This is a genomic window from Aeromonas finlandensis, assembly GCF_000764645.1.
Lineage (GTDB): Bacteria > Pseudomonadota > Gammaproteobacteria > Enterobacterales > Aeromonadaceae > Aeromonas > Aeromonas finlandensis.
Genome location: NZ_JRGK01000024.1, coordinates 1 through 57,491 on the forward strand (window position 1 = coordinate 1; position 57,491 = coordinate 57,491).

The 57,491-nt window shown below is 61.1% G+C and carries 51 protein-coding genes (1 of these 51 running past the window's edge); 22 read left to right on the plus strand and 29 right to left on the minus strand.

Going from position 1 to position 57,491, the window contains the following annotated elements:
• Nucleotides 1-217 precede the first annotated feature (217 nt).
• Nucleotides 218-1,660, plus strand: a complete 1,443-nt coding sequence (locus LD28_RS0102055; RefSeq protein WP_033135366.1) for a TrkH family potassium uptake protein — start codon at nt 218-220, stop codon at nt 1,658-1,660.
• A gap of 506 nt (nt 1,661-2,166) precedes the next feature.
• On the opposite strand, the gene typA is transcribed toward LD28_RS0102055, so the two are convergent.
• Nucleotides 2,167-3,978: a translational GTPase TypA gene (gene typA / locus LD28_RS0102060; RefSeq protein WP_033135367.1), complete on the minus strand. Its 1,812-nt coding sequence runs from the start codon at nt 3,976-3,978 to the stop codon at nt 2,167-2,169.
• A gap of 352 nt (nt 3,979-4,330) precedes the next feature.
• Here typA and glnA point away from each other — a divergent pair, with 352 nt between their 5' ends.
• The 6 genes from glnA to LD28_RS0102090 all read left to right on the plus strand — a co-directional run bounded on the left by glnA (nt 4,331) and on the right by LD28_RS0102090 (nt 10,645).
• Entirely contained in the window at nt 4,331-5,740 is a 1,410-nt protein-coding gene (gene glnA / locus LD28_RS0102065) for a glutamate--ammonia ligase (protein WP_033135368.1), read from the plus strand.
• A 115-nt stretch (nt 5,741-5,855) separates the two neighbouring features.
• Nucleotides 5,856-6,431 (plus strand): DUF4124 domain-containing protein, encoded by a 576-nt coding sequence (locus LD28_RS0102070; RefSeq protein ID WP_033135369.1) that lies wholly within the window; start codon nt 5,856-5,858, stop codon nt 6,429-6,431.
• An 86-nt stretch (nt 6,432-6,517) separates the two neighbouring features.
• Complete coding sequence (gene glnL / locus LD28_RS0102075; RefSeq protein WP_033135370.1) at nt 6,518-7,573, plus strand: nitrogen regulation protein NR(II); 1,056 nt, start codon at nt 6,518-6,520, stop codon at nt 7,571-7,573.
• Between the two features lie 9 nt (nt 7,574-7,582).
• Nucleotides 7,583-9,001: a nitrogen regulation protein NR(I) gene (glnG, locus tag LD28_RS0102080; protein ID WP_033135371.1), complete on the plus strand. Its 1,419-nt coding sequence runs from the start codon at nt 7,583-7,585 to the stop codon at nt 8,999-9,001.
• Between the two features lie 141 nt (nt 9,002-9,142).
• The gene (gene add / locus LD28_RS0102085) at nt 9,143-10,144 is read left to right on the plus strand and encodes an adenosine deaminase (RefSeq protein ID WP_033135416.1); all 1,002 of its coding nucleotides are present in this window, start codon (nt 9,143-9,145) and stop codon (nt 10,142-10,144) included.
• A gap of 204 nt (nt 10,145-10,348) precedes the next feature.
• Nucleotides 10,349-10,645, plus strand: coding sequence for a DUF4054 domain-containing protein (locus LD28_RS0102090; RefSeq protein WP_050514239.1), 297 nt, complete (start codon nt 10,349-10,351; stop codon nt 10,643-10,645).
• Between the two features lie 66 nt (nt 10,646-10,711).
• Here LD28_RS0102090 and rmuC read toward each other — a convergent pair whose 3' ends face one another.
• Both rmuC and LD28_RS0102100 read right to left on the minus strand, forming a co-directional pair.
• Nucleotides 10,712-12,052, minus strand: a complete 1,341-nt coding sequence (rmuC, locus tag LD28_RS0102095; protein ID WP_050514240.1) for a DNA recombination protein RmuC — start codon at nt 12,050-12,052, stop codon at nt 10,712-10,714.
• A complete protein-coding gene (locus tag LD28_RS0102100; protein ID WP_033135372.1) occupies nt 12,049-12,264 on the minus strand; it encodes a hypothetical protein in 216 nt (71 codons plus the stop codon). Before LD28_RS0102100 ends, rmuC begins: the two co-directional genes overlap by 4 nt.
• 140 nt (nt 12,265-12,404) lie before the next feature.
• Between LD28_RS0102100 and LD28_RS0102105 the strand changes: the two genes are divergently transcribed.
• The gene (locus LD28_RS0102105) at nt 12,405-12,926 is read left to right on the plus strand and encodes a ferredoxin-type protein NapF (protein ID WP_033135373.1); all 522 of its coding nucleotides are present in this window, start codon (nt 12,405-12,407) and stop codon (nt 12,924-12,926) included.
• 56 nt (nt 12,927-12,982) lie between these two features.
• Here the strand turns inward: LD28_RS0102105 and LD28_RS0102110 are convergent, their stop codons facing one another.
• The 6 genes from LD28_RS0102110 to aptA all read right to left on the minus strand — a co-directional run bounded on the left by LD28_RS0102110 (nt 12,983) and on the right by aptA (nt 19,605).
• Complete coding sequence (locus LD28_RS0102110; protein ID WP_033135374.1) at nt 12,983-13,435, minus strand: Rrf2 family transcriptional regulator; 453 nt, start codon at nt 13,433-13,435, stop codon at nt 12,983-12,985.
• Nucleotides 13,436-13,771: 336 nt separating this feature from the next.
• Complete coding sequence (locus LD28_RS0102115; RefSeq protein WP_033135375.1) at nt 13,772-14,611, minus strand: PfkB family carbohydrate kinase; 840 nt, start codon at nt 14,609-14,611, stop codon at nt 13,772-13,774.
• Nucleotides 14,612-14,717: 106 nt separating this feature from the next.
• Entirely contained in the window at nt 14,718-15,689 is a 972-nt protein-coding gene (locus LD28_RS0102120; protein ID WP_033135376.1) for a LysR substrate-binding domain-containing protein, read from the minus strand.
• A gap of 183 nt (nt 15,690-15,872) precedes the next feature.
• Nucleotides 15,873-16,601, minus strand: coding sequence for a glutamine amidotransferase-related protein (locus LD28_RS0102125; protein WP_033135377.1), 729 nt, complete (start codon nt 16,599-16,601; stop codon nt 15,873-15,875).
• Between the two features lie 83 nt (nt 16,602-16,684).
• A complete protein-coding gene (locus tag LD28_RS0102130) occupies nt 16,685-18,181 on the minus strand; it encodes a CoA-acylating methylmalonate-semialdehyde dehydrogenase (protein WP_033135378.1) in 1,497 nt (498 codons plus the stop codon).
• Between the two features lie 92 nt (nt 18,182-18,273).
• Nucleotides 18,274-19,605, minus strand: coding sequence for an omega-aminotransferase AptA (aptA, locus tag LD28_RS0102135; RefSeq protein WP_033135379.1), 1,332 nt, complete (start codon nt 19,603-19,605; stop codon nt 18,274-18,276).
• Nucleotides 19,606-19,791: 186 nt separating this feature from the next.
• Here aptA and LD28_RS0102140 point away from each other — a divergent pair, with 186 nt between their 5' ends.
• The 6 genes from LD28_RS0102140 (at nt 19,792) to LD28_RS0102160 (ending at nt 26,313) form a co-directional block, all read left to right on the plus strand.
• On the plus strand, nt 19,792-20,334 hold the full coding sequence (locus LD28_RS0102140) for a cupin domain-containing protein (RefSeq protein ID WP_033135380.1): 543 nt from the start codon (nt 19,792-19,794) through the stop codon (nt 20,332-20,334).
• 124 nt (nt 20,335-20,458) lie between these two features.
• Nucleotides 20,459-21,955, plus strand: a complete 1,497-nt coding sequence (locus LD28_RS0102145) for an aldehyde dehydrogenase (protein ID WP_033135381.1) — start codon at nt 20,459-20,461, stop codon at nt 21,953-21,955.
• Nucleotides 21,956-22,080: 125 nt separating this feature from the next.
• Complete coding sequence (locus LD28_RS23525; protein WP_005341999.1) at nt 22,081-22,251, plus strand: hypothetical protein; 171 nt, start codon at nt 22,081-22,083, stop codon at nt 22,249-22,251.
• 125 nt (nt 22,252-22,376) lie between these two features.
• Complete coding sequence (gene rarD, locus LD28_RS0102150) at nt 22,377-23,273, plus strand: EamA family transporter RarD (protein ID WP_033135382.1); 897 nt, start codon at nt 22,377-22,379, stop codon at nt 23,271-23,273.
• Between the two features lie 181 nt (nt 23,274-23,454).
• Nucleotides 23,455-25,074, plus strand: a complete 1,620-nt coding sequence (locus LD28_RS0102155) for a methyl-accepting chemotaxis protein (RefSeq protein ID WP_033135383.1) — start codon at nt 23,455-23,457, stop codon at nt 25,072-25,074.
• Nucleotides 25,075-25,203: 129 nt separating this feature from the next.
• On the plus strand, nt 25,204-26,313 hold the full coding sequence (locus LD28_RS0102160) for a YeeE/YedE thiosulfate transporter family protein (protein ID WP_193354294.1): 1,110 nt from the start codon (nt 25,204-25,206) through the stop codon (nt 26,311-26,313).
• 80 nt (nt 26,314-26,393) lie between these two features.
• Here the strand turns inward: LD28_RS0102160 and ompA are convergent, their stop codons facing one another.
• From ompA to ilvG, 6 genes are all read right to left on the minus strand, one after another.
• Nucleotides 26,394-27,497, minus strand: a complete 1,104-nt coding sequence (gene ompA / locus LD28_RS0102165; RefSeq protein ID WP_033135385.1) for a porin OmpA — start codon at nt 27,495-27,497, stop codon at nt 26,394-26,396.
• Between the two features lie 302 nt (nt 27,498-27,799).
• Nucleotides 27,800-29,320, minus strand: coding sequence for a threonine ammonia-lyase, biosynthetic (ilvA, locus tag LD28_RS0102170; protein ID WP_033135386.1), 1,521 nt, complete (start codon nt 29,318-29,320; stop codon nt 27,800-27,802).
• A 3-nt stretch (nt 29,321-29,323) separates the two neighbouring features.
• Entirely contained in the window at nt 29,324-31,165 is a 1,842-nt protein-coding gene (gene ilvD, locus LD28_RS0102175; RefSeq protein ID WP_033135387.1) for a dihydroxy-acid dehydratase, read from the minus strand.
• Nucleotides 31,166-31,308: 143 nt separating this feature from the next.
• Nucleotides 31,309-32,253, minus strand: a complete 945-nt coding sequence (locus tag LD28_RS0102180; protein WP_005342010.1) for a branched-chain amino acid transaminase — start codon at nt 32,251-32,253, stop codon at nt 31,309-31,311.
• A 12-nt stretch (nt 32,254-32,265) separates the two neighbouring features.
• Nucleotides 32,266-32,544, minus strand: a complete 279-nt coding sequence (gene ilvM, locus LD28_RS0102185; RefSeq protein WP_033135388.1) for an acetolactate synthase 2 small subunit — start codon at nt 32,542-32,544, stop codon at nt 32,266-32,268.
• Nucleotides 32,541-34,187, minus strand: a complete 1,647-nt coding sequence (gene ilvG, locus LD28_RS0102190; RefSeq protein WP_033135389.1) for an acetolactate synthase 2 catalytic subunit — start codon at nt 34,185-34,187, stop codon at nt 32,541-32,543. Before ilvG ends, ilvM begins: the two co-directional genes overlap by 4 nt.
• 384 nt (nt 34,188-34,571) lie before the next feature.
• Here ilvG and LD28_RS0102195 point away from each other — a divergent pair, with 384 nt between their 5' ends.
• From LD28_RS0102195 to LD28_RS0102205, 3 genes are all read left to right on the plus strand, one after another.
• Nucleotides 34,572-36,086, plus strand: a complete 1,515-nt coding sequence (locus LD28_RS0102195; protein ID WP_033135390.1) for a YifB family Mg chelatase-like AAA ATPase — start codon at nt 34,572-34,574, stop codon at nt 36,084-36,086.
• 136 nt (nt 36,087-36,222) lie between these two features.
• Nucleotides 36,223-37,122: an acyltransferase gene (locus LD28_RS0102200; RefSeq protein WP_033135391.1), complete on the plus strand. Its 900-nt coding sequence runs from the start codon at nt 36,223-36,225 to the stop codon at nt 37,120-37,122.
• Nucleotides 37,123-37,128: 6 nt separating this feature from the next.
• On the plus strand, nt 37,129-38,094 hold the full coding sequence (locus tag LD28_RS0102205; protein ID WP_033135392.1) for an acyltransferase: 966 nt from the start codon (nt 37,129-37,131) through the stop codon (nt 38,092-38,094).
• On the opposite strand, the gene LD28_RS0102210 is transcribed toward LD28_RS0102205, so the two are convergent.
• Together LD28_RS0102210 and LD28_RS0102215 are read right to left on the minus strand one after the other, a co-directional pair.
• Entirely contained in the window at nt 38,019-38,525 is a 507-nt protein-coding gene (locus LD28_RS0102210) for a 2-thiouracil desulfurase family protein (protein WP_033135393.1), read from the minus strand. The genes LD28_RS0102205 and LD28_RS0102210 overlap by 76 nt on opposite strands.
• Nucleotides 38,526-38,622: 97 nt before the next feature.
• On the minus strand, nt 38,623-39,273 hold the full coding sequence (locus LD28_RS0102215; protein WP_033135394.1) for an NUDIX hydrolase: 651 nt from the start codon (nt 39,271-39,273) through the stop codon (nt 38,623-38,625).
• 74 nt (nt 39,274-39,347) lie between these two features.
• On the opposite strand from LD28_RS0102215, the gene LD28_RS0102220 reads away from it, so the two are divergent.
• The gene (locus tag LD28_RS0102220) at nt 39,348-39,983 is read left to right on the plus strand and encodes a nicotinamidase (protein WP_033135395.1); all 636 of its coding nucleotides are present in this window, start codon (nt 39,348-39,350) and stop codon (nt 39,981-39,983) included.
• Nucleotides 39,984-40,084: 101 nt separating this feature from the next.
• Entirely contained in the window at nt 40,085-41,263 is a 1,179-nt protein-coding gene (gene pncB / locus LD28_RS0102225) for a nicotinate phosphoribosyltransferase (RefSeq protein WP_033135396.1), read from the plus strand.
• Between the two features lie 72 nt (nt 41,264-41,335).
• On the opposite strand, the gene LD28_RS0102230 is transcribed toward pncB, so the two are convergent.
• From LD28_RS0102230 to rph, 9 genes are all read right to left on the minus strand, one after another.
• Nucleotides 41,336-41,944, minus strand: a complete 609-nt coding sequence (locus tag LD28_RS0102230; RefSeq protein ID WP_033135397.1) for a thiol:disulfide interchange protein DsbA/DsbL — start codon at nt 41,942-41,944, stop codon at nt 41,336-41,338.
• 136 nt (nt 41,945-42,080) lie between these two features.
• Nucleotides 42,081-43,070, minus strand: coding sequence for a serine/threonine protein kinase (locus LD28_RS0102235; RefSeq protein ID WP_033135398.1), 990 nt, complete (start codon nt 43,068-43,070; stop codon nt 42,081-42,083).
• Nucleotides 43,071-43,173: 103 nt separating this feature from the next.
• Complete coding sequence (gene ccoG / locus LD28_RS0102240; protein WP_033135399.1) at nt 43,174-44,625, minus strand: cytochrome c oxidase accessory protein CcoG; 1,452 nt, start codon at nt 44,623-44,625, stop codon at nt 43,174-43,176.
• Between the two features lie 155 nt (nt 44,626-44,780).
• Entirely contained in the window at nt 44,781-45,044 is a 264-nt protein-coding gene (locus LD28_RS0102245) for a YihD family protein (protein WP_033135400.1), read from the minus strand.
• A 30-nt stretch (nt 45,045-45,074) separates the two neighbouring features.
• Nucleotides 45,075-46,229 (minus strand): GGDEF domain-containing protein, encoded by a 1,155-nt coding sequence (locus tag LD28_RS0102250; RefSeq protein WP_033135401.1) that lies wholly within the window; start codon nt 46,227-46,229, stop codon nt 45,075-45,077.
• Between the two features lie 83 nt (nt 46,230-46,312).
• Nucleotides 46,313-46,702 carry a Cu(I)-responsive transcriptional regulator gene (gene cueR / locus LD28_RS0102255; RefSeq protein WP_033135402.1) on the minus strand — a complete coding sequence of 130 codons (390 nt, stop codon included), beginning with the start codon at nt 46,700-46,702 and terminating at the stop codon, nt 46,313-46,315.
• A complete protein-coding gene (locus LD28_RS0102260) occupies nt 46,703-49,132 on the minus strand; it encodes a heavy metal translocating P-type ATPase (protein ID WP_033135403.1) in 2,430 nt (809 codons plus the stop codon).
• A 180-nt stretch (nt 49,133-49,312) separates the two neighbouring features.
• Complete coding sequence (gene pyrE / locus LD28_RS0102265; RefSeq protein ID WP_033135404.1) at nt 49,313-49,966, minus strand: orotate phosphoribosyltransferase; 654 nt, start codon at nt 49,964-49,966, stop codon at nt 49,313-49,315.
• Nucleotides 49,967-50,048: 82 nt separating this feature from the next.
• On the minus strand, nt 50,049-50,765 hold the full coding sequence (gene rph, locus LD28_RS0102270) for a ribonuclease PH (RefSeq protein WP_033135405.1): 717 nt from the start codon (nt 50,763-50,765) through the stop codon (nt 50,049-50,051).
• A 147-nt stretch (nt 50,766-50,912) separates the two neighbouring features.
• Between rph and LD28_RS0102275 the strand changes: the two genes are divergently transcribed.
• Complete coding sequence (locus LD28_RS0102275; protein WP_033135406.1) at nt 50,913-51,776, plus strand: YicC/YloC family endoribonuclease; 864 nt, start codon at nt 50,913-50,915, stop codon at nt 51,774-51,776.
• A gap of 113 nt (nt 51,777-51,889) precedes the next feature.
• Here the strand turns inward: LD28_RS0102275 and LD28_RS0102280 are convergent, their stop codons facing one another.
• Nucleotides 51,890-52,795, minus strand: coding sequence for a LysR substrate-binding domain-containing protein (locus LD28_RS0102280; RefSeq protein ID WP_033135407.1), 906 nt, complete (start codon nt 52,793-52,795; stop codon nt 51,890-51,892).
• Between the two features lie 120 nt (nt 52,796-52,915).
• Here LD28_RS0102280 and LD28_RS0102285 point away from each other — a divergent pair, with 120 nt between their 5' ends.
• Together LD28_RS0102285 and fghA are read left to right on the plus strand one after the other, a co-directional pair.
• Complete coding sequence (locus tag LD28_RS0102285) at nt 52,916-54,043, plus strand: S-(hydroxymethyl)glutathione dehydrogenase/class III alcohol dehydrogenase (RefSeq protein WP_033135408.1); 1,128 nt, start codon at nt 52,916-52,918, stop codon at nt 54,041-54,043.
• Between the two features lie 48 nt (nt 54,044-54,091).
• Nucleotides 54,092-54,928, plus strand: coding sequence for an S-formylglutathione hydrolase (gene fghA, locus LD28_RS0102290; protein WP_033135409.1), 837 nt, complete (start codon nt 54,092-54,094; stop codon nt 54,926-54,928).
• A gap of 56 nt (nt 54,929-54,984) precedes the next feature.
• Here the strand turns inward: fghA and LD28_RS0102295 are convergent, their stop codons facing one another.
• A complete protein-coding gene (locus tag LD28_RS0102295; RefSeq protein ID WP_033135410.1) occupies nt 54,985-55,938 on the minus strand; it encodes a bile acid:sodium symporter family protein in 954 nt (317 codons plus the stop codon).
• 295 nt (nt 55,939-56,233) lie between these two features.
• Nucleotides 56,234-57,491, minus strand: the 3' portion of a protein-coding gene (locus tag LD28_RS0102300) for an amino acid permease (RefSeq protein ID WP_033135411.1). It continues 188 nt past the right edge of the window; the window shows 1,258 of its 1,446 coding nt (coding positions 189-1,446); its start codon lies off the right edge, out of view; its stop codon occupies nt 56,234-56,236.

Genomic DNA, 57,491 nt, shown 5'->3' on the forward strand with positions numbered 1-57,491 from the left:
GCTGATCGCCCATAATCGCACCAAGATCCAGCAAGATGACCACGTGGTAATGTTCCTGGTGGACAAGAAGTACATCCCGGAAGTGGAGCGGCTGTTCCAGCCAAGCCCCTTCTTCCTGTAACGTCTCCATGTGCACAGGCTGTCAAACCAGACCCGGCTCAGCTCCCCCAAGGGGATGGTCCGGGTCTTTTGTTAATCAACGACCAGGTTATCGAACATGATCAAGCTGCGTCCCATCATCTTTACGCTCGGGCTGGTGCTCTCCAAACTGGCGCTCTTCATGTGGCTGCCGACCCTGCTGGCGCTACTGACCGGCTCCGAGGGGTTCGTCGAGTTTCTTAAATCGGTGCTCATTACCCACGGTGCCGCCCTGCTCTGCCTCCATTACGGACGCAAGGCGGAGTTTCATCTGGGGGTGCGGGAGATGTTCCTGCTCACCACCTCGGTCTGGGTGGTGGCCTGCATTTTCGGCGCCCTGCCCTTTGTCTTCATCACTCACATCAACTTCACTGACGCCTACTTCGAGACCATGTCGGGGGTGACCACCACCGGCTCCACCGTGCTCTCCGGCCTCGACAACATGGCCCACAGCATCCTGCTGTGGCGATCCATCCTGCAGTGGCTGGGCGGGGTTGGCTTTATCGTGATGGCAGTCGCCATACTGCCCTACCTCAACGTCGGCGGCATGAAGCTGTTCCAGACCGAGAGCTCAGACTGGTCAGACAAAAGCGCGCCACGGGCCAAGACGGTGGCCAACAACATAGTAGTGGTCTATCTGGTGCTCTCCATGCTCTGCTTCATGGCCTACTGGGCCAGCGGCATGAACATGTTCGAGGCGATCAACCACTCGATGACCACCCTCAGCACCGGCGGCTACTCCACCTCCGATCAATCCATGTCCCACTTCTCCAACTCGGCGCACTGGATTGGCACCCTGTTTATGTTCCTCGGTGGCCTGCCCTTCCTGCTCTATGTGCAGAGCCTCAACCACAGGGACAACAGCCTGTTCAAGGATGCCCAGGTACGCGGCTTCTTCTGGCTGGTGGTGTGGGTCACCGTCATCATGACCTTCTATCTGTGGGAGAGAGACCTGTTCGGCTTCTGGGATGCCCTGCGCATCAGCTGCTTCAACATCGTCTCGGTGCTCACCACCACCGGTTTCGGTCTCGGTGACTTCGGTACCTGGGGGCCGCTCGCCAGCATCACCTTCATCGTGCTGCTGGCGCTGGGGGCCTGCTCCGGCTCCACCGCTGGCGGTCTGAAGATCTTCCGGGTACAGGTGGCCTTCGCCCTGTTCAGAAAGCAGATGCGCCAGCTGATGCACCCCTCCGCCGTCTTCCCCCAGAAGTACAATGGCCGGACGGTCAATGACGCCATCATCCGCTCGATGATCTCCTTCGTGCTGGCCTACTTCGCCATCATTCTGGTGATCGCGGCGCTACTGGCTGCCATCGGGCTCGACCCCCTCACCTCCATCTCCAGCTCCATCACCGCCGTCGCCAACGTCGGTCCGGGCATGGGCCCGGTGGTGGGCCCCAGCACCAACTTTGCCAGCCTGCCGGAATCAGCCAAATGGCTGCTGTCGTTCGGCATGCTGCTGGGTCGGCTGGAGATCCTGACGGTCGCCGTACTTTTCTTCCCCTCCTTCTGGCGCCAGTAACGCACAAGTAGCGACGCTCTCCGCCGGTTGATAACAACCGGTGGAGGGCGTTGTTTTTATGCTTCCGGATCGGGCACTCCCGGTAATGACGCCGGATGAAGCACAAATGGCTTCATAGAGCCCGCTTGCGATGACATAAGATAAAATTGGGCCATTAACCAAAAACCCATAAATTAAATTTATACCGATCGATTTAGCTCATCCATGAGCCTCCGCCCCTGCCAGCACGCCCTGCACGACCATCTTCCGATCCACAGGGCAACCTTCAGATAACACACCGACGTGACGAGCCAGCGACAGAACCATGGCTGATGCCCATTCATAGCCTGCCACGCTCGGCCAGCCCGCTCATTCGCCAGCAAGGCGTAACCGCTCAGCCCTGTAGGTACCGCTCCCCGAGGCCATTTGCCGAAGATAAAAAAACGGGCCCAAACCAGAGGTTTGGGCCCGTTTATCCGTGAACCGTCAGTTGCCACGAGGGCATCTGAGCGACTCAGCGCATGGAATTAACCACGGCCAGAGCGCTTGCGGTCCATCTCGGTCAGCAATTTCTTGCGGATACGGATGTTCTTCGGAGTCACTTCTACCAGTTCGTCGTTGTCGATGAACTCGAGAGCCTGTTCCAGAGTCATGCGGATCGGCGGAGTCAGCACTTGAGCTTCGTCGGTACCGGAGGCACGCATGTTGGTCAGCTGTTTGCCCTTCAGGCAGTTAACAGTCAGGTCGTTGGAACGGGAGTGAATACCGATCACCTGGCCTTCGTACACTTCGGTCGCGTGACCGATGAACAGACGACCGCGGTCTTGCAGACCGAACAGGGCGTAGGTCAGGGCCTTACCGGTTGCATTGGAGATCAGCACGCCGTTCTGGCGCTCACCGATGCTGCCACCCTTGTGCGGACCGTAATGGTCGAAGGTGTGGTAGAGCAGACCTGTACCGGAGGTCATAGTCATGAACTCGGTCTGGAAGCCGATCAGGCCACGGCTCGGGATCATGAAGTCAAGACGGACACGACCCTTGCCATCCGGCGTCATGTTGGTCATTTCGCCTTTACGCAGACCCAGCTGCTCCATCACGGAACCCTGGTGCGCTTCTTCAACGTCCACGGTTACGGTTTCGAACGGTTCTTGCAGAACGCCGTCAACGGTACGCAGGATTACTTCCGGACGAGACACAGCCAGTTCGTAACCTTCGCGACGCATGTTTTCGATCAGGATGGAGAGGTGCAGCTCACCACGACCGGATACACGGAACTTGTCCGGATCATCAGTCTCTTCCACGCGCAGGGCCACGTTGTGGACCAGCTCCTGGTTCAGACGCTCCAGAATGTTACGGGAGGTCACGAACTTGCCCTCTTTACCGGCGAACGGTGAGGTGTTGACCTGGAAGGTCATGTTCACGGTCGGCTCGTCAACGGAGAGCGGCGGCAGGGCTTCAACAGCACCGTTGTCACAGATGGTGTCGGAGATTTTCAGCTCGCCCAGACCGGTGATGGCGATGATGTCACCCGCTTGCGCGTCGGTAACTTCGGTACGGGACAGACCCAGGTAACCCAGCACCTGGCCGACTTTACCGTTACGGGTCTTGCCGTCAGCACCAACTACAGTGACTTGCTGGTTGGTCTTGACGCGACCACGGGTGATACGGCCGATACCGATAACGCCGACGTAGGAGTTGTAGTCCAGCTGGGAGATCTGCATCTGGAAACCACCGTCGGCATCCGCCGCCGGGGCTTCTACGTTGTCAACGATAGCCTGGAACAGCGGCTCCATGTTCTCGGACTCAACGTCCTGATCCATGGTGGCCCAACCGTTCAGTGCAGAGGCGTAAACAACTTTGAAATCCAGCTGTTCGTCAGTCGCGCCCAGGTTGTCGAACAGGTCGAATACCTGATCCATTACCCAGTCAGGACGAGCACCCGGACGGTCGATCTTGTTGATGACCACGATCGGCTTCAGACCCTGAGCGAACGCTTTCTGGGTCACGAAACGGGTTTGCGGCATCGGGCCATCTACGGCGTCAACCAGCAGCAGCACGGAGTCAACCATGGAGAGTACGCGCTCAACTTCACCACCGAAGTCGGCGTGACCCGGGGTATCAACGATGTTGATGCGGTAGTCGTTCCAGCGGATCGCAGTGTTCTTGGCGAGAATGGTGATGCCACGTTCCCGTTCCAGATCATTGGAGTCCATGATCCGTTCCTGACCTTCGCTGGTGCGATCCAGAGTACCGGATTGCTGCAGCAGCTTATCAACCAGAGTCGTTTTGCCGTGGTCAACGTGCGCAATAATCGCAATATTGCGTAAATTCTCTAACATTCTCGCCTCAAATCACCGGGTAAAATTGGGCGCTAATTGTACTCTCGCCTTTGTGATCTGCCTAGCAGAATTGCAGTACATTCGCGCACAACAACAGATCTGGATCATAGACCTCTCCGACAAACCCTGCTTAGATGGGCGGTGACCGTATTTCGCGCACCATTACAGTGCACCAAAACGATCCACAGTCGCACTAAATTGATGCAACACGAGTCGAGATCGCCTGATTTTGGGGAGCCTCTTCACCGGGATTGCCCTGAAATCAAGCTGTCACAAACTTGGCATGATACTGGCTTATGTGAATACGACGACGCATTCACCCAGAGAGTTTTAACACCGGAGGTTACTTAGCATGTCTGCCCAGAACGTTTTGGCCCTGATCCAGGAACACGAAGTCAAGTTTGTTGATCTGCGCTTTACCGACACCAAGGGTAAAGAGCAGCATGTATCCATCCCTGCTCACCAGGTTGATGAAGATTTCTTCGAAGACGGCAAGATGTTCGATGGTTCCTCCATCGGCGGCTGGAAAGGCATCAACGAATCCGACATGGTACTGATGCCGGACGCAGCCTCCGCCAAACTGGACCCGTTCACCGAAGAGACCACTCTGAACATCGTTTGTGACGTGCTGGAGCCTGCCACCATGCAGGGCTACGACCGCGATCCGCGCTCCATCGCCAAGCGTGCAGAAGATTTCCTGAAGTCCAGCGGCATCGCTGACACCGTGCTGTTCGGGCCGGAGCCGGAATTCTTCATGTTTGACAACATCACTTTCTCCAACACCATGGGCCACAGCTTCGTGAAAATCGAATCTGAAGAAGCCGCATGGAACTCTGGCACTGCCTATGAGCATGGCAACAAGGGTCACCGTCCGTTCGTGAAAGGCGGTTACTTCCCGGTTGCGCCGGTCGACTCCTCCCAGGATATCCGCGCCGCCATGTGTCTGGTGCTGGAAGAGATGGGCCAGGTCGTTGAAGCTCACCACCACGAAGTGGCCACTGCCGGTCAGAACGAGATCGCCACCCGCTTCAACACTCTTACGCTGAAGGCGGACGAAGTGCAGGTGCTGAAGTACGTGATCCACAACGTGGCCCACGCCTACAACAAGACCGTCACCTTCATGCCGAAACCCATGTTCGGTGACAACGGCTCCGGCATGCACTGCCACCAGTCTCTGGCCAAGAACGGCGTCAACCTGTTCGCTGGCGACCTGTACGGCGGCCTGTCCGAGATGGCTCTGCACTACATCGGCGGTATCATCAAGCACGCCAAGGCCATCAACGCCTTCGCCAACCCGACCACCAACTCCTACAAGCGTCTGGTCCCGGGTTATGAAGCACCGGTCATGCTGGCTTACTCTGCCCGCAACCGCTCTGCCTCCATCCGTATTCCGGTGGTACCGAGCCCGAAAGCCCGTCGTATCGAAGTACGCTTCCCGGATCCGGCAGCCAACCCGTACCTGGCCTTCGCAGCCCAGCTGATGGCCGGTCTGGACGGTATCATCAACAAGATCCATCCGGGCGACGCCATGGACAAGAACTTGTATGACCTGCCGCCGGAAGAAGCCGCAGAAGTGCCGACCGTTGCCGGTTCTCTGGACGAAGCGCTGTCCGCACTGGATGCAGACCGCGAGTTCCTGACTCGTGGTGGCGTGTTCAGCGATGACTTCATCAACTCCTATCTGGAACTGAAACAGCAGGATGTTGACCGTGTGCGCATGACCCCGCACCCGCTGGAGTTCGAACTGTACTACTCCGTCTAAGTCGGAACAGACTGCCCGTTTCAATCCGGTCAGCTTGCTTAATCGTGACAAAACCCGCCATCTGGCGGGTTTTTTCTCTGATAGGATTAAGCAAGATACCGTCAAGGAGAGATGGATGAACAACAAGCATGGCATAGGGGTGCTCACCCTCCTGTTGCTGACCTCATTCAGTGCCGATGCGGCCAAGGTTTACTCCTGGGTCGATGGCAATGGCGTCACCCACTACACGGATGCACCACCTCCGGGCAAGAAGGCCAGGGAGGTCGATCTGCGGGTCGCACCGCTCATCAGCGGCTCACCCAACTCGGTACAGGTCGATAACTTCAACAGCCTGACCGGTGTCGACGCCAACAAGAAGAAAGAAGCCGCCAAACTGGTGATCGAACTACTCTCCCCGGAACAGGGCAGCACCTTGCGCGATAACACCGGCAACATCGTCTTTCAGGGCCAGATCAGCCCCAAACCGCCAAGCCAGTATGATGTGCGCCTGACTCTGGATGGCAAAGCCGCCCCCATCGTCAGCAACAGTCTGTCGATCCGCGTCGAAAACGTCGATCGCGGTGCCCATGAGGCCCAGCTCGAGCTGCTCGCCAAAGACGGTACGATCCTTGCTAAATCTAGTGCAGTCACCTTTTACCTGCATAGAGCGAGCGTGACGCCGCCTCCCAAACCCACCCCCAAAGCGGACTAGGGGTGATATAGCGCACCGATGCGGGTAAACTCCATGCACCATATCGGTGCATAACAGGTGTGTAGCACCGTTTTAGGGAGAAACCTGTGCCAACCCGCTCGGACAACGCCAAAACACTCTTGGATAATTTGCTGACCGCCGTGATCCTGATGGATGAGCGGCTCTGCATCCAATTCGTCAACCCGGCGGCTGAACAGCTGCTCTCCCTCAGTGAGCGGCGGCTGATCGGTATCGAACTGCCCCATTTGCTGGAGCATATCTCCCTCGACCTGCAACGACTGAAACAGTGCCTCATTTCAGGGCAGGGCTTTACCGACAGCGAAGTGACCCTGGTGGTGGAAGGAGAACCGCGACTGGTGGAACTGAGCGCCACCCCCATGGCCGACCACGAACAGCGTCTGCTGGTCGTGGAGCTGCGCAAGATCGACCAGCAGAAGAAGATCAGCCAGGAGCAGCAACAACATGCCCAGCAGCTGGCCGCCAAGGAGCTGGTGCGCGGGCTGGCCCACGAGATCAAGAACCCCCTCGGTGGCCTGCGCGGCGCGGCCCAACTGCTGCAAAAAGAGCTGCCAGACCCGGCCCTGCGCGAATATACCGGCATCATCATCGAACAGGCCGACCGGCTGCGGGTACTGGTCGATCGGCTGCTCGGCCCCCAGCGCCCAGGCCGCCACCAGATGCACAATGTCCATTCGGTGCTGGAGCAGGTACGCCGCTTGGTGGAGCTGGAGCTGCCGCCCTCTGTTCGCATCGAGCGAGATTACGACCCCAGCATCCCCGAATTCGAGATGGAGCCGGATCAGCTGCAGCAGGCGTTTCTCAACATAGTGCGCAACGCGGCCGAAGCGCTAGGCGATCAGACCGGGCTTATCCGCATCAAGACCCGCACCGCCTTCCAGATCACCATCCACGGCCAGCGCTATCGGCTGGCGGCGGAGATCAAGATCATCGACAACGGCCCCGGTATTCCGGACGCCATCCGCGACACCCTGTTCTATCCCATGATCACTGGCAAAGAGGGCGGCACCGGGCTTGGCCTCTCCATCGCCCAGAACCTGATCGACCAGCACAAGGGGAAAATCGACTGCATCAGCTGGCCGGGCCACACCGAATTCACCATTTTTCTACCGCTTCGCAAGTAAGGGAACACCATGACAGCCAAAGTGTGGATCGTCGACGATGACAGCTCTATCCGCTGGGTGCTGGAGCGCACCCTCGGCAGCGAAGGCTTCAACTGCGAAAGCTTTGCCGATGGCGAAGCGCTGCTGCACGCCCTTGAGCTGCGCTCGCCCGATGTCATCCTCTCCGATATCCGGATGCCGGGCATCGACGGCCTGAGCCTGCTGGAGCAGATCCACCGCCGTCAGGCCGATCTGCCCATCATCATCATGACCGCCCACTCGGATCTCGACAGCGCGGTCAACGCCTACCAGCGCGGCGCCTTCGAGTACCTGCCCAAACCGTTCGACATCGACGAAGCAGTGACCCTGGTGCGCCGCGCCGAGAATCACCTCAAGGAGCAGCGCACCAAGCGGAAGTCTCGCCAGCAAGAAGCCACCGCTACGCCGGAGATCATCGGTGAGGCGCCGGCGATGCAGGAGGTGTTTCGCGCCATCGGTCGCCTGTCGCGCTCCAGCATCTCGGTGCTGATCAATGGTCAAAGCGGCACCGGCAAGGAGCTGGTCGCCCATGCCCTGCACAAGCACAGCCCGCGTGCCCACAAAAACTTCATCGCCCTCAACATGGCGGCTATCCCGAAAGATCTCATCGAATCGGAGCTGTTCGGGCACGAAAAGGGGGCCTTCACCGGCGCCAACAACATCCGTCACGGCCGCTTCGAGCAAGCCGATGGCGGCACTCTGTTTCTCGACGAGATCGGCGACATGCCGCTGGATGTACAAACCCGGCTGCTGCGGGTCTTGGCCGATGGCCAGTTCTACCGAGTCGGCGGCCACCAGCCGGTACAGGTAGATGTGCGGATCATCGCCGCCACCCACCAGAATCTGGAGAAACGAGTGGCCGATGGCGAGTTTCGCGAGGATCTGTTTCACCGCCTCAACGTCATTCGCATCCACATCCCCGCTCTCAAGGAGCGCCGTGAGGATATTCCCCAGCTGGCCCGTCACTTCCTGTTGCGCGCCGCCAAAGAGCTGAATGTGGAGGCCAAGAGCCTGCACCCGGATACCCAGACCTATATCAGCCGCCTGCCCTGGCCGGGTAACGTGCGCCAGCTGGAGAACGTCTGCCGCTGGCTCACCGTGATGGCCTCCGGGCAGGAGGTGCTGGTGAGCGATCTTCCCCCCGAGTTGCTTACCCCCATCACCCACAACGCCGAGCCCGGTCAACCGGCGTTGCCCGGTTGCTGGCAGCAACAGTTGCAGGAGTGGGTGGCCAGCAAGCTGGCGCTGGGAGAGACAGACATCCTGGCCGATGCCATGCCCCAGTTCGAACGGATCATGCTGGAGACGGCGCTGGAGCACACCCACGGCCACAAGCAGGAGGCGGCGCGCCTGCTTGGCTGGGGTCGCAACACCCTGACCCGCAAGCTGAAGGAACTCGATCTCTCCTGAGTCCCGGGGAAAAACGATTCCCATCACGCCTTGATAAATCACCGACCAATAAGACCCCGTTTGCCAGCAAACGGGGTATCTTTTTTGAAAGCCCCGCCTAGAATGGCAGGCTTTCAAACCCGACTCGAAGAAGGCGCCATCATGATTGACAGATCTCTCCCCCTGACCGACCTGCACCGCCATCTGGACGGCAACATCCGTCCGCAGACCATCCTCGAGCTGGGTCGCCAACACAATATTCAGCTGCCCGCCTTCGAGCTGGAGGCGCTGCGCCCCCACGTACAGATCGTCGAGAACGAGCCAAGTCTGGTCGCCTTCCTGAAGAAGCTGGACTGGGGTGTTGCCGTGCTGGCCGACTACGACGCCTGCCGCCGGGTTGCCTACGAGAACGTAGAAGACCTGCTGCGCGCCGGTATCGACTATGCAGAGCTGCGCTTCAGCCCGGCCTATATGGCGATGGCCCATAAGCTGCACCCGCAGGGTGTGGTGGAAGCCATCATCGACGGCGTGGCCGCGGGCAGCCGTGACTTCGGCATCAAGGCCAACCTGATCGGCATCATGAGTCGCACCTTCGGCACCGAGCAGTGCAATCAGGAGCTGGCCGCCTGTCTGGCCCATCGCGACAAGCTGGTCGCCATCGATCTGGCCGGTGACGAGCTGGGCTTCCCGGGGGAACTCTTTGTCGACCACTTCCGCAAGGTGCGCGATGCAGGCATGCGCGTCACCGTGCACGCCGGTGAGGCGGCTGGCCCCGAGAGCATGTGGCAGGCCATTCGCGAGCTGGGTGCCGAGCGTATCGGCCACGGTGTCAAAGCGATTCAGGATCCGGCCCTGATGGCCTATCTGGCCGAGCACCGCATCGGCATCGAATCCTGCCTCACCTCCAACGTCCAGACCACTACGGTGGCGAGTCTGACCGAGCACCCGATCCGCCAGTTCCTGGCTGCCGGTGTATTAGCCTGCCTCAACACCGACGATCCGGCGGTGGAAGGCATCGACCTGCCCCACGAATATGAGGTGGCTGCCCCGGCCGCTGGCATGACGACGAGCGAGATCCGCACTGCCCAGCAAAACGGCCTGACCCTGGCCTTCCTGAGCGATAGCGAGAAAGCCGAACTGAGCGCCCGCGCCGCCAGCCGCTGATTAACACCGGCAGTGCAAATAACAACGGCCCACTTCGGTGGGCCGTTTTTATTTGCCTGTTACATGGTCAGACATAAAACCAAAAGCCTCACATGACGAATTCGTCAATGAAAAACCATTATAAACAATGAGTTGAGCAACACTCCAAACACCCTCATTCTAATTACGTAACCGTGAGGTTACTTCTTACAAAGAGGGTTTTTGATGGATATTACACCAGATATTGTTGGGCACTTCCGCGCTTCGTTTTTCGGTCAATTCGGTAAGGAAGACGCATACCCTACCGAGAAAGTTATCTTCGCCTTGCAAGAAGCGAGCTATGAGACAGGGGGTAGCCGTTGGGGGGAATATGGATCGCAGACATTAAAACAACGAGGGATGTTTTATCTCGCAGCTCATATATTGGCTCAACCAACCAGTGCAGACCTAAAAACAACCAGCTTTGGCCAGCAATACCAAAAACTCAGAAGACGAGTGGGAATGGGAGCCATCGCCTGTTAACAAAGTTAAATGGCAAAAGGCCCAAACTGGGTTTGGGCCTTTTGCTGATGGCGATACAGGGGAAAACTACTCCCGCTCCTTGTCACGCTCCAGCGCCCGCTCAACCAGCGGCTCGGGCAGGCTCTTGGTCACCTCCACCCCCAGCTCGCGGAAACGCTCGACCTGCGCAATCAGGTTGCCACGGCCGTTGACCAGCCGTCCCATCGCCTTGTCGTAGCTCTCCTGCGCCTTGTGCAGGCTGCCGCCCATCTGCTGCATCTCCTCGACAAACAGCCGCAGCTTTTCGTAGAGACGACCGGCCCGTTCGGCAATCTGGCGGGCATTCTGGTTCTGCCGCTCGTAGCGCCACAGGTTTTCGATGGTGCGCAGCGCCACCATCAGATTGGTGGGGCTCACCAGCAGGATGTTGTTGTCGAGACCGTAACGCACCAGCGAGGGATCAGCCTCCATCGCGGTAAGGAAGGCGGGCTCCACCGCCACGAACATCAGCACATAGTCGAGGGTACGCACCCCGGGCAACTGCTGGTAATCCTTGCGACCCAGCTCGCGGATATGGTTGCGCACCGAGGCGACGTGCTCCTTGAGTGCAACAGACTTCTCCAGCTCGTCATCGGCGTTGTACCAGCGCTCGTAGGCAGTCAGCGACACCTTGGCGTCGATGATGATGTCTTTCTCTTGCGGCAGGCGGACGATGACGTCAGGTTGGTAACGCTTGCCCTTCTCCACCTCGATATTGACCTGGGTGTGGTACTCGTGACCCTCGCGCAGACCGCACTCGCTGAGGATCCGCGCCAGCACCACTTCCCCCCAGTTGCCCTGCTGCTTGCTGTCGCCCTTGAGGGCTCTGGTCAGTGCCGCAGCCTCTTCGGTCATGCGGGCATTGAGCTCGGCGAGGCGCTCCAGCTCAAACTTGAGACTGTGGCGCTGGGCCGTCTCCTGCGCATAAGTCTCCCCTACCTGACGGCGGAAGCCCTCCAGCTGCTCCTTGAGCGGAGTGAGCAGCAGATCGAGGCTGTTCTGGTTCAATTCGCGGAAGTTGCCGGAGTTTTGCTCGAAGATTCGGTTGGCAAGGTTCTCGAACTGCTGACTGAGGCGCTGCTCCGCCTCCTGTTGCAGTTGCAGCTTCTCGGCGGCGGCCAACCGTTCGCTGCGCAGGGTTGCTTCCGCATCCTTGAGACGGGCGGTGAGCTTGATGAGCAGGGTCTGCTGCTGATCCAGCTTCTGCTGCCCCTGTTGCCGCTCATCCTGCAACTCGTCAAAACGCTCCTGCAGAGCCTGATAACGCTCCTGTGCCAGCAGCAGCTCCTGAGTCTGCGCCGTGCTGCTGCGCCGGCCAATAAGCCAGCCTGTTCCGAGTGCCAGCAGGGCGACTGGCAGCAGGATGACCCAGAGCCCGGGCTCGATCATTTACGGCTCCGCTGACGCAAGAAGAGCTCGAGATAGCGGTTAACCAGCAGCCAGAGCAGCACGTAGATAAGGTAGGCGGCCAGCACCACCCACTTGTGGGTGTTGACGCCGGTATCGAGCTCGGCGAACTCGATACCCTTGATGCGGCAGTAGCCCCACATCAGCAGGGGGAAGATATAGAGCAGGGAAGCACGCCAGAGAAATAGCCACATATGTTTTCATTCAACCACGTAAAAAGACTCGCCTAGCTTACACAAGGGCAACTGCGCTTGCGATCCTGACGGCCGCTATTCTCTGGCCTGCTTCCCGAAACTTCGATAAAATTAACCCCTAATAGGTATCAGGGGCGAGCATGACTCACTATTTCCTCCGTTGGCTGACACAAGGTTGGCAAGCTTCCCGCAAGCCCGCCGTGGTTTGCCATGAAGCGCGCCCGCCGTGGGCCATCGAGGAGTCCCAGTACCTCTCCCTCTGCACCCGCTGTGGCGAGTGCTTCAAAGCCTGCCCGCGCGGTCTGCTCAAACCAGCCACCCAGGAAGAGTACGAGGGGAGCCCCATCGCCGGTACGCCGGTGCTCGATCTCGCCTGCGGCCAGTGCAGCTACTGCGGCAGCTGCGCCAGAGCCTGTCCCACCGGCGCCCTCGACCTGCAACTGGGGCGTCAGGTGCAGACCCGGGTCCAGATCGAGGAGAGCTGTCAGGCACGGCAGGGCTTCTACTGCCTGCTCTGTGAAGATGCCTGCCCCCAGCAGGCGATCAAGGCCAGCGCTGACAGCATCAACGTCAATATGGATGCCTGCAATGGCTGCGGCGCCTGCGGCCTCGCCTGCCTGCACGGCGCCATCACCCTGATCCGCCAGCCGGGCAGTCGCTGACAAGCAAAAGGGGCCAGCAGGCCCCTTTCATATCTGGTTCGTTATTGTGCGCCCCGTCAGGCCATGGTCACGATGGACTCTTGCTCGATACCCAGCAGGTGGCAGAGACGGTTCGGATCACGCACCGCATCGGCCAGGGTGTACTCGCCCAGCACTTCAAGGAAGGCGTTCATGGCACGGCGCAGAATGCCCTGAATGCGGCAGCCACCGGAGAGACGGCAGTTCTCCCGCTTACAGTCGACCGGACAGAGCACATGCTCCATGTCCATCACCACATCGCGCAGATTGATGGAGACCGCTGAGCGACCGAGTCGGATGCCACCGTGCTTGCCACGCACCGTCTCGATGTACCCCTTGATGCCAAGCTGGTGCACTATCTTGACCACATGGTTGCGAGAGATGCCGAAGGTATCGGCCACTTCGGTAATGGTCGACAGGCGATCCCCCGGCTGAACCGCCAGGAAGGTCAGGGTACGCAGGGCGTAGTCGGTAAATCGTGTCAGTTGCATGGTCGCACTTGCCTCTTACTACAAGCCAGAAATCAGGGGGACAACATTGAGCTAAGAGGCAGGAGACAACCGGTTCACCTCTGCTTGCCTGCCAGAGGGGGCCTGTCTCTTAATCTGAGTTGCGGAGTGACAGGTTAAGAGCAGCACAACCGGGTGTCGATGAAGATGCACATAAATCGACACTTTCTTTGATTGATCGCAAACTTGCCGGGTTACCCCGGCGTTTACCCGCATTATTGCGGGTAAATCTCCCGAACCGTCCCCCTCGCCAAGCCCCCTCTACGAGTTGCTGCATGGTCCGCGATCCGACCCTCAATCGCCCATCAGAGAGGTGGCTCAGTGGGGCTGTTTCAGCCAGTTTTTCAGGGCAACCGAGGGGATGGAGCTCTCGGAGGCGACGGCAAACGCGCCCCAGTCCACCGCGCACTGCAGCGCATCCTTGATTGCCATGCCTCGCGCCAGACCATGGATCAATCCGCCAGCGAAAGCATCTCCCGCCCCCGTGGTATCGACCACCGAGACGGGCCGGGCGGCGACCCGGATCTGCTCCTCACCGTGGATGGCCACCGCCCCCGCCTTGCCCTCGGTCAGCACCAGCCATTCGAGCTGATCCCCCGCCAGCTGACGGGCATGTTGCCAGGGGTCGCTCACTTCTCCGAGATCGGAGCGGGAGGCCACCAGCACATGGCAGGGACGGCGGGCCTGCCCCCCTTTGGGATACTGGGCCACCACGAAGCTCTTGCCGAGCATCTGGCGCATGTAGCTGATGATGGCGGTGCCGGGATAGTTAACATAGAGGCAATCCACCCCCTCCAGCGGCAAATCGCCCGGCACATCCGGGCGCCGCGGCCGACGCAGTATGGTGCGCTCCCCAGTGGAGTCCACCAAAATGAGCAGTTCACCGGTCTCGCCACCAAAGCGTTCCACATGGCTGCAATCCAGCCCGTAACCAGCCGCCTGCTCCAGCAACCAGTCGCCGGTCTCGTCCAGCCCGATACGGGAGGCGATGGTCACCTCGTGACCCGCCCACACCAGCCCGATGCCGGTATTGGCCGCGCCACCTCCCAACCTGCGCCCCTGATCCACATATTGCAGCCGGGCCCCCGCCACCAGCGGTTCGGAGAGGGAGAGCACGTGATCACAGTTGAGATTGGCAAGCAGCAAAATGCGGGACATAGAGACCTCGGACGATGGAGATAGCCCAAAAGAGACAGGCTGAACCCCGAGTAGAGCCCAGCCTGACAGAAGAGACAACCGGCAGCGATCGGGAATCCGATCGGGATCAATAGATGGGCAGCTCTACCCCGGCCAGCAGCTCGTCGATGCGAGCCTGAGTCGGCTGCTGCATCACGCTCTGGATCACCTCCTTGGTGAGGTGAGGTGAGAATGAGCTGATGAAGTCATACATGTAGTTCTGCAGCAGGATGCTCTTGCTGAAGCAGATCTGCGCCGGGCAGGGCTTGAACAGGTGCTCCAGATTGATGGAGACCAGCCCAGGGGCATCTGTGTCATTGGCGACCAGCGAGGAGATGATGCCGATGCCAAAGCCCAGCTCCACGTAGCGCTTGATCACCCCGGCATCCATCACCGTCATGTAGTAGCTCGGGGTGAGACCGGCGGCATGGAATACCTCGTCCTGTACCTGACGGCCGGTAGCCCCGCTCTCGTAGCTGAGGATCGGGTAGTGGCAGAGCTGCTCCAGGGTCGGCTTCTTCACCTTGGCCAGCGGGTGATCCTGCGGCACCACCAGCGAGAGGGTCCAGAGGTAGGCGGGCAGCGCGATCAGCTCCTTGTCGAAGCCAATCTCGTGGGCAACGATGGAGAAATCGGAGTAACCCTTGCTGATCTGCTCCTTGCTCGCCGACATCACCGGATGGAGGTGGAACGAGATCTTGGGGTACTTCTTGGTGAAGTAGGTGACCGACTTGGGCAGCAGATAGCGGGCGATGGTGTGGGTGGTGTGAATATTGAGGGTGCCCACGGTCGGGTCCAGATACTCGCGGGAGATCGCCTTGATCTTGCTCTCGATGTTGAGCATCGCCTCGGCACACTTGATGATCTCCTCCCCCACCGGCGTGATGCGGTGCAGGTGCTTGCCACGGCGCTCGAAGATCCGCACCCCCAGCTCGCTCTCCAGCAGGCCAATCTGTTTGCTGACCCCCGGCTGACTGGTGAAGAGCGCATCGGAAGCCACGGACACATTGAGGTTGTGGTCCCGGATCGCGATCAAATACTTCAATTGCTGTAGTTTCAAGGCGTCACACTCTCACACTGGTTTGGCTCAGACAGGTTTGGCTCAGGCCGGGACGGCAATCAAGCCAGACAAACAGGCCGCCACATGGGCGGCCAGTGTACCATCCGATCCCGACATCTCAGCGCTTGATCCTTCATTTTGCTACAAAATCTAGCATCCGAAGGGGTAGCTGACAAACCGGGCTCAGGCCGCGCCAGCCCGCAGCGGCAGGATCCCCAGAAACTGCAGCAGCCACTGCATCATGGTCGCCGAATCCACCTCCCCCTCCAGCGAGGAGAGGCTGCTCTGGTAGCGCTCGTCGGGCAACAGGCCACGGCGCCGCTCGATCAGCGCCCGGTTGTACTCCACCGAGAACTCCGGATGCCCCTGAATGGCGACTATGTGATCCCCCTGCAAAAACATGAAGTTGGGACAAAAATCATTGCCCGCCAGCCGGGTCGCCCCCGGCGGCAGCAGGGCAACCTGATCCTGATGGCTGGCCAGAATGCGGATATGATCCCGCGCCGGCGCCATCCAGGGGGCATCTTCCAGCATAGGATGCACCGACACCCCGAGACCCCACCCCTTGGTGGACTTCACCACCTCGCCACCCAGCGCCTGGGCGATCACCTGATGACCGAAGCAAACACCGGCCAGCTTGACGTCGGCATCGTGCGCCTGACGGATCCACGCCCGCAGCGCCTGAATCCAGGGGATGTCGCTATAGGCATCATGGCGCGAACCGGTGATGAGCCAGGCATCACACTCATGCAGATCCTCCGGCAGCTCACCATCGAGAGCCGACCAGACCCGAAATTCCAGTTCGGGGGCCAGGGCCGCGAAGCCCCTGATAAACATCTCGGAGTAGACGGGGCCAAAACGATCCGCCAGATCGGGATCCAGCCGGTCACAATCGAGAATTCCCAATCGCATCTGTTGTTCCTTTACAGAGTTCGCCCCCGCCAATCAACGACCGGCGGGGGCAAGAGGTTAGACCATGAACACGCGCCAGCGCGTCACTTCATGGTCGGCATGGAGAACTCGGCACCACTGCGCAGGCTCTGGGGCCAGCGCGCCGTCACCGTCTTCATCCGGGTATAAAAGCGAACCCCGTCCGGCCCGTGCATGTTGAGCGGCCCGAAGATGGAGCGCTTCCAGCCGCCAAAGCTATGAAACGCCATCGGCACCGGAATGGGAACGTTCACCCCTACCATACCGACCTGCACCCGCGCCGTGAAGTCCCGCGCGGTGTCGCCGTCACAGGTAAAGATGGCGGTGCCGTTACCGTACTCGTGTTCGTTGATGAGGCGCAGCGCCGTCTCGTAGTCCGGCACCCGTACGATGGAGAGCACAGGGCCGAAGATCTCCTCGCGGTAGATGCGCATCTCGGGGGTCACCTCGTCAAACAGGCAGCCACCGATAAAGTAACCCTCGTCGTGGCTCAGCGAGCGACCATCAACCCGCAGCGCAGCCCCCTCGGCCACCCCCTGATCCACATAACCGCGCACCTTGGCCAGATGTTCCTTGCTGATGAGCGGCCCCATCTCGTTCTCCGGGCTCTGGCCCAGCCCCGGGCCAACCCGCAGTTTTTCCACCAGCGGCGTCAGCTTGGCCACCAGCGCATCGGCGGTCTCGTCACCCACCACCACGGCCACCGAAATGGCCATGCAGCGCTCGCCCGCAGCACCATAAGCGGCCCCCATCAGGGCAGAGACCGCCTGATCGAGATCCGCATCCGGCATCACCACCATATGGTTCTTGGCGCCGCCCAACGCCTGCACCCGCTTGCCGTGGGCAGAGGCGGTGGCATAGATGTACTGGGCGATAGGGGTGGAGCCGACAAACGACACGGCCCCCACTCGCGGATCGGTCAGCAGCACATCCACCACCTCCTTGTCACCGTTCACCACGTTGAGCACGCCGTCCGGCAGACCGGCCTCCTTGAGCAGCTCGGCCATCCGCAACGAGAGGGAGGGATCCTTCTCGGAGGGCTTGAGAATGAAGGTGTTGCCGCAGGCGATAGCAACCGGGAACATCCAGAGCGGCACCATGGCCGGGAAGTTGAACGGGGTGATACCGGCACAGACCCCCACCGGCTGCATCATGGAGTAGCTGTCTACCCCACGGCCGACGTTGAGGGAGTGCTCCCCCTTGAGCAGATGGGGAATGCCGCAGGCAAACTCCACCACCTCCAGCCCGCGGGTCAACTCACCCTGCGCATCGGAGAAGACCTTGCCGTGTTCGCGGCTGATGAGCTGGGCCAGCTCGTCCCTGTGCTGCTCCATCAACTCCTTGAAGCGGAAAAAGACCCGGGCCCGCACCAGCGGCGGGGTTTGCGACCACTCGGCAAAGGCGCGCTCGGCGATGGCGATCGCCTCCTGACACTCGGCGGCGCTCGACAGCCCCACGCTCCCCTGCTGCTTGCCGCAGGCGGGATTGAAGATGGCCCCTTGCCGCTCGCTGCGACTCTCCTGCAATTGGCCGTTGATGAAGTTGCTGACCCTGTATGTCATGTATCCTCCGTGATAACTGATGTCGTGGTGGCGCTGTGCTCGTCAAAACGAGGCAACGCAGGGCCCCGCCAAGGCGGGGCCGTCAAATGGGGTTAGGGTTGTGCCTGCAGGGCATCCTGCAGCAGGGTGAAGAGATCGTCGATCTGGCTGCGCTCGATGATGAGGGGTGGCGACAGGGCGATGATGTCGCCAGTGACGCGGACAAGCGCCCCCTTCTCGAAGCAGCGCACAAACACTTCATAAGCGCGCTTGCCCGGCGCATCCGGCATGGATTCCAGCTCGATGCCCGCCACCAGCCCGTAGTTGCGCACATCCTTCACATGCTTGCAGCCCTTCAGCGAATGGGCCGCCTCCTCCCAGTAGCCCGCCAGATCGGCGGCGCGGCTGAGCAGGTTCTCGTTGCGATAGATCTCGAGGGTCGCCAGACCCGCGGCCGCAGCCACCGGATGGCCGGAGTAGGTGTAGCCGTGGAACAGCTCGATGGCCCCCTTGCCTGCCGCCATCATGTCGTCATAGATATGCTTCTGCACCAGCACCGCCCCCATCGGGATAGCGCCGTTGGTGAGCCCCTTGGCGCAGGTGATCATGTCGGGGATGACATCGAACTCCTGGGCGGCAAAGGGGGAACCGAGGCGACCGAAACCGGTGATCACCTCGTCAAAAATCAGCAGGATGCCGTGCTTGGTACAGATCTCCCGCAGCCGCTTGAGGTAGCCTTTGGGCGGCATCAGCACGCCGGTACTGCCAGCGATGGGCTCGACGATCACCGCCGCGATATTGCTGGCATCGTGCAGAAAGACGATCTTCTCCAGCTCGTCGGCCAGCGCCACATCCTCCTCGGGCAGCCCTTTGGTGAAGGCATTTTTGGCGATGTTGAGGGTATGGGGCAGATGATCCACCCCGGTCAGCAGGGAGCCGAACCACTTGCGGTTGCCGGGAATGCCCCCTACCGAGATACCGCCAAAACCGACCCCGTGATAGCCACGCTCGCGGCCAATCAGCCGGGTGCGGGTGCCCTGACCGCGAGCCCGCTGCCAGGCCAGCGCGATTTTGAGCGCGGTATCGACCGACTCTGAGCCGGAGTTGGTATAGAAGACGTGGCCAAAGCCCTTGGGAGCGATCTCCACCAGTCGGTTGGCCAGCTCGAACGGCAGGGGGTGGCCCATCTGGAATGTGGGGGCAAAATCGAGGTGGGAAATCTGCTGGGAGACCGCCTCGGCAATCTCGCGCCGACCATGGCCCGCGTTGCAACACCAGAGTCCGGCGGTGCCATCCAGTATCTTGCGGCCATCCTCTGAGTGATAATACATCCCCTCTGCCGACTTCAGGATGCGCGGCGCCGCCTTGAACTGCTGGTTGGCGGTGAACGGCATCCAGAAGGCAGACATGTCGGAGGGCGTATTGATGTCGCTGATCGGTTTCATGGTCACCTCATCCTTAAGGTGTTTAGCAACTGGCGGCCAATGCCTATTAAATTAAACACCTGAATCCATAAAAAAGGGCCCGTTATCGCCCTGTCTGGTGCCACCCCTAGCTAGACGCATCAACAGGGTGGTATAAGATATTTAACACAATTTTAATAATAGTAAACAGTCAAGGAGTGTCTATAGATGGATATCGGTCACCGCCTCAAGGCGGTTCGCACCAAGGCAGCCCTCTCCCAGCGCGAGCTGGCAAAGCGCTCCGGTGTGACCAACGGATTTATCTCCCAGATCGAGAAAAATCAGGTGAGCCCCTCTGTCGCCTCCCTGCGCAAGGTGCTGGAAGGCATCCCCATGTCGCTGGCCAGCTTCTTCACCGAAGAGACCGAAATGGGCACCGAAGTGATCTTCCGCGCCGCGGATATGCCGGATCTCGGCACCCACCCCATCAGCTATCGGCTGGTCGGACACAGCCGTGCCAACCGCGCTATCGGCATGTTGCAAGAGGTACTGCCACCGGGCGCCGACACTGGCGACGACATGCTGAGCCACGAGGGTGAAGAGTGCGGCATCGTCATCAAGGGCGAAGTTGAAGTGACCGTGGGCGAGCAGATCTACCTGCTGGGCGCCGGGGACGGCTACTACTTCGACAGCCGCACCCCCCACCGTTTTCGCAATAGTAGCGAGCAGGAGTGCATGCTGATTTCGGCCAACACCCCCGCCAGTTTCTGACATCCAGACGCCAGTCAGCAGGGGGGCAATGTTTAATGAATTGTTACAAGATGGATTTACAAGCGGCAGGATGTTTAGCATATTGATACGCGGAAACTGACTTTTGCCGGTTCAAGGAGTGAACATGAGTGACCTGACCCTGGCCCAGTGGCAACACAAGGCCGCCCATCTGACCCTGCCCTCGCAAGCCTTTATCAACGGCAGCTATCGGGATGCCGTCAATGGCGCCACCTTCGATTGCATCAACCCGGCCAACGGCAAGCTGCTGACCAGGGTAGCGGCCTGCGATGCCGCCGATGCCGAACTGGCGGTGCAGGCCGCTCGTGCCGCTTTCGAGGACAAACGCTGGTGCGGGCTGGCCCCGAAACAGCGCAAGCAGATCATGCAGCGCTTCGCCGAGCTGATGCGCCTCAACAAGGTGGAGCTGGCGCTGCTGGAGTCGCTGGACATGGGCAAACCCATCGGCGATGCAATGGGCTATGACGCCCCCGCCGCCGCCAACTGCATCGCCTGGAACGCCGAAGCGATCGACAAGATTTACGATCAGGTCGCCCCGGTAGAGGAGTCTGCTCTGGCGCTGGTGACCCGCGAAGCGCTCGGGGTGGTCGCCGCCATCGTGCCGTGGAACTTCCCACTGGTGATGGCCTGCTGGAAGCTGGGCCCGGCACTCGCTACCGGCAACTCGGTGATCCTCAAGCCTTCCGAAAAATCCCCCCTGACCGCCCTGCGCATCGCGGGTCTGGCCAAGGAGGCGGGCATTCCGGACGGCGTGTTCAACGTGCTGCCGGGCTTTGGCCACACCGTGGGTGAGGCGCTGGCCATGCATATGGATGTGGACTGCATCACCTTCACCGGCTCCACCAAGATCGGCAAACATCTGGTGCAGTGCTCCGGCAAATCCAACCTCAAGCGCGCCTTTATGGAGTGCGGCGGCAAGAGCCCCAACATCATACTGGCGGATGCGCCGGATCTGGACGCCGCCGCCAAGAGCGCCGCTGGCGCCATCTTCTACAACCAGGGCGAGGTGTGCACCGCCGCCTCTCGCCTGCTGGTACAAAACAGCATCAAACCGCAATTTATGGAGCGGCTGCTGGCCCACGCCAAGGAGTGGATTTCAGCCGACCCGCTCGACCCGGCAACCCGCATCGGCGCCATGGTGGACCACATCCAGATGGAGCAGGTGCTGCGCTATATCGAGATTGGCAAACAGGAGGGGGCCAAACTGCTGCTGGGGGGTAACCGCACCAATACCGGAAGCGGCGGCTTCTATATCGAGCCCACCATCTTCGACGAGGTGACCCCGCAGATGCGCATCTTCCGCGAGGAGATCTTCGGCCCTGTGCTGGCAGTGACCGGCTTCGATACCCTGGAAGAGGCAATCGCGCTGGGCAACGACACCGACTACGGGCTGGCGGCGGCGATCTGGACGGCGGATCTCAACAAGGCGGTGAAAGGCTCGCGCGCCCTGCGCGCCGGTACCGTGTTCGTCAACAACTGGGACGGTGGCGACATGACCATGCCGTTTGGCGGTTTCAAGCAGTCCGGCAACGGCCGCGACAAGTCGCTGCATGCACTGGAGAAGTACACCGAGCTGAAAAGCACCTGGATTCAGCTGGAATAGCACGACAAAGCAGCGCTATCGGATCAAAAAGGGGGAGAAATCCCCCTTTTGCATTTTTGGCCTTCCATCACCGAGCTCAATCCTTATAATGATAAAAAAGCCAACATGTTAAATATAAAGACAAAATGCTATTTTTTCTGGGAAGCGTACTTTTTCTGGTGATCGGTTTGCCCCTGCTGTTCTTCGTGCTGGGGCACGGCGAGGCCTACGTGACCTGGGGCCCCTGGATCTCCGCCATCGCCCTGATGTTGTGGCTGTTGATGGACGTCGACAAGATCCGCCGCGGTAAAGGCTGACCGGCCAGCCACACTTTTCCTTCTCCTCAAACTGCGTTTATTCGCTTCTTTCCCCGCAAAAGGATCGCTACACTGATTTTTTGTGATGTTTTCCCGCATCCAACGCTTCAGTAAAGGTCATCCGCATGCCGCAACAGATCCAGCGTCAGGGCGTTATCTACGCCCTGTGCGCCTATACCCTTTGGGGCATAGCCCCCATCTATTTCAAGACCATCTCTGCCGTCCCGGCCGCCGAGATCCTGACCCACCGGATGATCTGGTCCTGCGTGCTGCTGCTGGTGCTCACCCTGGCAGGCCGTCAGTGGCACAAGGTGCAGGCGGTGCTGCGCCAGCCAAAAGTGCTGCTCACCCTGGCGTTTACTTCGGTCACCGTCGGCGGCAACTGGCTGCTGTTTATCTGGGCCATCAACAACGGCCATATGCTGGATGCCAGCCTCGGCTACTACATCAACCCGCTGTTCAACGTACTGTTGGGGATGGTGTTTCTGAGCGAGAAGCTGCGCCGCCTGCAGTGGTGGGCGGTCGCGCTGGCCTTTGCCGGGGTGGCGATCCAGCTCATCGCCTTTGGCTCTTTGCCCTGGATTGCGCTGGTGCTGGCATCAAGCTTTGCCATCTATGGTCTGGTGCGCAAAAAACTGGCCCTCGATGCCCTCACCGGTCTGCTGATCGAAACCATGATCATGCTGCCGCCTGCGGCCATCTATCTGTGGGGCTTTGCCGACAGTCCGACCAGCCACATGACGGAGAACAGCTGGCAGCTCAACCTGTTGCTGATCGCCGCTGGCGCCGTCACCACGGCACCCCTGCTCTGCTTCACTGCCGCCGCGACCCGGCTCAAGCTCTCCACCCTGGGCTTCTTCCAGTACATTGGCCCCAGCATGATGTTCATCCTCGCGGTCACTCTCTATGGGGAAGCGCTGGCGATGGACAAGCTGCTCACCTTCGCCTGCATCTGGAGCGCGCTGGTGCTGTTCAGTCTGGATGGTCTACGCAGCGGCAAAGCTGCGCCAAGCCGGACCTGACACCGCCCCGTCAACCCTCTCCCCCGGCTCATCTGCCGGGGTTCTTTTTCGTGGCACCAGCGGTTTTCAGACTGCTACCTCCCCTTCTCCAGAGCCGACTCGCCATCAACAGGCCACACCCGAGTCGCACCATCCCGCCAGAGAGCTATGCTATCCATGGACGGAGCCGAATGGAGGCAACATGCTCAAGCACATTCACGACAGATCCCTGCTTTTTGGCCAGGTTCTGGGGATCATGGTTATTATCACGCTGATCTCCATCAGCTTTTTCGGGCTTTATTCGGTCCGGAGCGCAGCAGACCAGATGGGACAAGGGAAGGACGTGGTCGCCGACATCCTGCCGCCGCCCCTCTACCTCATCGAATCCCAGTTGCAGGTCTACACCCTGCTCCATGCCAAACCGGAAGAGCGGGAGGCCCTGCTGCAAACCCTCGCCCGGCTCCAGCAAGAGTTCGAGAGCCGCAACCGCTTCTGGCAAGAGAGCAATCTGAACGAGCCCCTCAAGGAGCTGCTGCTGGGGGAGCAAAAAGTGCAGGGGGAGCTGTTTTGGCAATTGCTCAACGCCAAGTTTATTCCGGCCATCAAAACGGGTGATATTGCCACAGCCACCCGCATTGCCACGAGCCTTCATGCCATCTACAGCGCCCATCGCCTCGGTGTGGATGCGACCGTCACCAGCGGCAACCAATATGCTGCCGATCAGATGATGCATCTGGCCGACACTACTCGCCTCTGCTATGGCCTGCTGCTGTGCGCCGCCCTGCTTGGTACCGGTCTCATCTTCTGGCTGGGTTTACCAACCCAGCAGCGGCTGCTGGCCGCAGGCAAAGCAACGGCAGCCATCGCAGAAGGGGAACTGAACCGCCCCATGCCGGAACCGGGCCTCGATGCCATCGGTGAGCTGATCCGCCAGATCGGGGCCATGCGCGACCAGCTTGCCACCCTGGTGGAGTCCCTGCAGCGCAGTGCCACTACACTGGATGATCGCGCCACCAGCCTGACCGCCATGGCACAGCGCCACGCCAATGACAGTCAGGCGCAGGTCGGGGCAGCCCACCATATCGAACAGGCCATCGAGCAACTCACCCACTCCATCGAGCAGGCGGGCGGTCAGCTGCATCAAGTGGGGGAGCTGACCCTGCTGTCAGCCACCCGCGCACAAGAGACCACCCACATCATTCACACCGTGGAGCAAGTGATCGATGAGCAAGCGGCGGGGGTAAAGCGGGTATCCCACACCATTTCGGATCTGGCCGGGCTCTCGCAGCAGATTGCCGGACTGGCGGGCGCCATTCACGATATTGCGGAGCAGACCAATCTACTGGCGCTGAACGCTGCGATTGAAGCTGCCCGAGCCGGTGAACAGGGACGCGGTTTTGCCGTGGTGGCCGATGAAGTGCGCTCGCTGGCGACCCGCACCGGCAGCGCCACCACCGAGATCAACACCATCATCGGCAAGATCCAGGATGTCAGCCTGCGCGCCGCCAGCGAGATGAATACCGAGCTGGCTCGGGTCGAACAAGCGGTCACCCACGCGATGACGGCACGCCAGAGCGTCACCCTAATCGAACAGAGCTGCGAGGAGATCAACCAGCGCATAGCCCAGGTCGATCAGCTGATGACCGATGAGACCCGCCTCATTCAGGGGATCCACCATCAGGTCGGCGAGATGTCCCGTCTGGCGGCCGAAGTCAATCAGAGCGCCAGCCACGCCGCCGAGGAGGCAGGCATGGTTGCCCAGCACGCCCGCATCCTGACCAGGCAGACTCGCCACTTCAACCTCGATGCCACCCACCATTAACTATCGGCGCTGGGCACTATACAGCGCCTGAATTTTCGTCTGTACCGGCAAAATGGGTGGCGTTGGGCTCCATGAGGGAATAGGATCCGCCCTCTCTCAATCCCAACCAACCATAAGGATCAAACTGGTATGAATCGAAAATGGTCGCTCCCCATCGTGGCACTCGCGGGGGGAGCGTTAATCTGGTTAAGCACTACCTTTGGCATGAAATGGGCCTTGATGGCTCTTATCGGATTCGGCTTCGGCTTCACCCTCTCCTTCAGCCGCTTCGGCATCGTGTTCGGTTGGCGTGAAATGCTGACCAAGCGCAACAGCTACTACGTGCGGGTTCACCTGCTCACCATCGCCATCGAAATTCTGCTGTTCACCACCTTCCTCTCCTTTAGTCACGCCCTGTTTGGCGATGCCATGGTGGGCAACGTGATGGCTATCGGCATTCCTTTCATCGTCGGTGCCTTCCTGTTCGGCATCGGCATGCAGCTGGCTGGCGTCTGCGCCACCGGCACCCTTTACTGCTGCGGCGAAGGGCAACCCCGCTTCTGGCTGGTGCTGATCTGCTACGGCATCGGTACTCTCATCAGCAACCAGTTCCGCCCCGAACTGGAGGCCACCTTCTCCAGCCATGTGGTGCTGGCCAAAGACCTGACCGGCAATATCTGGAGCGGCATGCTGCTTAACCTGGCGCTGGTCGCCGTACTGTTCCTGCTGTTTCGCAAGAGCGAGCTCAAGCGCACTGGCGAACTCAAGCCCATCTTCAGCGGTGGCAACCTGTTCTGGCGCGATGGCCGCTTCACCGTACTGACCGGCGGCATCATCATCGCCCTGCTCAACTCTTCCGTGGTCGCCCTGCACGGCTCGGCCTGGACCATCACCGGGGCCGTCTATGACATGGCGCTGCGTGGCGCCTCCCTGTTTGGCCTGTACGAAGGGAATCCCACTCTGGCCCAGCCGCTCTTCATCAATCCCATGGTCGGCATGTTCTGGCTCGGCATTCTGGGGGCCATGCTGGCGCGCTGCATTAGCGGTGGTGGCAACTTTGCCCCGATGCGGCTTGGCAACAGTCTGGCCTCCATCATCGGCGGCCTGCTGATGGGGATGGGTGCCATGTATAGCGCCTGCAACCTCGGCGGCTTCTTTGACGGCACCGCTTCCGGCAGCCTGCACGGCTGGGTCTGGATGCTGATGGCCCTCGCTGGCAGCCTGATCGGCATCCGCCTGCGCCCGCTGTTCAAGCTCTGAAGCTCGACACCACACGCACAGCATAAAAAAACGGGAGGCCAAGCCTCCCGTTTTTGCATTTATTTACCCCGTCGCACCGCTTACTGGGCTGGCTGGGAAACCCCTTCCAGATGGATTTCCACCCGGCGATCCGGAGCCAGACAGGAAATCAGCTCCTGTTTGGCGCGGCTGGCGCAGCTGTTGCCAGTGACCGGATTGGCCTTGCCACGTCCCTCGACCCGCACCTTGTCGGCATACAAGCCTTTGGATACCAGATAGCTGGCCACGCTCTGGGCCCGTTTCTCGGAGAGCGCCAGGTTGTAGTTGTCGGAGCCGATGCGGTCGGTATAACCGATCACGGTCGCGACGCCATCTTTCGGGTTGGCTGCCACAATCTGGCTAAACAGGGCGTCGAGCGCCTGATTGGCGGCCGGCTTCAGGGTTGCCTTGTTGAACTCGAATAGCACATCGGAACTCAGGCTGAACTCCTTGGGAGCGACCACCACGGCCGGAGCCGGTTCAGCGACCACAGGGGCAGGCGCCACAACCGGGGCACCCACCTGACCGAAGCGGTAGAGCATGCCAAAGGAGAGCAGACCGTTGTCCATCTCGATGCCGGAGCGATCGAGGGAGGCATCACCTAGCGGCGTGGTGTATTGATACTCCAGACGAGCGGCCCAGTTCTGGTCGATGGAGTACTCGGCACCCAGGGCACCGACAAAGGCAGCCCCGTGCTTGTTACCACTATCCTTGACGAAATCAGTAGCAGTCTGAGCTGACAGCTCATTGTTGGTCCAGGCATAACCACCACCGATCCGCCCATACAGATCAAGCACATCGTTGACCGGGAAACCAATCTTCATGGTGGCCTGAACCATCTGGCTCTTCGCTTCGCCTTCGATTTTGACTCCACTCAGCTCGCCGGATGAGGTGTACTTGCCAAACCAGTCATAACCCAGTTCGAACGCCAGGTTGGGGTTAACCTGATACCCGGCAAAAGCGCCCAACCCAAGGGAATCCTGACTGGTACCTGTATTGCCCAGAGCCCCCAGCGTGCTGGAGACCACCTGCTTCTGGTCGACGTCAAAATACTTGGACCAACCGGCCTTGCCGCCGGCATACCAGGTGTTGTCCTGAGCGGCGGCCTGAACGGCCCCGGCCGCCAGCAGACCACTGACCAATACGGCAAGCATGGATTTATTCATATTTTCGCCTCTGCAATAAGTCGTTATGGGCGCCTGAGTGCGCACTTTCCCTGTGTGAAGCCGTCAGGCGGCCTCTCCGCTATTCAGGGTATCCCATCCTGTCACAGCCTCAAATGACCAGCTCATCAGGAGTGTGAGCTTGCCAGCAATATCCGGCGTAAAAATCACCAGCATACTGGTTCACATGGTTTTACCAGTTAAACCATGACCTTGCGTCGTACGGAGTGGACCTATCCACACGCAGCAATAGAAAAGGGAGGCATCACGCCTCCCTTCGGATGAGTAGTTGAAGCCCCACTTGCTCAACTGGCCAGGAACAGCCGGTAGGCGGGGTCGTCGCTCACCTCTTTCCAACGGTAGCCAATCTCGTGCAGGTAGTCGTGGAAGGCGGCCACGTCTTCGTCCGGCAGTTCGAAGGCGCAGAGCACCCGGCCGTAGTCGGCACCGTGGTTGCGGTAGTGGAACAGGCTGATGTTCCAGCGACAGCCCAGGGTCTCCAGAAAACGCATCAGGGCGCCCGGCTGCTCCGGAAACTTGAAGCTGTAGAGACGTTCGCCGAGGGGCCGGGCCGGGCGGCCGCCAATCATGTAACGCACGTGATTCTTGGCAAGCTCGCTCTCGGTCATGTTGACCACCGGATAGCCGTTGCCGCCGAGCTGATCGATGATCTGGCCCAGCTCCTCGTCACCGCCGGTGAGGCGCACCGAGACAAACAGCGACGCCTGCACCGCATCCGAATAGCGATAGTTGAACTCGGTCACCATACGGGGCCCGAGCTGGCGGCAGAAGTCGAGGAAGGCCCCCTTGCGCTCGGGGATGGTCACCGCCAGCATGCCCTCGCGCTTCTCGCCGATCTCGCAGCGCTCCGACACGTAGCGCAGGCTGTGGAAGTTGACGTTGGCACCGGACAGAATGGCCGCCATCCGCCCCCCTTTCACCTGCTCCCGCTCGCTGTAGGCCTTGAGGCCCGCCAGCGACAATGCCCCCGAAGGCTCGGCGATGGCGCGGCAGTCGTCGAAGATGTCTTTCAACGCGGCACAGATCTGGTCGTTGGAGACGGTCACCACCTCGTCCAGATACTGGTTGCAGAGGCGGAAGGTCTCCTCGCCGATGCGCCTGACCGCCACCCCATCGGCAAACAGGGAGACCCGCTCCAGATTGACCGGCTCGCCCGCCGCCATGGCCGCCTTGAGGCAGGCAGACCCTTCAGCTTCCACCCCGATCACCTTCACATCCGGCAGCAGTTGCTTGATATAGACCGCCACCCCGGCGGCCAGCCCGCCGCCCCCCACCGGCACGAAGACGTGGGTGAGGTGAATGTCCTGATCCAGCAGCTCCTTGCCGATGGTGCCCTGTCCGGCGATCACCTCGACGTCATCAAACGGCGGGATCAGGGTGTAACCCTCCAGCTCGGCGAGGCGGCGGCTCTCGGCATAGGCCTCGTCGAAGCTGTTGCCAAACAGCATGACGTTGCCGCCCTGACGGCGCACCGCATCGATCTTGATGTCCGGCGTGGTCTTGGGCATCACGATGATCGCCTTGATGCCGAGCTTGGCGGCAGACAGGGCGACTCCCTGCGCATGGTTACCCGCAGAGGCAGCGATGACGCCGTGATCCTTCTGCTCCTGGGTCAGGGTGGCGATCTTGTGATAGGCACCGCGCAGCTTGAAGGAGTGGACCGGTTGCAGATCCTCCCGCTTCAGACTGACATGGTTGCCGAGCCGCTCGGAGAGTTTTTTCAACGTTTGCAACGGGGTCACTCGCGCCGCCTCGTAGACGGGAGAGAGCAGCACCTTGCGTAGATAATCAGCCGCAGAGACCATGATTTACTCCCCCAGCATCGAGCGATCGCGCACCGCACCCTTGTCGGCGCTGGTAGCGAACATGGCGTAGGCGCGCAGGGCAAAGGAGACCTGGCGCTGACGATCGAGCGGCTTCCAGCCACGAGCCTCGACGGCGACACGGCGGGCAGCCAGCACGCTGTCGGCCACCTCCAGCACCATGCTGCGAGCCGGAATGTTGATGCTGATGATGTCGCCATCCTCCACCAGACCGATGGTGCCGCCAGAGGCTGCTTCCGGCGAGACATGGCCGATGGAGAGGCCCGAGGTGCCGCCGGAGAAACGGCCATCGGTAATCAGGGCGCACGCCTTGCCCAATCCCATGGATTTCAGATAGGTGGTGGGGTAGAGCATCTCCTGCATGCCGGGGCCCCCTTTCGGCCCTTCGTAGCGGATCACCACCACCTCGCCCGCTTTCACTGTGCCGTCGAGGATGCCGTTCACCGCGCTCTCCTGGCTCTCGAACACCCGGGCCGGGCCACGGAAGGTGAGGTTCTCCTCATCCACTCCGGCGGTCTTGACGATGGCGCCATTGACTGCGAGGTTGCCGGAGAGCACGGCGAGGCCGCCCTCCTGGCTGTAGGCGTTATCCAGCGAGCGGATGCAGCCCTCGGCTCTGTCCAGATCCAGCTCCGGCCAGCGGCAATCCTGACTGAACGCCTTGGTGGTGCGGATCCCGGCCGGGCCAGCGCGGTAGAAGTCCACCACCTCCTGACTCGGCTGGCGGCTGACGTCATATTCATTGAGCTGTTCGACAAGGGAGCAACCCAACACGGTGCGGGTATCGCCGTGTACCAGACCCGCTTTTTCCAACTGGCCCAGAATCGCCACCACGCCACCGGCGCGGTGCACATCTTCCATATGGTACTTCTGGGTGGAGGGCGCCACCTTGCACAGCTGCGGCACCTTGCGGGACATGCGGTCGATGTCGGCCATGGTGAAGTCGACGCCCGCCTCCTGCGCAGCTGCCAGCAGGTGCAGCACGGTATTGGTGGAACCACCCATGGCGATATCCAGTGCCATGGCATTCTCGAACGCCGCCTTGGTGGCGATATTGCGCGGCAGGGCGGTCTCGTCATCCTGTTCATACCAGCGCTTGGCCAGGGTCACGATGCGTTGACCCGCCAGCTTGAACAGCTGCTCGCGATCGGCGTGGGTCGCCAGCATGGAGCCGTTGCCCGGCTGGGAGAGGCCGAGCGCTTCGGTCAGACAGTTCATGGAGTTGGCGGTAAACATGCCGGAGCAGGAGCCGCAGGTAGGGCAAGCGCTGCGCTCTACCTGTTCGCTCTGGGCGTCTGATACCTTGGGATCGGCGCCCTGAATCATGGCGTCCACCAGATCCAGCTTGATGATCTGATCGGAGAGCTTGGTCTTGCCCGCTTCCATCGGGCCACCGGAGACGAAAATGACCGGGATATTGATGCGCAGGGCGGCCATCAGCATCCCCGGGGTGATCTTGTCGCAGTTGGAGATACAGACCATGGCGTCGGCGCAGTGGGCGTTGACCATGTACTCCACCGAATCGGCAATCAGTTCACGCGACGGCAGGGAGTAGAGCATGCCGCCGTGGCCCATGGCGATGCCGTCATCCACCGCTATGGTGTTGAACTCCTTGGCCACCGCGCCTGCGGCTTCGATTTCGCGGGCCACCAGCTGGCCCAGATCCTTGAGGTGGACGTGGCCCGGTACAAACTGGGTAAAGGAGTTGACCACGGCGATGATGGGTTTGCCGAAATCCTGATCGGTCATTCCGGTGGCACGCCACAGGGCGCGGGCCCCGGCCATGTTACGTCCGTGGGTGGTGGTGGCGGATCTCAACTTCGGCATGTCTCTACTCCCTGAATACCCATATGGGCTCGATGCGTTATGCGGTGATGATACGAGTGGATCGGAATCGACCCTGGTGAAGACTCCTCTGGGAAGCTCTCACCGGAAGCGACTCGGGGAGGCATGGCGCCTCCCCTCTCTTATCAGTCGTTGACTGGCGTCAGCCAGCCCCACTTGTCCTCGGTCTGACCGTTGAACAGGCCGAAGAAGGCGTTTTGCAACTGCTCGGTCACCGGGCCACGGCTGCCAGCGCCCACCTTCATCCGATCGACGGAGCGCACCGGGGTCACTTCGGCGGCCGTGCCGGTCATGAAGATTTCGTCCGCCACATAGAGCGCCTCGCGGGGCAGCGCCTGCTCGCGCACCTCGTAACCCAGATCGCGGGCCAGCGTCATGATGGTGTCGCGGGTGATACCGGGCAGGATGGCGGCGGTAGCGGGCGGGGTGAACAGCACGCCGTTCTTCACCAGAAACAGGTTCTCCCCCGCCCCTTCGCTCAGGTAGCCGTTCACGTCCAGCGCCAGCCCCTCGGCGAAGCCGTTGCGCTTGGCTTCGCGGCTGATCAGCTGGGATGACAAATAGTTGCCCCCCGCCTTGGCGCCGGTGGGAATGGTGTTGGGAGCGAGTCGGTTCCAAGAGGTGACGCAGACATCCACCCCATTTTTTAGCCCCTCTTCCCCCAGATAGGCGCCCCACGGCAGGGCAGCCACCATCAGGTCAGCCTTGGCATCCAGCGGCGGATGCAGCCCCAGCCCCACGTTGCCGACAAAGGCCAGCGGGCGCAGATAGCCGCTCTTCAGGCCGTTCTCGCGCACCACGGTGCGGCAGGCTTCATTCACTTCGGACTCGCTGTAGGGGACGTCCATCCAGTAGATCTTGGCGGAGTCGAACAGGCGGCGGGTGTGCTCCTGCAGACGGAAGATGCAGGTGCCCTTGGGGGTGTCGTAGGCGCGCACACCCTCAAACACCGAGGAGCCGTAGTGCAGGGCGTGGCTCATGACGTGCACCTGGGCATCCTGCCAGGGCACCAGTTTGCCGTTGAACCAGATGTATTGGGGGTGAGTGGCGGATTGGGAAGGCTGTGACATTGGCTTGGCTCCTTAAGCTCTGATCCGGGGTTGCTGTTCCAGTGCATCGACCCGGGAGACGTCCACCAGCTTCACCAGCTGGCTCCACAACTGTTGGATGGGACGCACCGACTCGACAGTAACCGTGATCCGCAGTTGTTGGCAATCCTGCTCCATATTCAAGGCGCAGAGATTGAAGCCGCGGTGACGCACCACCCGCAGCACCCGCTCCATCACTTCCGGTCTGGGCTGGGCGTGGATATGCAGGGTGTGCTGTGCAAATACTGGCTGGGCAAGGGTGTGCGGGTTCATGGGCGTTGCTCCATCATCTGGTGGTTGGCGACTCCCGGCGGAACCAGGGGCCAGACGTTTTCTTCCTCTGAAATAGCCACATGCAGCAGGTAGGCGCCTTCGCTCTTCAGCAGGCGATCGAGGGCTCCGGCTATCTGCTCCTTGCATGTGATGGTCTCGCCGGGGATGCCGAAAGCAGCAGCCAGGGCGACGAAGTCGGGGTTGTCGGAGAGGATGGTCTCGCTGTAGCGGCCGTCGAAGAACAGCTCCTGCCACTGGCGCACCATGCCGAGGCGCTGGTTATCCAGCAGCACCATCTTCACCTTGAGCTGGGCCCGGCGGATGGTGCCGAGCTCTTGCACGTTCATCATGAAAGAGCCATCACCGCTCACCAGCACCACTTCATCCTCCGGGCGCGACATCTTGGCGCCGATGGCGGCGGGCAGACCAAAGCCCATGGTGCCGAGACCGGCGCTGGAGAGGTGGTTGCGCGGGCTGGTGAAGCGCATGTGCTGGGCTACCCACATCTGATGCTGACCCACGTCGCAGGCCACCACGCTGCTCTCCGGCAGCCGGGCAGAGAGCTGCTTGAGCAGAGCCGGGGCATAGATGGCCTGACCCGGATGGTCGTAGCGAAACGCATATTCGCGGGCCATGGCGGCACAGTGTTCACGCCAGGGGGCGATGTCGAGAGTCATGGCGAGGGCGGGCAACACCCGCTTGAGATCCGTGGTGATCCCCACCTCGGCGGCGCGGCGCTTGCCGAACTCGGCGGCATCCACATCGAGATGGATCACTTTCGCCTCGGGGGCAAACTGCTCCAGCTTGCCTGTCACCCTGTCGTCGAAACGGGCGCCCACTACCAGCAGCAAGTCGCACTGCTGCACCGCATAGTTGGCCGCCTTGGTGCCGTGCATGCCGAGCATGCCGAGGTAGACGGGGCTGTCGGGGTCAAGCGCGCCGATCCCCTTGAGGGTGGTGACCGCAGGCATGCCGGTGGCGGCGGCAAAGTCGCGCAACTGCTGCTCGGCATTGGCCATGCCCACTCCGCCACCGACGTAAAGCACCGGACGCTCGGCTGCGGCGATCAGAGTGCGGGCTGCGGCCAACTCCGAGGGGTTGAGCGCCTCTGGCTCTTCCACCGCAAACAGTGGGCTCTGGGGCGGCACGGCCGCAAGTTGCACATCCTTGGGAAAATCGATCAGCACCGGACCCGGACGCCCTTCGGTGGCGATGACGAAGGCTTCTGCCAGCACCCGCCCCAGATCGGCGGCATCGGTCACCATGAAGGAGTGCTTGGTACAGGAGAGGGACATGCCGAGCACGTCGACCTCCTGAAACGCATCGGTACCGATGGCGGAACAGGGCACCTGACCGCTGATGGCCACCAGCGGCACAGAATCGAGCAGCGCCTCCGCCAGACCGGTCACCAGATTGGTAGCGCCGGGGCCGGAGGTGGCGATACAGACCCCCACCTGACCGGAGGCGCGGGCATAACCGACCGCCGCCATGGCGGCACCCTGCTCGTGGCGGCAGAGCTGATGGGCCAGACCACCGTCATACAGGGCATCGTAGACCGGCATGATGGCCCCGCCCGGGTAACCAAACACCTGGGTCACACCCTGTTTCTTGAGAGCCTGTACCAAAAACTGCGCGCCGTTCATGTGGAAAATCCTGTCCTTTGGTCGAAAAAAAACCCCCGAGCTGTGAGGCTCGGGGGTCGCTTGTTTCGTTCTGTCCGGTGGTGGGTCTATCCCTTGTTCCGTGCAGCTAAACGAGCCCCGAGCGGTGAGATAATAATCACCACTAGGACCACAATAATGCTGACGAAACGGGAGGCCATGTTCATAGTTACAACCGGAAATCCTGTGAAATTGAGGCGGTTTGTACCGCGAATGGCTATTAGAACTAGCACGGTGATTTTTATTGGGCAAGCCTTTTTTCTGTGACAACCCACTGATTTTGGCTATTCCTCAGCCGGAACTCTGGAATAAAAAACCAACAATAAGCAGTTAGTCAGAACATATATCAACTCAAGGACGGGATTTATGTCATTAGCTGTGGTTTATAGCCGTGCCAGCCTCGGGATCGCGGCCCCGCAAGTTACAGTGGAAGTTCACCTCTCCAACGGCCTGCCCGCCTTCAACATGGTTGGCCTGCCGGAAACCTCGGTGAAGGAGTCACGGGATCGGGTGCGCAGCGCCCTGCTCAACGGCAATTTCGAGTTCCCGAGCAAGCACATCACCGTCAATCTGGCACCCGCTGACCTGCCCAAAGAGGGTGGCCGTTTCGATCTGGCCATCGCCATCGGCATTCTCGCCGCTTCCAAGCAGATACCTGTAAAATACCTGCTCGATCACGAATTTTTGGGGGAGTTGGCCCTGACCGGCGAGATCCGCCCCGTGCTCGGGGTGCTGCCTGCTGTGCTCGCCTGCCGCGATGCGGGGCGCACTCTGCTGGTGCCGCGGGAAAACGGCCCGGAAGCCTCCCTCATTCAGGATGCCGAGGTGCGCACCGCCCACCAGTTGCTGGCCGTCACCGCCTGGCTGGCAGGCCAGTACGAGCTGCCACTGCCAGATCCACAAAGCACGGAGAGCCTGCCCGATGTGCCGGATCTGCAGGATGTGATCGGCCAGTCCCAAGCCAAACGGGCACTGGAGATCGCCGCCGCCGGTAGCCACAACCTGCTGTTCATCGGCCCGCCCGGCACCGGCAAGAGCATGCTGGCGAGTCGTCTGCCAGGCATTCTGCCACCGCTGAGCGAACAGGAAGCGCAACAGACCGCCGCCATCCACTCCATCGGCGGCCTGACCCCGCGCGCCGGTCACTGGCACCACAGGCCATACCGCACGCCGCACCACAGCGCCTCCGCCGTCGCGCTGGTGGGGGGCGGCAGCCACCCAAGGCCCGGCGAAATTTCGTTGGCCCACAACGGGGTGCTGTTTTTGGACGAGCTGCCCGAATTTGAGCGCAAGGTACTCGACTCCCTGCGTGAACCGCTGGAGACGGGCCACATCACCATCAGCCGGGCCGCCCGTCAGGTAGATTTTCCAGCCCGCTTCCAGCTGGTCGGTGCCATGAATCCCAGCCCATGCGGCCACTATGGCGACGGCCAGACCCGCTCCAGCCCGGATCAGATCCTGCGCTACCTCGGCAAACTCTCCGGCCCCTTTCTCGACCGGTTCGACCTGACGGTGGAGGTGCCACTGTTGCCCAAGGGGAGTCTGACCGGCAAGGCGGAGCGGGGGGAGTCGAGCCAGCAGATCCGCGATCGGGTACTGGCGGCGCGGGAGCGAATGCTCGGCCGCAATGGCAAACTCAACAACCTGCTGGATAGTCGCGAGATAGAGGATATTTGCAGACTATCGCCGCAAGATGCCGAATTTTTGGAGAATGCCATCCAGAAGCTGGGGCTCAGCATCCGGGCCTGGCACCGCATTTTGCGGGTGTCGCGCACCATCGCCGATCTGGCAGGGCAACCGGCTATCGGCAAGGAGCATCTCATCGAGGCGCTCGGTTATCGCGCCATGGATCGGCTGCTGTCGCGGCTGCGCAGCGGATGAATAGGCTGCATTGCGCGAAGTGAGTCCCTTGCTACCGATAGCTCTCTACATGGTCTCGCGAGCCATCGGCTGATATTATGGCCACAGATCTGACCACTTTATGGCCCTTTATCGACAGCAAGACGGACCCTAACTCATGCCCAACAAGCTGACAGAGCGACTGCGCGGCAGCCTCTCCACCCTGCTCTATTTTTTCAACACCCTCTTCTGGTTTATCCCCATCTTCTTGCTGGGTCTGCTCAAGCTGCCGCTACCGCTCAAGGGGTGGCGAACCCTCTGCAATGCCCTGCTGGATGGCTGTGCCAGCTGCTGGATCGGTTTCAACAATCTGATCCAGAAAACCATCATCAAAACACCTTTCGAGGTGGTCGGAGTGGACAAAGGGCGCCGGAATGAGTGGTATATGGTGATTGCCAACCATCAATCCTGGGTCGACATACTGGTACTGCAGCGGGTTTTTAACCAAAAAATCCCCTTCCTGAAGTTTTTCCTCAAGAAAGAGCTGATTTGGGTACCTTTTCTCGGTCTGGCATGGTGGGCGCTCGACTTTCCCTTCATGCGGCGATATTCCAGGAAATTTCTGGAAAAACACCCCCATCTGAAGGGAAAAGACATAGAGACAACCCGTAAAGCCTGTGCCAGGTTCCGCCACATTCCGGTGAGTGTGATGAACTTCGTCGAAGGCACCCGCTTCACCGGCAGCAAGCATCAGAAGCAGGGATCGCCCTATCGTCACCTGCTCCACCCGAAAGCAGGCGGCATCGCTTTTACCCTGGCAGCCATGGGTGACCAGTTGCATCAACTGGTGGATGTCACCATCGCCTATCCGGACGGCATCCCCAGCTACTGGGACTTTATGTGCGGCCGGGTCGGGCAAATCAAGGTTCAGGTCCGCTATTTGCCGATCGACCGCAAGCTGGTGGGGGATTACTTCAATGACCCCGAGTTCCAACAAGAGTTTCAACAGTGGTTGAACGGGATCTGGCACGAGAAGGACCAGACCCTGAGCCAACTGCTGGCAACCAAGGCGCAGTAGAGATCCATGCTAACCCTGCTTCCCGGCCCGCTGGTGCTGATCATCAGCGCAGGCCTGACCATCCTGTTCACCGCCTTGTGCGCCAGCCTGATCCTGCTGGTATCGCTGGCCAAACTGCTGCTGCCGATCCCGGCCTTTGGCCGCGCCTGCAGCCGCCTCAACAACCGCTTCATGCGCCTGTGGCTGGCCTGCAATGCGCTGGTGATCCGTCTCACGATGCGCATCGACTGGCAGATCGAAGATAAGACCCGACTGCGCAAGGATGGCTGGTACCTCGTCATCAGCAACCACATGAGCTGGACCGACATAGTGGTGCTGGGTCACCTGTTCCGGGATCGGCTACCGGTGCCCAAGTTCTTTATGAAGCACGAGCTGATCTACATCCCGCTGCTGGGGCTCGCCTGCTGGGGGCTCGACATGCCCTTTATGCGCCGCTATTCACGGGAATTCTTGCTGCGCAACCCGCACCTGCGCGGCAAGGATATCGAGACCACTCGCAATGCCTGCGGGAAGTTTCGCCACATCCCCACCACCGTCATCAACTTTGTGGAAGGGACCCGCTTCACCGAGCAGAAACGGGATGCCGCCCGCTCCCGCTATCGTCACCTGATGCCGCCCAAAGCGGCGGGACTGGCCTTCACGCTGGCAGCCATGGGCGAGCAGTTTGATAGTCTGATCAACGTCACCATCCGCTATCCGGACAACGCCGAGACCCCGTTCAAGGACTTCCTGATGGGACGGGTAAAACGCATTCAGGTGCGGATTGAGGAGCTGCCGGTGGATGAGGCGCTGGTTGGCGACTACTTCAATGACAAGCAGTTCAAGCGGGGTTTTCAGGAGTGGCTAAACCAGCGCTGGCAGGAGAAGGACGAGGTGCTGGAGGGGTGGCAGAGCGGTCAAGCGCCGCTGCCGGTTGCCGCCAAATCCGGGGAGGAGTCCAAAGAGAGTGCCGAGGCCAACTCGACCAACTGATCCTCAGAAAAGACCGCAATCCCGTGGCGGCGCAGCAGCGCAGTGGTCTTGCCCTCGCCCGCCACAGAGACACCCTCGAAGCGGCCGTTATAAATACGGCCGCTGCCACATGAAGGGCTCCCCTCTTTCAGCAGGGCGAAGCGAATGCCCTGCGCCTGACAGATTTCCAGCGCCAGCTCGGCGCCGCGCTCAAACTCGGCGGTCACATCCAGCCCGCTCGCCGTCACCACCCGCTCACCCTGCTGCTCGGCAGGGGGCCGCGGGGTCGGCAAACCGCCCGCCACTTCGGGGCAGAAGGCCAGCGCCCGACCTTCGGCACCCAGCGTACTCAGCCAGTCGCTGACAATCCCCTTGCTCTGGCCGTCGTAACGCACCGGCTGACCCAACAAGCAGGCGCTTACCAGCACCTTGTGCACGCTGGTCTCACTCATGCTTTGCTCCCCCACTGGCTAAAACCTGGGCCATCGTAACGCAACGAACATGGACCCAGCAGACAAGCACTCACCAACACTCGAACGGGATTCGCACTCACGCTTCCGCTCCATGCATCACCTGATCGAACATCACGCAGCAGGGACTCTCCAGCCGGTAGAGAATGGCGGGGCGCTGTTTGCCGGTGCGCTTGCGGCCGGTATCCACCAGAATGTCGGCACGATGGATCCGCTTGCGAAAGGCCGCCGTATTCATCGGTGTTTGCAGGATGATTTCGAAGGTGCGCTGCACCTCGGAGAGGGTGAACTCGGGCCCCAGCAGTTGCAGCGGCAGGGTGCTGTAGCGGCTCTTGATCCGCAGCCGCTCCAGCCCCTTGGCGATGAGCTGGACATGGTCGAAGGCGAGGCTCAGCCCCGGCAAGTTGGCGAGCGGATGCCAGCAGCCGTGGATCGCTTCCACTTCCGGATCCACCAGGCAGAGATAGACCAGGGTCGTGGACCAGCCGCGGGGATCCCGCTCCAGATTGCCGAGGGTGCAGACCTGCTCGCTGTAGCAGTGACCGAGCCCCCACTCCGCCAGCAGCCGGCGCTGGGCGGCATCCAGATCCCGATCCCGGGTCTCATCGATGCGCAGCGCCGGCAGTTGCCAGCAGTGGGCAAAGGGAGGGCGATCACGGGTCTCGAGCAGCAGCTCGAGCCGCTCCTCATGCAACCGCAGCACCACCATATCCAGACTCATTCTCAGCATGCCGATCGCCCTGCTCGCCTTCCATTAATGTTTGGTAGATAATATCACACGAATAGTATGTGCAGGAGCCAATCATGGGAACCGTCGCCAGCCTGGATATTGATGCGCAGAAGGGCTTTACCCCCCTCTGCCCGAACGAACTGCCCGTCGCGGGCGGTGATGATATTGTGGCCGCACTCAACGCTCAGGCCACCCTCGCCACGCTGCGGATCGGCAGCAAAGACGCTCACCCTGCCAATGCCGCCTGGGCCGTCTCTGACCCCTCTGGCATGCTGCTGCCGCTGGATCTGCCCAACGCCGACCTCACCTGGCCGGTGCACTGCGTGCCGGGCAGCAAAGGATTCGAGCTGCTTGACGGCCTGCCCGCCCCCATCGACTATGACTTCTTCGTCTGGAAGGGGGTCGAGCCGGATCTGCATCCCTACGGCACCTGCTTCCACGACCTGGCCGAACGGCGCAGTACCGGACTCATCGAATTCCTGCAAGCCCGCAAGGTCGATACCGTGCTGGTCGGCGGCCTCGCCACCGACTACTGTGTCAAAACCAGCGTGCTGCAACTGCGCCGTGCCGGTTTCCGGGTGATCGTCCATCTCGATGCCTGCCGTGGCATCGCTCCCGCGACGATTGCCAGCGCCCACACCCAGATGATCGAGGCTGGCGCCGAACTGGCCCAGACCCTGATCGATGTACAACGCCTGCTGGACGCCTGATATGCCCCCCATTCTCATCAGCCTGCCCGATACCGGCGTCTGCAATCTACAAAAGCGGCAGGGGAGCGTTATTGCGTTCGCCCGCCTGCGGGGAGTCTGATATGCCACCCATACTCACCAGCCTGCTCGACACCGATGCCTACAAGCTGCATATGCAGCAGGCGGTGTTCCATCGCTATCCGGATGCCGAGGTGGTGGCTGAATTCCACAGCCGCAACGAAGAGGATCTGCTGCCCATGATGGGGCAGATCGAGGAGCAACTGCGCCTCGCCGGATCCCTGCGACTGACCAAGCCAGAGCTCGATTTTCTGGCCGAGCGCCCCTTCTTCACCCCTGACTACCTCGACCACCTGCGCCGCAAGCCGCTCGATGCCTCCCTGCTCAAGGTGTTCGAGCAGGATGGCCGCATCAATGTGCGGGTCGAAGGAACCTGGCAGGATGTGATCCTGTGGGAGATCCCGGTGCTCGCCATCATCAGCGAGATGCGCAACCGCTTCCGCTACCCCCAGTTCGGCGTCAGCCACGCGCTGGAGCGGCTCGATCAGAAGATCGACAAGCTGGAGCAGGAGCTGAGCAGCGACGAGATGAGCGAGTTCAACCTCATCGACTTCGGTACCCGTCGCCGCTTCTCCCACGCGGTGCAAGATGCGGTGGTGGGTCGCCTCAAGGAGCGGCTGCCGGCGTTTCGCGGCACCAGCAACTACCTGCTGGCCCAGAAGTACAAGCTGCCCGCTGTCGGCACCCAGGCCCACGAGTGGTTCCAGGCCCACCAGCAGCTCGGCTTCCCGCTGGAGCACAGCCAGCGCGCCGCCCTCACCAGCTGGCTGGACGAGTTCACCGACCATCTCGGCATTGCCCTGACCGACTGCATCACCATGGATGCCTTCCTGCGTGACTTCGACTTCGAGCTGGCCAGCAGCTATCAGGGCTTGCGCCACGACTCCGGCGATCCTGTGGTGTGGGGTGAGAAGGCGATCAGCCACTATCAGCGCCTCGGCATCGACCCCACCGACAAGACCCTGGTCTTCTCCGACGGGCTCAATCTCGACAAGGCGGTGCAACTGTTCCGCCACTTCCGTGGCCGCATCAACACCAGCTTCGGCATCGGCACCAAGCTCACCTGCGATCTGCCCGGTGTCAGTCCGATGAACATCGTCTTCAAGCTGATGGAGTGCAACGGCGGCCCGGTCGCCAAGATCTCCGACAGCCCGGGCAAGACCCTCTGCCGGGATGCGGAGTTCATCCGCCACCTCAAGCAGGCGTTCCACGTCGGGGTCTGATCTTTCAGCGTGCCAGAAAACAAAAAGCCCGCCGGTTTGCACCGGCGGGCTTTTTTATCGACTCAAGGGGTATCAGTCTTTTTTGGCCAGCAGGAACTGCACCAGCTGGTTGAACTGCTCTTGAGATGTGATGGATTCAATCTTCACCATGTACTTGCCGTTCACCAGGAAAGCCGGCACACCGCGAATGTTGTAGCTCTCGGTGTTGCGATCGAACTGGGAGACCATGCCGGAGACGGCGAAGCTGTCGACTGCACCGGCAAACTCGTCAGCCGGTACGCCGTTGTCCACGAAGATCTGCTTCACGTCATCACGGCTCATCGGCGGCTGACGCTGGGTGTGGATCTTGTTGAAGATGGCCGGGGTCAGCTTGGTTTCAGCGTTGAGCAGGCTGGCGACGGCGTAGGCACGCTGCATCTCCGGACCCATTTCGCGGCCGAGGAAGGCAACCGGGTTCTTCTTCAGGGTAACGTCTTTCGGCAGACCGGCTTGCAGTTGCTCAACGATCGGCTCGAAGGTAGCGCAGTGCGGGCAGTAGTAGGAGAAGAACTCCATCACTTCCGGCTGGGCGGTACCAGTCTGTTTGACCACATCGTAGTTGACGCCTTCCTTGAACTCGGGGGCGGCGTGAACCATGGGGATCATCAGCATGGCAGCAAGGAAAAATAGAACTTTTTTCATGATGTTTCCTGTTAAGGGATCACTGTGAGGCACGCCCGGCGAACCGAAGCAGTGCCAAGCCTATTGTTTCGCCATCCCGCAGTCAATGCCCAATAAGGTCCATCACCCGGCACTGGCTGACCTCTCTCCCGTCACCTTACCACCCCGGCATCAGGGTCAACGGCGGTGCCTTGAGCGCTTCCAGCTGTTCGTGCAGGGTGGCGATTTGCTGGCGCCAGTAGTGATCGGTATTGAACCAGGGGAAGTGACGGGGGAAGGCGGGATCTTCCCAGCGCCGCGCCAGCCAGGCAATGTAGTGGACGATGCGCATCGCTCGCAGCGGCTCGATCAGCGCCAGCTCCCGCGAGTCGAACTCCATAAACTCCTCGTAACCCGCCAGCAAGGTGTCGAGCTGGATCTGCTGCTCGTGGCGCTCGCCGCTCAGCATCATCCAGAGATCCTGAATCGCGGGGCCGGTGCGGCAGTCATCGAGGTCGACAAACATGGGGCCATCGCGCCAGAGGATGTTGCCCGGGTGGCAGTCGCCATGCAGCGAGATCTGCGCCACATCCAGCGTCATGGCGTCACTGACATGTTTGATCAGCTCGTCGAGCACCCCGAAAAATTGCTTCGCCAGTCCGCTCGGCAGCCATTCGCCGGACGCCAACAGCTGACGCGGTTCGTGCAGCATGCTCTCCACATCGAGTCGCACCCGATGGTGAAACGGCTTGCTGGCACCGATCTGATGGATCCGGCCGAGAAAACGCCCCACCCACTCCAGCTGGTCGAGGTTGTCCACCTCGAACTGGCGGCCACCAACGCTCTGCCAGATGGCAAAGGGGTAACCCTCGTGCTCCAGCAGGGTCTCGCCTGCGAAGGCGAGCGGTGCGGCGACCGGGATCTCCGCCTCCGCGAGACGGGTGGCAAACTCGTGCTCCTCGAGGATCTGGGCCCGGCTCCAGCGGCCGGGACGGTAGAACTTCACCACATAGCGGCGACGATCCTCATCCTGAAACTGGTAGACCCGGTTTTCGTAGCTGTTGAGCTCGATAAGGCCGGAGTCGAGTCGCAGGCCGCTGAGATCGAGCGCATCCATGATGAGGTCGGGATTGAGGTCGGAATAGTTGAAACGCATGTCATCCACCATAAGAAAGGGGCGCCGTTGCGCCCCATTCTATCACTACTACCCGGCATTACCGTGCTCGCTGGTGACCGGATGTATGTAACCCCCGGCCCGCCGCCGCAAGCGGTCACAACCGGCTGATAAACTTGCTGCCCTGGCGCAGGTTGCCCTTGCTGTCATCGGGCGCCGCCCCCTCCCGCTTCAGCACGAACTGGATATCCAGCGTCGGCCGCTTCAGGTTATAGGGATCGACCGCCAGACTGACCGGCAGGGTGTAGATTTCGCCCGCCTTCAGGGTCACTGCACGGGGGCCGAACCACTGATACTCGGGCAAGCCCTCCACATCCAGCTGGTAGGTCTGGGACTGCAGGGTCTTGTTGAGGATCTTGAGGGTGTAGGTGTTCTCGATCAGCCCCTCGCTGTTCTCACGAAACAGCTGGTTGCGATCCCGCAGGATATCGAGCCCCATCGGCATGATGGACATGGCGTTGTAGACAAACACCCCCAACATCACCGCCATCACCAGCCCGTAGCCAATCAGCTTGGGCCGCGCCACATGGGTGGAGTCGTTGGCCAGCTTGTGCTCTGTGGTGTAGCTGATGAGCCCTTTCGGATAACCCATCCGCTCCATGGTCTGGTCGCAGGCATCGACGCAGGCACCGCAGTTGATGCACTCGTACTGCAGGCCGTCGCGGATATCGATGCCGGTCGGGCAAACCTGCACGCAGAGGTCGCAGTCGATACAGTCACCCAGCCCCATCGCCTTGGGGTCTGCCTTGCGGGAGCGGGCACCACGGGTTTCGCCACGCTTGGTGTCATAACCGACGATGAAGGTGTCCTTGTCGAACATGGCGGACTGGAAGCGGGCATAGGGGCACATGTGGATACACATGATGGCGCGCATCCAGCCCGCGTTGCCGTAGGTGATGATGGTGAAGAAGAGCACCCAGAACAGCACCCAGCCCCCCGCCTGCAGGGTGAAGAAGTCCGGTATGAGACGGGTGACATCCTGGAAGTAGGCGACGAAGGTGAGACCGGTCACCAGCGAGATCGCCAGCCAGGCCAGGTGCTTGCCCCCCTTGCGAGCCAGCTTCTCGCCGCTCCAGGGCGCCTCGTCCAGCTTGCGCCGCTTGTTGGCGGGCCCTTCCAGCTTCTCTTCAAACCAGATGAACATGAAGGTCCAGACCGTCTGTGGGCAGAGATAGCCGCACCAGACCCGGCCAAGGAAGGTGGTCACGAAGAAGAGGGCGAAGGCGGCAATCATGAAGAGCCAGGCGAGCAGGGTCAGATCCTGCGGCCAGATGGTGGCGCCAAAGATATGGAACTGCTGATGACCGAGGTCGAACAGCACCGCCTGTCGCCCCTCGTAGCGCAGCCAGGGCAGCAGCACGAAGAGGGCAACGAAGAACCAGCCCATCCCCTTGCGCACCCGCTGCCAGTAACCTTTCTGGGCCCGCACATAGATGCGGTTGCCCGGGTTGAATCTGTCGTCGCTGGCTTTGAACGTATTGGGGTTGAAAGTCCCGGTTACATCCTTGTCGGTAACGTCCTTGATATCGATTTTATCGTGATCGGCCATTGCAAGACATCGCTCCCTTATTTGTTATGGAGCGGATTATATCTTAAACAGCATGCTAATTGTGTGGATTAGATGTATCTAATATTGGCGTTTGATCCCAATTTTCGGCAACAAAAAAGCGCATCACCCCGAGGTGATGCGCTTCCACTAAAGATTCACTTGATTCCGCGCGCCTTGAGCAGTGCCTCTTTGAAATCGGGCACATGATCCTTGGCCAGACCGGGGATCATCGCCTGCTTGTCGGACTCCCGCATTTTGAGGTGATAGATCAGCATGTCGTCGGTCAGCTCGGACAGAGGACCTTCAAATCCCGCTTCGTTGGCCAGTTTGGCAACAAACTGCACCAGGCTGAGATCCTGTTCCTTGATCCAGGCAGGCTGCAACAACTCCAGCAGCTCTTCGATACGATGACATTGCATAGACAACCTCTTTAATCTGTCACGTTAAACTCAGGCAACCTTACCCATCAAGGCTACTTCGATTCGATCCCGCCCATTATGCTTGGCCTGATAGAGGGCCGCATCCGCTTTTTGGATCAAATCGGCGATTTTCATGCTGTTATCCGGTATCAGTGTCGCAACACCAAAACTACATGTGACCCGACCGGAGACCAGTGACTTCTGGTGCGGGATGGCCAGCGCCTTGAGGGATTGCCGCACATTGTCCGCCACCTGCAACGCCCCCTGCATGCCGGTGCAGGGCAGCAGCAGGGCGAACTCCTCGCCCCCGTAACGGGCGGCCAGATCGTCCTCGCGCCGCTCCACCTCGGCCAACAGACCCGCCACCTGCTGCAGACAATCATCCCCCAGCTGATGGCCGTAGAGATCGTTGAACTGCTTGAAGTAATCCACATCCACCAGCACCAGCGACAGCGGCACCCGGGCACGATGACAGCGGCGCCAGGCCCGTTCCAGACAGTCGTCGAGGTGGGCACGGTTGGCGATGCCGGTCAGGCCGTCGAGGCGGGAGGTGAGGCGCAGATGCTCCGAGACCACCTTCAACTCGGCCACCAGTTCGGCGTTGGAGAAACGGTGATGGAGCGAGGCAATCTGATCCCGCCGCATCCGGCGCAGCAGGGTCGGCAGGAAGACGAACAGATAGCCCGCCAGCATGCAGGAGACAATCCGCTCCTGTTCGTTGCCCGCCCCCAGCTCGAACAGCATGGCCATCCCAAGCGGCAATACGGAACCATAGAGGGTGCGGCGACTGCCAAACAGCATGATGGCGCCGCCCGTAAGAATGAGGCTGGAGAGCATCATCATGGCGGCCCGATAGGTATCGGGCAGCTTGTCCATGTAGAGCAACACCCCCAGCGCCCAGATGATGGAGGTGATGGTGGCCCCGATAAAGAGCTCGTGCTCCAGCACTGACAGCGGCGTCTGCTGCAAGCGGGATTGCCGCCAGCGCAAGTGCCAACCCCGGCCAAGCAGCCACAGGAAGATCCCAGCCAGCCAGCCGAGCGCTTCACTGGCGGGCAGATAGTCGTGAAACAGCAGGCTCCAGCCAAATGCCAACACGCCCAGGCAGGGGAGACTGAACGATGCGTGGGTATAGAGCTGGACCATGATGGCCTGCCTGACCTGGCGTGTCACACTCTGGGTCAACTGAGTACTCCTGTACAAGAGCCAAGCAGTCTAGCACTACCCCCTGACGGGCAACAATAAAGCCTCTTTTATTAAGCTGTTACTCAACCACGCTCCAGCTCGTCGAGGATCGGGCACTCGGGATTTTGGTCACCGTGGCAGCAGCCGACCAACCCCTCCAGCGAGCTGAGCATCGCTTGCAGCCCGGCGATACGCGCCCGCAGATCGACGATCTTCTCCTGCGCCAGCTTCTTCACCTGGGCGCTGGTTCTGTGCTCGTCACGGTAGAGCGCCAGCAGCTCCTGGCACTCCTCCAGATTGAAGCCGGTCTCCCGCGCGCGCTTAACGAAGCGCAGCTCCCGCAGCGCCCTCTCGGTGTAGCTGCGATAGCCGTTATCACTGCGTACCGGGGCCGAAATCAGGCCGATGCTCTCGTAGTAACGAATGGTCTTGGCGGTCAGCCCCGTGGCCTTGGCAACCTTGCTGATGTTCATTTATGCCTCCTTATTCATCTGATTGGATGCTGGCCCGTGCACCGCCCTGGGCTGCCAGCGTTTCAATAACAGGGAATTGCTTAACACCGTGATGCTGCTCAGGGCCATGGCCGCTCCCGCCAGCTCGGGGCTGAGGTAGCCCAGCGCCGCCAGCGGAATGCCGATGATGTTGAACACGAAGGCCCAGAACAGATTCTGCTGGATGGTGCGCCAGGTCGCCGCCGAGATATCGATGGCATCGGCCACCAACCGCGGGTCAGATCGCATCAGCGTGATGGAGGCGGTCTCCATCGCCACGTCGGAGCCGGAGCCCATGGCGATGCCGACATCCGCTGCCGCCAGCGCCGGGGCGTCGTTTACCCCGTCCCCCACCATGGCCACCAGCCCACGGGTTTGCGCCCGCAGCGCCTCGACCTTCTCCACCTTACCGGCTGGCAGCACGGAGTCAAAGGCCCCGTCCAGCCCCAGTTTGGCGGCGATATGGGCCACCGGTGCTGGCGCATCGCCGCTCACCAGCCAGCTGGCGATACCGCGCTGGCGCAGGGTGGCGATGGCTTCCGGACTCTCGGGGCGCAGGGTATCGGCCAGTGCGGCGATACCGGCCACCACGCCGTCGATGGCGACCCAGACCCGGGTCGCGCCATCGGCGGGCTGTTCATCCTGTTGCGGCTGATCAATGCCGAGCTGGGCCAGCAGGGATCCATTACCGATAGCGACCCTGTGGCCCGCCACCTGACCGACAATACCGGCACCAACCCGCACCTCGACCGCTTCCGGCTGGGGCAGCACCACCCCTTTGCCGACCGCCTCGCGCATCGCCAGCGCCAGCGGGTGTTCACTCGCCTGCTGCAGGGCGGCGGCGAGACGCAGTTGCTCGTCGTTGCCACTCCAGCTCGCCAGCACCGGCCGCCCCTGGGTCAGGGTGCCAGTCTTGTCGAAGATAAGCGCCTTGATGGCGTGGGCCTTCTGCAGGGTATCCACATCCTTGATCAGAATGCCGTGGCGCGCCGCTACCCCGGTGCCGGTGACAATGGCCGCTGGGGTCGCCAACCCGAGGGCACAGGGACAGGCGATCACCAACACCGCCACCGCAGCCAGCAGCGCCTGACCGAAGTCGTTGCTGATGGCGTACCACACCAGCAGGGTGAACAGGGCGATGGCCATCACTACCGGTACGAACACGGCGGAGACCTTGTCTACCAGCTGTTGCAGCGGCGCCTTGCCCATCTGGGCGCTCTCCACCAGCGCGATGATCTTGCTGAGGCTGGAGTCCTCCCCCACGGTAGTAGCTTCGATCTCCAGCACGCCGGAGCGGTTGATAGCGCCGCCCAGCACCTTGTCCCCCACACTGCGCGGCACCGGCAGGCTCTCGCCGGTGAGGATCGACTCGTCCAGCTCGCTGGCGCCGCTCACTATCCTGCCATCCACCGGCACCCGCTCACCCACCAGCACCCGCAGCCGATCGCCGCGCAGCACCTCGTCGATGGCAACGCTCTGCCATGTATCGCCGCGCCAGACGGAGGCGGTTTCCGGCCGCAGCGCCATCAGTTCGCGAATGGCGGACTGGGTGCTGCGTCTGGCGCGAGCTTCCAGCAACTTGCCGAGGGAAATCAGGGTAATGATGATGGCGCTCGCCTCGAAATAGAGCTTGCCGCTGGCGGCCATCCCCAGGTTAAGCAGCAGATAGAGACTGTAGAAGTAGGCCGCACTGGTGCCGGTCGCCACCAGCACATCCATATTGGCCGCGCGGTTCTTGAGGGCGAGCCAGGCGCCGCGATAGAAGCGGGCGCCGATCCAGAACTGTACCGGGGTGGCGAGCAGCAGCTCCAGCCAGGCAGGCAGATGCCAGGGGAACAACCCGGCCATGGCCAGCATCCCCACCAGCAGCGGCAACGTCAGCAAAGCCGAGGCGATGACCCGGGTTTGCGCCTGACTGGCAGTGGCGGCCTCCTGCTCTTCCCGCTCCAGCAACTGCTGGCGACGGCCGCTGGCGGAACCCTGCGCCAGCTGAGCGCCAAAACCGAGCGCTTCGATCTGCTCGCGCAAAGCGGCAGGCGTCTGCATCCCGGGAACCAGCACGATACGGGCCTGTTCGATGGAGAAGTTGACCTCGGCGGAGATCACGCCGGGCAGCGCCGCCAGCATTTTGTTCAGTCGAGCCGAACAACCAGCACAAGTCATACCGGTAATTTGAAACAAAAAGGTCTCGCTACCGTAGTCATAACCCTGACTTTTGATGCTGTCGAGCACCTCAGGCAGACGGTCGGGGCTGGCCAGCTCGATGGCCGCCTGCTCCAGCGCGAAATTGACGGTCGCCGATACCCCCTCCAGTTTGTTGAGGGCGGTCGTGATGCGGCTGGCGCAGTTGGCACAACTCATACCAGTGAGCGGCAACTGCAGATGAATCGGTGATTGAAGATGAGTAGTCATTTTGTTCCTCCCCGGAACCAGTCGGCCAGAGTTGTGCGCCGACCAGCAAACCCTAACCTTTACTGTAAGGGTAAGCTCAAGCCACATGATCCCTTTTTGCAGATGAAAAAAACGACGCCCGTTTGCTGCCAGAGAGCAAACGGGCGCCACATTCAGCTATTGCGCGGTGTGAGCGGCGACTCAGATGCCGTACTGGGCGCGATAAGCCTTCATCGCCGTCAGTTGTGCCGCCAGCTCCGGCTGTTCGGCCTGCTTCTCTTCCAGATACTGGATCAGGTCACTCATCTGGATGATGGCGATGATGTGGGCGCCGTAGTCACGCTCCACTTCCTGAATGGCGGAGAGCTCGCCCTTGCCCTTCTCCTGACGGTCCAGCGCGATCAGCACGCCCGCCAGCGAGGCGCCGTTGGCCTGGATCAGATCCATGGATTCGCGAATGGCGGTGCCGGCGGTGATGACGTCATCTACCAGCATGATGCGCCCCTTGAGCGGGCTGCCCACCAGATTGCCACCCTCGCCGTGATCCTTGGCCTCCTTGCGATTGAAGCACCAGGGCACGTCCACATCGTGCTGCTCCACCAGCTGTACCGCGGTGGCGGAGGCGATGGGGATCCCCTTGTAGGCCGGGCCAAACAGCACATCGAACTCGATGCCGGCATCCATCAGGGCGGCGGCATAGAAGCGGCCGAGACGGGCCAGATCGCGGCCGCTGTTGAACAGACCGGCGTTGAAGAAGTAGGGGCTTTTACGACCGGATTTCAGGGTAAATTCACCGAATTTGAGGACCTGCTTCTCCAGGGCGAACTCGATAAATTGACGCTGGTAGGCTTTCATTCTGGCTCCTTGCTTGGCTTGTCGTTGTCTTGTGTGGGGGTATAAAAAAACGCGGTCAATGCCGCGTTTTTCAAAACAGAAATTAGGAGAGCGACTGCTTCTGCAGCGCAATGATCTCTTCAATGCCGCCCTTGGCGAGCCCCAGCATCGCCAGCAGCTCCTCATGGGTGAAGGGCTCGGCCTCCGCGGTGCCCTGCACCTCGATGATGCGACCATCTTCGGTCATCACCACGTTCATGTCGGTCTCGGCGGCGGAGTCTTCGATGTACTCCAGATCGCAGATGGCTTCGCCCTGATACATGCCGACGGAGACGGCGGCGATCATCTGCTTGAGCGGGCTCTGCTTGATCATGCCCTTCTCGACCATCCAGTTCAGCGCATCCACCAGCGCCACGCAGGCACCGGTAATGGAGGCGGTGCGGGTGCCGCCATCGGCTTGCAGCACGTCACAGTCAACGGTGATGGAGTGCTCGCCCAGCGCAGTCAGGTCTACCGCGGCGCGCAGGGAGCGGGCGATCAGACGGGAGATCTCCAGAGTACGGCCACTCTGCTTGCCGGAAGCCGCTTCGCGGTTCATGCGGGAGTGGGTAGAGCGCGGCAGCATGCCGTACTCGGCGGTTACCCAGCCCTGGTTCTTCCCTTTCAGGAAGCGCGGCACGCTGGTGTCGACGCTGGCGGTGCAGAGCACGCGAGTGTTACCGAACTCCACCAGCACTGAGCCTTCTGCATGTTTGGTGAAATTGCGGGTAATGGTAACCGGGCGAAGTTGCGCGGCACTGCGATCGCTTGGACGTGACATGGAACGGACCTCTGGGCTGGCTCAAATTGGCGAAGGAGTATAAGTCATTAGGCCCCAAATATCAGCCGCTAAAACCACGGCATCGGCTGACGAGCAGGGCCGGGCTGAGTATACTGGCCGCACACTTCATCAAGCCCGGAACAATCAATGATTCACAGCATGACCGCCTACGCCCGCAAGGAATTCAAGGGCGACTGGGGCACAGCCGTTTGGGAAATTCGTTCGGTAAACCAGCGCTATCTGGAGACCTACATTCGCCTGCCGGAGCAACTGCGCAGCCTGGAGCCGGTACTGCGTGAGCGTTTCCGCGCCAAGCTGCAGCGCGGCAAGGTGGAGTGCAACCTGCGTTTCGAGGCCGCTCAGGCCGCAGCCAGCCAGCTGCACATCAATGAAGAGCTGGCCAAACTGATCATCGACAGCGCCAACTGGGTAATGAAAGAGGCGGGTCAGGGCCAGCTCAATCCGGTCGATGTACTGCGTTGGCCGGGCGTCATGGCTGCCGCAGAGCAGGACATGGACGCGGTCGCCACCGAGCTGCTCGGCGGTTTTGACCAGACCATGGAAGATTTCCTCGCCTCCCGCGCCAGCGAAGGGGCCAATCTCAAGGCGCTGATCGAGCAGCGTCTGGCCGGTATTCAGGTGGAAGTGAAGAAGGTGCGCGTCCATCTGCCGCAGATCATCGAGTGGCAGCGCCAGAAGCTCACCGACCGTCTGGCCGAAGCCAAGGTGGAGCTGGATCCGGCCCGCATCGAGCAGGAGATCGTGATGCTGGCCCAGAAGATCGACGTGGCCGAAGAGCTGGATCGTCTGGAGATGCACATCAGCGAAACCAACAAGATCATGAAGAAGGGTGGTGCCTGTGGCCGTCGCCTTGACTTCATGATGCAGGAGTTCAACCGCGAGTCGAACACCCTCGGCTCCAAGTCCATCAACGCCGAAGTGACCCAGTCCGCCGTCGAGCTGAAGGTCCTCATCGAGCAGATGCGCGAGCAGATCCAGAACATAGAATGATGGGTCGCTGACTATCCGGTTGTTGCCTGCAAAAGAGCCCTTGATTCCTCAAGGGCTCTTTTATTTTCAGGTCATCGCGTTTGTCGCCAGTGAGTCAACGGGCGGGGAACGCCCTAGCCTATCGGCATCACCAGCGCCGGTTGGTGAGGGTCGCTCAGTCGCTCGGCCAGATAGTCCACCAGCAGCCGCACCTTGGGGGAGAGGTGGCGGTTGTGGGGATAGAGGGCCCAGATCCCCTCCGCCGGGGCCCGCAGTTCGGGCAGCAGCTCGATCAGATCCCCTCGGGCCAGATGGTCGCTCACGTAGTAGTCCGGCAGCTGGATGATGCCAATCCCCTTGAGCGCCGCATCCAGCAGGGCGTGGCCGCTGTTGCACTGCAACAAGCCGCGCACCCGCACGCTGTGGGGGCGGCCATCCAGAGTGAAGTGCCACTCGTCACTGTTGCCCACCAGACAGGTGTGGCGAGTCAGCTCGGAGAGGCTGTTGGGCATGCCATGGCGGGCGGTGTAGGCGGGTGAGGCGCAGACATAGGGCACCCGCTGCGCCAGCTTGCGCGCCACCAGCGTCGAATCCTTGAGGTGACCGAGCCGCAGCGCCAGATCGTAGCCTTCGTGCACCAGATCCAGCAGCTGGTTGGTGAGGTTGAGGGTCACCTCCAGTTGGGGGAAACGCACCATGAAGTCGTTCACCAGCGGGGCGATGCGGCTCTCGCCGTAGGAGACGGGGGCCGTGATGCGCAGCGACCCTTGCGGCACCGCCTGATGGCGCCCCACCGCCAGCTCCGCCTCGTAGAGGTTGTCGAGCAGCTGACGACAGTGGCGATAGTAGATCTCGCCAAGCTCGGTGAGCCGCACTTGGCGGGTGGTGCGCAGCAGCAGCTTGGCCTGTAGCCGATCCTCCAGCTGTGCCACCTGCCGGCTGACCTGCGCCACCGACACTCCCAGCTTGCGCGCCGCCGGGGTAAAGCCCCCCTGCTCCGCCACACTGACAAATTCACAGATCCCTTCCCAGCCGAACATTATTACCTGTGTGTAAAAGTGATTTGAGATTTGCCCTCATTATCACCAAATCGGCGGGAAACTACACTGAATGTCCGAACTCATCTCTGTTCACCCTGCTCAACAAGAAGGATGTCATTCATGGCACAGGTTCAAAGCATCAAGTGTAAAGCCGCCATCGCCTGGGGCCCGGGTCAGCCCCTCTCCATCGAAGAGGTCGAGGTCATGCCGCCACAAGCGGGCGAGGTGCGGGTGCGCATCGTCGCCACCGGCGTCTGCCACACCGATGCCTTTACCCTCTCCGGTGAGGATCCGGAAGGGGTCTTCCCCTGCATTCTCGGCCACGAAGGGGGCGGCATCGTCGAATCCGTCGGCGAAGGGGTCACCAGCGTCAAGGTGGGCGATCACGTGATCCCGCTCTACACCCCCGAGTGCGGCGAGTGCAAATTCTGCAAATCCGGCAAGACCAACCTCTGCCAGAAGATCCGTGCCACCCAGGGCAAGGGGCTGATGCCGGACGGCACCACCCGCTTCTCGAAAAATGGCCAGCCCATCTATCACTACATGGGCACCTCTACCTTCAGCGAATACACGGTACTGCCGGAGATCTCCATCGCCAAGGTGGACCCGGCCGCCCCGCTGGAAGAGGTCTGCCTGCTCGGCTGCGGCGTCACCACCGGCATCGGTGCAGTGATGAACACCGCCAAGGTGAAAGAGGGTGAGAGCGTCGCCATCTTCGGGCTGGGGGGCATCGGCCTCTCGGCGGTGATCGGTGCCCGTCTGGCCAAGGCCGGTCGCATCATCGCCATCGACATCAACGAGAGCAAGTTTCCGCTTGCCCGCAAGCTGGGCGCCACCGACTGCATCAACCCGAACGACTACGACAAACCGATTCAGGAGGTGATCGTCGAGCTGACCGATGGCGGCGTCGACTTCTCGTTCGAGTGCATCGGCAACGTCAAGGTGATGCGTGCGGCGCTGGAGTGCTGTCATAAGGGCTGGGGCGAGTCGGTCATCATCGGCGTGGCCGGAGCGGGTCAGGAGATCAGCACCCGTCCGTTCCAACTGGTGACAGGTCGGGTCTGGCGCGGCAGCGCCTTCGGCGGGGTACGCGGTCGCAGCGAACTGCCGAGCTATGTGCAGCGCTACATGCAGGGTGAGTTCCGCCTCGATGACTTCATCACTCACACCATGGCGCTGGAGCAGATCAACGACGCATTTGATCTGATGCACCAAGGCAAGAGCATCCGCAGCGTCATCCACTACTGAGCATGATCACCCCGCCCGCCATCGTGGGCGGGGTGCAGGAGTCCTTCGATGAATCTGGAGATTATCAGCAGCAACAAGAGCTTCGGCGGCTGGCACAAGCGATATCGCCACAGCTCCACCGTGCTCGGCTGCGAGATGAATTTTGCCATCTATCTGCCGCCCCAGGCTCTCACCGGCCAGAAGGTGCCGGTGCTCTACTGGCTCAGCGGCCTCACCTGCACCGATGAGAACTTCATGCAGAAGGCGGGGGCCCAGCGCATCGCCGCCGAGCTCGGCATCGCCATAGTGGCGCCGGACACCAGCCCTCGCGGCGACGGCGTGGCCGACGATCCCGGTTATGACCTCGGCATGGGAGCAGGCTTTTACGTCAATGCCAGCCAGAGCCCCTGGCAGGCGCACTACCAGATGTATGACTACGTCACCCGCGAGCTGCCTGACTTGATAGAGACCCACTTCCCGGTCTCGACCCGACGCGCCATCAGTGGCCACTCCATGGGCGGTCACGGTGCGCTGATCGCCGCGTTGCGGGAGCCCAGTCGCTACCGCTCGGTGTCGGCGTTCAGCCCCATCTGCCACCCGAGCCGCTGCCCCTGGGGCCAGAAGGCGCTTGGCGCCTATCTCGGCAGCAATCCTCTGCTGTGGCAGGAGTGGGATGCCTGCCAGCTGCTGCGCCACCAGCCGGTCACGCCGCTGCCCACCTTGGTAGATGTGGGGCTGGATGATCCTTTCCTCGCCGAACAGCTGCATATTGATGCGCTGGCCGATGCGGCGGCCAGCAATGAGTGGCCGCTGGAGCTCAACCGCCACGAAGGCTATGACCACAGCTACTACTTCGTGGCGAGCTTTATCGAGGCGCACCTGCGCTTTCACGCCCGCCACCTCTGATCAACACAGGCCCGTGACGGGCCTGTTTCAGTCGGAGTTGTGGTGATCGGGCGAAGTCAGCCTTGCTGCTGCTCGTGGTAACGACGGGCCAGCACGGCGCAGACCATCAGCTGGATCTGGTGGAAGATCATCAGCGGCAGCACCATCACCCCGACGCTGGCAGCCGGGAACATGACGTTGGCCATCGGCACCCCGTTGGCGAGGCTCTTCTTGGATCCACAGAAGACGATGGTGATCTCGTCCGCCTTGTCGAAGCCGAGGCGACGGCTGATCCAGACGTTCCAGCAGAGCACCAGCGCCAGCAAGACGCAACTCAGCAGCACGATACTGGCCAGATCGTACCAGCCTACTTGATGCCAAATCCCCTGCACCACCGCCTCGCTGAAGGCGACATAGACCACCAGCAGGATGGAGCTCTGATCCAGCTTGCCGATCATTGGGCGATGGCTGTCGACCCAGCCGCCGATCAGCGGGCGCGACAGGTGGCCCACCACAAACGGCAGCATCAGCTGCACCATGATCGCCTGAATAGAGTGCCAGGTGTCGATCCCCTCCCCCTGTACGTGGATCATCATCCCCACCAGCACCGGCGAGAGGAAGATACCGAGGATGCTGGATGCCGACGCGCTGCACACTGCCGCCGACACATTCCCCCCCGCCATCGAGGTGAAGGCGATGGCCGACTGCACGGTGGCAGGCAGGGCGCAGAGATAGAGGAAGCCGAGGTAGATGGCCGGGCTCAACCACTCGGGCACCAGCGGGGTGAGCAGCAACCCGAGCAGCGGGAACAGCACGAAGGTGCTGAGCATCACCACCAGATGGAGCCGCCAGTGGCCGAGGCCCGCCAGCAGGTTCTGGCGCGACAGCTTGGCACCATGCATGAAGAACAAGAGCGCCACCGCCAGCTTGGTCAGCAGACCGAACCAGACGGCCACCTGCCCCTCGCAGGGAAAGAGGGAGGCCAAGGTGACCACCGCAATCAGCACAACAGTAAAGGGATCCAGACGCACAGGGGGTCTCCATCAGCGGGCATCCGGCCTTCGTGGCGGAAGGTCAGGAGCGGGGAGGACAAGAAACACAACAGGAGGTGTCTGGCACCTCCCGTTGAAACGAACCTCCAGCTTACCCCGATATCGGAGAGGCGCAACGTTGAGTGGCGAATAATTGTTCATCAATGCTTAACGTCGTTGCACTATCGAACAACAAAAATTGACGACCAGACGGGCCTGACCGCCCCCCAACGGCGAGAAATGGATAAAAAAACGGGCGACCCAGGCCGCCCGTCTCGCTTTTTCGCTCAGCCGATCAGCGCTGGCTGGCCAGCTGGCCGTTGCCGCTTTTCTTGTCATTGCCACCGGGCTTGCGGGCCTGCCGCTTCTCGAAGCGGGAGATCCACCAGTAGGCCAACGCCGAGAAGACCGCGGTCATAAAGACGTTGATGAAGAAGGCGCGCACCAGATCCACCCCGCTCGGGAAGGCGGAGGCGCTCATGCTCACCACGAAGATGGTGATCAGCACCGATACCACTGCCATGCCGAACTTGCGCGATCCCATGCGGAAGTCGCGGGGGGTGTCGTCATGTTTCCAGCGGAACACGAAGTAGGCCACCATGATGAAGATCGGCGGCAGCATGGCGGTGCCGGCGGTGAGGTTGATGGCGGTGTTCATCATCTGCTGCACCGACTCGGAGCCGAAGCCGTTGACCACCAGCATCACGAACACGAAGACAAACTGCCACCAGGCGGCGCGCACCGGCACCCCGTGCTTGTTGAGGCGGGTGGTTTTCTCGCCGTAGACACCCTGCGGGATCTCGGAGAAGTGGATCTTCACCGGCGCCGAGGTCCACATCATCATGGAGCCGAACATGGCGATGAACAGCACGATACCGACCGCGCGACCCACCAAGGTCTCGGAAAGCCCGAAGTACTGGGCCATGCCGGTGAAGATCTCCACCATGCCACCGGCATAGGTGAGGCTCTCGCGCGGTACGAACACGTTCACCAGCAGGGAACCCAGCGCATACATGGCACCGATGACGATACCGGCGGTGATGATCACCTTGATAAAGGACTTCTGACCGCCCTTCACGTCATTGAGATAAGCCGCAGCGGTTTCAGCACCGCCCGCGGCCTGGAAGATCCAGCACATGATGCCGAGGGTCGCCCAGTTGACGGTGGGGGTCATCGCCTCCAGCGTGATCGGCTGGGCCGCCACATGGTCACCGCCGAGGGCCATCAGGGCGCCCAGCACATAGATGGCGAACAGGGCAAAGACGCCGTAGGCCACCAGCTCGGCAATCTTGCCAAGCCAGGTCGCCCCCTTGGTGGAGATATGGGTCGCCGCCGCAAACAGCACGATGGAGATGATCGAGGTGACGGTCGGCGAGAAACTGTACTCATAGCCCAGCATGGCGTAGGAGGCGTAGGCGATGACGTTCGGCAGCAGGGAGACGAACCAGAACAGGTTCACAAACCAGTAGAGGAAAGAGCCCAGATAGGCCATCCGGGTGCCGAGCGGCTTTTTCAGCCAGTCGTACATCCCCGACTCGGAATCTTTGTTGGCC

What these genes read in the sequence shown, in the direction of transcription:
- LD28_RS0102055 (WP_033135366.1), top strand. Translation starts at nt 218, where the DNA reads ATGATCAAGCTGCGTCCCATCATCTTTACGCTCGGGCTGGTGCTCTCC.
- typA (WP_033135367.1), bottom strand. Translation starts at nt 3,978, where the DNA reads ATGTTAGAGAATTTACGCAATATTGCGATTATTGCGCACGTTGACCAC.
- glnA (WP_033135368.1), top strand. Translation starts at nt 4,331, where the DNA reads ATGTCTGCCCAGAACGTTTTGGCCCTGATCCAGGAACACGAAGTCAAG.
- LD28_RS0102070 (WP_033135369.1), top strand. Translation starts at nt 5,856, where the DNA reads ATGAACAACAAGCATGGCATAGGGGTGCTCACCCTCCTGTTGCTGACC.
- glnG (WP_033135371.1), top strand. Translation starts at nt 7,583, where the DNA reads ATGACAGCCAAAGTGTGGATCGTCGACGATGACAGCTCTATCCGCTGG.
- add (WP_033135416.1), top strand. Translation starts at nt 9,143, where the DNA reads ATGATTGACAGATCTCTCCCCCTGACCGACCTGCACCGCCATCTGGAC.
- LD28_RS0102090 (WP_050514239.1), top strand. Translation starts at nt 10,349, where the DNA reads ATGGATATTACACCAGATATTGTTGGGCACTTCCGCGCTTCGTTTTTC.
- rmuC (WP_050514240.1), bottom strand. Translation starts at nt 12,052, where the DNA reads ATGATCGAGCCCGGGCTCTGGGTCATCCTGCTGCCAGTCGCCCTGCTG.
- LD28_RS0102100 (WP_033135372.1), bottom strand. Translation starts at nt 12,264, where the DNA reads ATGTGGCTATTTCTCTGGCGTGCTTCCCTGCTCTATATCTTCCCCCTG.
- LD28_RS0102105 (WP_033135373.1), top strand. Translation starts at nt 12,405, where the DNA reads ATGACTCACTATTTCCTCCGTTGGCTGACACAAGGTTGGCAAGCTTCC.
- LD28_RS0102110 (WP_033135374.1), bottom strand. Translation starts at nt 13,435, where the DNA reads ATGCAACTGACACGATTTACCGACTACGCCCTGCGTACCCTGACCTTC.
- LD28_RS0102115 (WP_033135375.1), bottom strand. Translation starts at nt 14,611, where the DNA reads ATGTCCCGCATTTTGCTGCTTGCCAATCTCAACTGTGATCACGTGCTC.
- LD28_RS0102125 (WP_033135377.1), bottom strand. Translation starts at nt 16,601, where the DNA reads ATGCGATTGGGAATTCTCGATTGTGACCGGCTGGATCCCGATCTGGCG.
- LD28_RS0102130 (WP_033135378.1), bottom strand. Translation starts at nt 18,181, where the DNA reads ATGACATACAGGGTCAGCAACTTCATCAACGGCCAATTGCAGGAGAGT.
- aptA (WP_033135379.1), bottom strand. Translation starts at nt 19,605, where the DNA reads ATGAAACCGATCAGCGACATCAATACGCCCTCCGACATGTCTGCCTTC.
- LD28_RS0102140 (WP_033135380.1), top strand. Translation starts at nt 19,792, where the DNA reads ATGGATATCGGTCACCGCCTCAAGGCGGTTCGCACCAAGGCAGCCCTC.
- LD28_RS0102145 (WP_033135381.1), top strand. Translation starts at nt 20,459, where the DNA reads ATGAGTGACCTGACCCTGGCCCAGTGGCAACACAAGGCCGCCCATCTG.
- LD28_RS23525 (WP_005341999.1), top strand. Translation starts at nt 22,081, where the DNA reads ATGCTATTTTTTCTGGGAAGCGTACTTTTTCTGGTGATCGGTTTGCCC.
- rarD (WP_033135382.1), top strand. Translation starts at nt 22,377, where the DNA reads ATGCCGCAACAGATCCAGCGTCAGGGCGTTATCTACGCCCTGTGCGCC.
- LD28_RS0102155 (WP_033135383.1), top strand. Translation starts at nt 23,455, where the DNA reads ATGCTCAAGCACATTCACGACAGATCCCTGCTTTTTGGCCAGGTTCTG.
- LD28_RS0102160 (WP_193354294.1), top strand. Translation starts at nt 25,204, where the DNA reads ATGAATCGAAAATGGTCGCTCCCCATCGTGGCACTCGCGGGGGGAGCG.
- ompA (WP_033135385.1), bottom strand. Translation starts at nt 27,497, where the DNA reads ATGAATAAATCCATGCTTGCCGTATTGGTCAGTGGTCTGCTGGCGGCC.
- ilvA (WP_033135386.1), bottom strand. Translation starts at nt 29,320, where the DNA reads ATGGTCTCTGCGGCTGATTATCTACGCAAGGTGCTGCTCTCTCCCGTC.
- ilvD (WP_033135387.1), bottom strand. Translation starts at nt 31,165, where the DNA reads ATGCCGAAGTTGAGATCCGCCACCACCACCCACGGACGTAACATGGCC.
- LD28_RS0102180 (WP_005342010.1), bottom strand. Translation starts at nt 32,253, where the DNA reads ATGTCACAGCCTTCCCAATCCGCCACTCACCCCCAATACATCTGGTTC.
- ilvM (WP_033135388.1), bottom strand. Translation starts at nt 32,544, where the DNA reads ATGAACCCGCACACCCTTGCCCAGCCAGTATTTGCACAGCACACCCTG.
- ilvG (WP_033135389.1), bottom strand. Translation starts at nt 34,187, where the DNA reads ATGAACGGCGCGCAGTTTTTGGTACAGGCTCTCAAGAAACAGGGTGTG.
- LD28_RS0102195 (WP_033135390.1), top strand. Translation starts at nt 34,572, where the DNA reads ATGTCATTAGCTGTGGTTTATAGCCGTGCCAGCCTCGGGATCGCGGCC.
- LD28_RS0102200 (WP_033135391.1), top strand. Translation starts at nt 36,223, where the DNA reads ATGCCCAACAAGCTGACAGAGCGACTGCGCGGCAGCCTCTCCACCCTG.
- LD28_RS0102205 (WP_033135392.1), top strand. Translation starts at nt 37,129, where the DNA reads ATGCTAACCCTGCTTCCCGGCCCGCTGGTGCTGATCATCAGCGCAGGC.
- LD28_RS0102210 (WP_033135393.1), bottom strand. Translation starts at nt 38,525, where the DNA reads ATGAGTGAGACCAGCGTGCACAAGGTGCTGGTAAGCGCCTGCTTGTTG.
- LD28_RS0102215 (WP_033135394.1), bottom strand. Translation starts at nt 39,273, where the DNA reads ATGCTGAGAATGAGTCTGGATATGGTGGTGCTGCGGTTGCATGAGGAG.
- LD28_RS0102220 (WP_033135395.1), top strand. Translation starts at nt 39,348, where the DNA reads ATGGGAACCGTCGCCAGCCTGGATATTGATGCGCAGAAGGGCTTTACC.
- pncB (WP_033135396.1), top strand. Translation starts at nt 40,085, where the DNA reads ATGCCACCCATACTCACCAGCCTGCTCGACACCGATGCCTACAAGCTG.
- LD28_RS0102230 (WP_033135397.1), bottom strand. Translation starts at nt 41,944, where the DNA reads ATGAAAAAAGTTCTATTTTTCCTTGCTGCCATGCTGATGATCCCCATG.
- LD28_RS0102235 (WP_033135398.1), bottom strand. Translation starts at nt 43,070, where the DNA reads ATGGTGGATGACATGCGTTTCAACTATTCCGACCTCAATCCCGACCTC.
- ccoG (WP_033135399.1), bottom strand. Translation starts at nt 44,625, where the DNA reads ATGGCCGATCACGATAAAATCGATATCAAGGACGTTACCGACAAGGAT.
- LD28_RS0102245 (WP_033135400.1), bottom strand. Translation starts at nt 45,044, where the DNA reads ATGCAATGTCATCGTATCGAAGAGCTGCTGGAGTTGTTGCAGCCTGCC.
- cueR (WP_033135402.1), bottom strand. Translation starts at nt 46,702, where the DNA reads ATGAACATCAGCAAGGTTGCCAAGGCCACGGGGCTGACCGCCAAGACC.
- LD28_RS0102260 (WP_033135403.1), bottom strand. Translation starts at nt 49,132, where the DNA reads ATGACTACTCATCTTCAATCACCGATTCATCTGCAGTTGCCGCTCACT.
- pyrE (WP_033135404.1), bottom strand. Translation starts at nt 49,966, where the DNA reads ATGAAAGCCTACCAGCGTCAATTTATCGAGTTCGCCCTGGAGAAGCAG.
- rph (WP_033135405.1), bottom strand. Translation starts at nt 50,765, where the DNA reads ATGTCACGTCCAAGCGATCGCAGTGCCGCGCAACTTCGCCCGGTTACC.
- LD28_RS0102275 (WP_033135406.1), top strand. Translation starts at nt 50,913, where the DNA reads ATGATTCACAGCATGACCGCCTACGCCCGCAAGGAATTCAAGGGCGAC.
- LD28_RS0102280 (WP_033135407.1), bottom strand. Translation starts at nt 52,795, where the DNA reads ATGTTCGGCTGGGAAGGGATCTGTGAATTTGTCAGTGTGGCGGAGCAG.
- LD28_RS0102285 (WP_033135408.1), top strand. Translation starts at nt 52,916, where the DNA reads ATGGCACAGGTTCAAAGCATCAAGTGTAAAGCCGCCATCGCCTGGGGC.
- fghA (WP_033135409.1), top strand. Translation starts at nt 54,092, where the DNA reads ATGAATCTGGAGATTATCAGCAGCAACAAGAGCTTCGGCGGCTGGCAC.